The sequence below is a fragment of the Streptomyces sp. NPDC032126 genome (genome assembly GCF_055580085.1).
The window spans coordinates 421682-479024 of sequence record NZ_JBVIMA010000001.1 but is presented as its reverse complement, the minus strand read 5'-3'; the positions used below and the strand labels follow the sequence as shown (position 1 = coordinate 479024).

The following is a 57343-nucleotide window of genomic DNA, read 5'->3' as shown; positions in this document are numbered from 1 at the left end:
GAGCTCTCGTCCTCGCGCAGGTACTCCGCCAGCATCGCCGTCGGCCAGGGCACCGCGGCCACCACCATCAGCACCAGCAGGTTGAGGAACATCAGCGGGCGGTCCACCCGGGCGACGTAGCCGAAGAGCTGATGGTGGTTGATCCACATGATGCCGATGACCAGGAAGCTGACCACGTAGGCGGCGTACGACGGCCACTGGGCGCCGAGCGCGTGCCAGAGGTCTCCGTGCTCCCCGACGTCCGGAACCTTGATCTCCAGGATGAGCAGGGTGATGGCGATGGCGAACACGCCGTCACTGAAGGCCTCGACACGGCTCGACTCGTTCATGGCACACAGGGTGCCCTACGCGGGGCCCGTTCAGTGGGCCGGTGCGAGATCGTCTCCGGCTTCCATCGGATGTGTCACGTCCTGGGCGTCGCCGCCCCGGCCCAGGTGGTTGAAGACCAGGTTCAGCACCACCGCCGCCACGCAGCCCGTCGAGATGCCCGAGTCCAGGACGATCCGCGCGGTCTGAGGGAAGGCGTGGTAGAACTCCGGCGCGGTGATCGGGATCATGCCGACGGCCAGCGACACGGCCACGATCAGGACGTTGTTGTCCTTGTCGAGGCCGGCGCGGACCAGGGTCTGGATGCCGCTGGCGGCCACCGAGCCGAAGAGGACCACGCCCGCCCCGCCCAGCACCGGGCGCGGTACGACGGCGATCAGCGAGGCGGCCGTCGGGCACAGGCCCATCAGGACCAGGAAGGCTCCGCCGGTGGCGACGACGTACCGGCTGCGGATCCTCGTCATCGCGACGAGGCCGATGTTCTGGGCGAAGGCGCTGCACATGAAGCCGTTGAAGAGCGGGCTGAGGGCGGAGCCGAGGGTGTCGGCGCGCAGGCCGGCCGCGATGGTCCTCTCGTCTGCCGGGCGTTCCACGATCTCGCCCAACGCCAGCATGTCCGCGGTCGATTCGGTCATCGAGACCACCATCACCACGATCATCGACACGATCGCGGCGACCTGGAACCGCGGGGCGCCGAAGTGGAAGGGGGTCGGGAAGCCGATCACGTCCGCGTCGGCGACCGGCCCGAAGTCGGTGACGCCGAAGGGGATCGCGACGAGCGTGCCGACGACCAGGCCGAGCAGGACGGCGATCTGCTTGACGAAGCCGCGGGTGAACCGGCGCAGCAGCAGCACGATCACGAGCGTCGCGCCCGCGAGGCCCAGGTAGGTCGCCGAACCGTAGTCGTCCGCCGCGGGGTTCGGGCCCTGCGCCCAGCCGAAGGCGACCGGCAGCAGCGAGATGCCGATCAGGGTGATGACCGTGCCCGTCACGACCGGCGGGAAGAAACGGACCGCCTTGCTGAAGAAGGGGGCGGCCAGGAAGCCGAGGAGGCCGGCGACGATCACCGCGCCGAAGATGATCGGCAGGGCGTCGGACTTGTCATCGGTGGAGGCGACGATCGCGGTCATCGGGGCAACGCCCGCGAAGGTGACGCCGTTGACGAAGGGCAGCCGGGCGCCGATCTTCCACACACCGAGGGTCTGGAGGAAGGTGGCGAGGCCCGCGGTGAAGAGACAGGCTCCGGTCAGGAAGGTCAGTTCGGCGCCGGAGAGGCCGACGGCCGCTCCGACGATCAGCGGCGGGGCGACGACTCCCGCGTACATGGCGGCCACGTGCTGGAGGCCGGTGGTGGCCATGGTGAGCGCGGGGAGTTTCTCGTCGACGGGGTGGGCGGTCACGGCGGTTCCTCCGGGTCAGCTAACACGTCGGCTCCGACGTGGGTTTCTTGGAGGTGGTGCGTGCGCGGTCGTGCGGGACCGGCGGACGGATCCCTCGCGAGGGGGTGTGCGGGACCGTTCCGGGGCGCGCACGTCCGCGCACGCCCCGGGGACGGCCGCCGTGGACGCATGGGTCCACGGCCACCGGTCGAGGGCCGTCCCCCTCGACCGGAGATCTACGATCGGGTCAGGGCCTCTCTTTCGGATCTTGCCGGGGTCGCGGGGAGGAGCCGTCGCTCGGAGCCGGCCAGATCCGAAAGAAAGGCCCTAGCCCTGTGCGGCGATCCGCGCCAGCCGCTGGGCCTCCGCCCGGGTGGAGCGCGCGATGGCGTCCTCGTCGGCGGTCGACAGCCGTCCGTCCGCGACGATCTGACGGCCATTCACGAAGGACGCGGTGACCGGGGCGGCCGCGCCGAAGACCAGCGCGGTCACCGGGTCGGCGATGGAGGCGTGGGCGAGGGTGTCCAGCTTCCACAGCACCAGGTCGGCCAGCTTGCCGGGCTCCAGGGAGCCGATCTCGGCGGCGCGGCCGAGGACCTGGGCGCCGCCGAAGGTGCCCAGGCGCAGGGCCTGGCGGGCGTTCAGGGCGGCCTCGCGGTGGGCGCCGAGGCGGTTGATGAGGAGGGCGTTGCGCAGTTCGGTGTGGAGTTCGCCGGACTCGTTGGAGGCGGTGCCGTCGACGCCGAGGCCGACCGGGACGCCGGCGGCGAGCATGTCGGGGACGCGGGCGATACCGGCCGCGAGCCGGGCGTTCGACGAAGGACAGTGGGCCACACCGGTCTTCGTCCGGGCGAAGGCGGCGATGTCGGAGTCGTTCATGTGGACGCAGTGCGCCATCCACACGTCCTCGCCGAGCCAGCCGGTGGACTCGAAGTAGTCGGTCGGGCCCATGCCGAACAGTTCCTTGCAGAACTGCTCCTCCTCGACGGTCTCCGAGCCGTGCGTGTGCAGCCGCACCCCGAGGCGGCGGGCCAACTCGGCGCCTTCCCGCAGGAGTTCGGTGGAGACCGAGAAGGGCGAGCAGGGCGCCACGGCGACCTGGGTCATCGCGCCGAAGGAGGCGTCGTGGTGCAGGGTGACGGTCTCCTCGGTGGCGGCGAGGGCGCCGTCGAGGGTCTCGACGGCGAAGTCCGGGGGCAGGCCGCCGTCCTTCTCGCTGCGGTCCATGGAGCCCCGGGCGAGGGTGAAGCGGACGCCCATGTCGCGGGCGGCGCGGATGATCGCGCCGGACAGGTCGCCGGAGCCGTGCGGGAAGACGTAGTGGTGGTCCATCGCGGTGGTGACTCCGCCGCGGGCCATCATCGCCAGCGAGCCCTGGGCCGCGGCGTGGACCATCGGCTCGTCGATGCGCGCCCAGGTCGGGTAGAGCGCGACGAGCCAGTTGAAGAGGTTGTGGTCGGTGGCCAGGCCCCGGGTGATCCACTGGTAGAAGTGGTGGTGGGTGTTGACCAGACCGGGGGTCACGAGGTGCCCGGTGGCGTCGATCCGGCGTACGACGTTCTCCAGGCCCTCGGGGGCCTTCCCGGCGCCGAGCGCCTCGATGCGGTTGCCGGCGATGACGACATGACCGTTGGCGTACTCGGTGTCGTTGGCGTCGACGGTCGCGATCGAACAGTTCTCGATGACGATGCGCTCGACTGCTGCCATGATTCGTCCTTTGCGCTGGGTGGAGTGGGCACGGCAGGACCCTGGGGGATTTGAGTGCCGCGGCCGGCCGGGGGTCCGTCGGCCGCGGGTGCCGATGTCGGGGGTTCTACAGGTTCGTGAGGTCCACCGGGATCCTCGGCTCGCAGCCGTCCCGCAGGACGGTGGCCTCGATCAGGCCGTACGGGCGGTCGGCGGCGAAGTACACCTCGTTGTCGTTCTTCAGCCCGAAGGGCTCCAGGTCGACGAGGAAGTGGTGCTTGTTCGGCAGCGAGAAGCGGACCTCGTCGATCTCACCGCGGTTGTTGATGATTCGCGCGCCCATCTGGTACAGCGTCTGCTGGAGCGACAGGGAGTAGGTCTCGGCGAAGGCCTGGAGCAGGTGCTTCTTCGTCTGCTCGTAGGACTTCTCCCAGTGCGGCATCTTCTGCTCGTCGTCGGTCCAGTTGAACCGCCAGCGGGCGGAGACCTGGGTGGCCAGGATGCGGTCGTAGGCCTCCTGGAGCGTCGTGTACTTGTCCTTGACGTAGCCCCAGAACTCGGAGTTGGTCGAGTTCATCACGACGAGGTCCTTGAGCCCGGAGATGACCTCCCACTTCTCACCGTCGTAGGTGATCTGCGTGACGCGGGTCTCCTGGCCCTTGCGCACGAAGGAGTGCTTGACCTCGTCGGCGCCGATGAACTGGGAGTTCGCGTCGGAGGCGGCGATGCGCTCCCAGGCGTACTCCTCGATGCGGATGCGGGCCCGGTGGATCGGCTCCTGCGAGGTGACGAAGTGGCGGGCGAGGTGGATGCCGAACTGCTCGGCGGACTCGATGCCGTGCTCCTTGGCGAACGCGTACACCGTGTTCTTGGTGGTGTCGGTCGGCAGGACGTTGGCGTTGGAGCCGGAGTAGTGGACCTCGTCCATGTCGCCGCTCAGCGCCACGGATACGTTGAGGTCCTTGATGTGGTGGGTGGCGCCGTCCCGCGTGATCTTGACGACCCGGTTCTCGGCCTTGCCGTACTGGTTCTGTCCCAGCATCACAGGGCGGCCGGGGCGGGAATTGACAGTCATGTAGCTAGCTCCCTCGGTAAACGGAGTAGCCGAACGGGTTGAGCAGCAGCGGTACGTGGTAGTGCTCGCCCGGCACGACGGCGAACGTGATCGCCACCTCGGGGAAGAACACTCCCCCGGCACCGCTGTCCCGATTCGCGGGGGCGTCCTGCTGCGCATCGGCTTGCTTCTTCTCGAAATACGGCTCCACGGCGAAGTCGAGCCGTACGTGGGTGGTCCCCTCCGGCAGGGCCGGCAGGTCCTTGCACCGGCCGTCGGCGTCGGTCGCGGAGCCGCCGAGCGCCCGCCATTCGGCGTCACGGCCGCCACGGGCGGCGAGCCGGACGGCGACGCCCTCGGCGGGGCGGCCGACGGAGGTGTCCAGGATGTGCGTGGACACGGAGGCGGTGGTGCGGGTGCTCATGGTGTCAGGCGTCCTCTTCGACGAGTCGGGCGAGCCGGATACGGTTGATCTTGCCCAGCTCGGTGCGGACGATCTCCCGCTCCTGCTCCGGCGCGTTGCCGATCCGCTCCTTGACCGCGTCGCGCATCTGCTCGCCGGTCCGGCCGGTGGCGCAGATCAGGAAGACATGGCCGAACTTCTCCTGGTAGGCCAGGTTGAGGTCGAACATCGCCGCCCTGAGGTCCTCGGAGGCGCCGGCCATGCCGCGCTGTTCCCGGGCGGAGGTCGGGTCTCCCGGCTTGGGGCGGCCGATGGGCGGGTGGCCGGCCATGGCTTCTTCCAGGTCCGCGGTGGTCAGCTCGGCCGTCGCGGCGTCGCTGGCGGCGTAGAGGTCTTCCACGGTGGCGTAGGGGCGGGCGGCGGACAGCCGCCGGGCCCACGCGGTGGAGGCGCACGCCTCGTGGAGGGCGGCGAGGGCCGCGCGCTCCGGAAGGTCGTTGAAGCGGGCCAGGCCCGGGGGCGTGGAAGTCGACGTCACGGGAGCCTCCGTGGCCGGTTGCGGCCTTCGTGCTGAACGGGCTGCGGTCAGCTAACGCCTCGACACAACGCCACGTCAACACTTTGTTGAAAATTCCGCGTAACAAACCCCCCGGCCGGCCGCCCGGCGTTCAGGCCCCCTTCTCGCGGTTGAGGTAGTTGTAGACGGTGAAGCGGCTCACGCCGAGCGCGCTCGCGACGGTCTCCACTCCGTGCCGCACAGCGAAGGCGCCGCGCGCCTCCAGCGTCCGCACCACCTCCTGCTTGGCCTTGCGGTCCAGCTCGGCGAGCGGCTTGCCCCGCTTGCGCTCCATGGCGGCCAGGATGTGGTCGAGGGAGTCGGCGAGCTGCGGCAGGCGCACGGCGACGGCCTCGACCCCCTCCCAGAAGAGCACGACGTCGTCGGGTCCGGCCTCGTCGGGCGGGAGGAGCTCGCCGCCCATGGCGTCGACCAGGGGCTTCACGGCGGTGATGAAGGGCTCGTCGCCGGCCCCGGTCACCGCTCCTCCCCGACCACGTTGACCTGGAGCGAGACCCGGGTGGCCCCGGCGCCCAGGGCGCCGCGCAGCAGCGCGTCCACGGCGGCGAGGACCTGGTCGGCGCCACCCTCGGCGGTGTTGCCGAACGGGCCGACGTCCACCGCGTCCAGGTCGGCCGCCTCGATGACCTCGCGGGCCACCAGCGCGTGCGCGGGTGCCTCGTCGAGGTCGAAGGGCTCGGTCGTGAACTCCACTCTCAATCGCACGCGCACAACCTAACGCGCGGTGACGGTTTCCGCCGACCCCCCTTGACAAGCCCTGACACCCGACTGCAATCTTCCAATACGCAGAAACTAACTTCCGCAATACGGAATACGACACGGAAGGGAGCGCGGCCCGATGGGATTCGACGACCAGCGCTTCAACGTCAACCTGTCGATCCTCTTCACGGAACTCCCGCTCCTGGAGCGCCCCGCGGCCGCCGCCGCGGCCGGCTTCACCGCGGTCGAGCTGTGGTGGCCCTGGATCGACACCCCGACCCCCGAGCGGTCCGAGCTCGACGCCCTGAAGAAGGCGATCGAGGACGCGGGCGTCCGGCTCACCGGCCTGAACTTCTACGCCGGACAGCTCCCGGGCCCCGACCGGGGCGCCCTGTCGATCCCCGGCGAGGAGTCCGAGAGGTTCCGCGCCAACATCGACGTGGCGGCGGACTTCGCGCGGTCGCTCGGCTGCACGGCCCTCAACGCCCTGTACGGCAACCGCGTCGAGGGCGTCGACCCGGCCGAGCAGGACGCGCTCGCCCTGGAGAACCTGGTGCTCGCGGCCCGGGCCGCCGACCGGATCGGCGCGATCCTGCTGATCGAGGCGCTGAACGAGCCCGAGTCGCCGCTGTACCCGCTGGTGAGCGCGCCGGCCGCGATCGCCGTCGTCGACCGGGTCAACGAGGCCACGGGCCTCGGCAACGCCCGCTTCCTCATGGACCTCTACCACCTGTCCATGAACGGCGAGGACCTGCCGGGAGTGATCGAGCGGTACGCGGCGAAGACCGGCCACGTCCAGATCGCCGACAACCCGGGCCGCGGCGCGCCGGGCACCGGAACCCTCCCGCTGGCGGACCTCCTCGACCGGCTCACCAAGGCGGGCTACGACGGCTGGGTCGGCCTCGAGTACAAGCCGGGCGACCACCCGAGCGCCGAGGCCTTCGACTGGCTGCGCCGCTGACCCCCTGAACTTCTGAGAGGCACCCCCATGAGCACACTTCCCAAGATCGCCTGGATCGGCCTCGGCATCATGGGCTCCCCCATGTCCGAGAACCTGGTCAAGGCGGGCTACGACGTCACCGGCTTCACGCTGGAACAGGACAAGCTGGACCGCCTGGCCGCCGCCGGCGGCACCCCGGCCGGTTCGATCGCCGAGGCGGTGCGGGACGCCGACGTGATCGTCACGATGGTGCCCGCGTCCCCGCAGGTGGAGGCCGTCTGTTACGGCCCCCAGGGCATCCTGGAGAACGCGCGCTCCGGCGCGCTGCTGATCGACATGTCCTCGATCACCCCGCAGACCTCGATCGACCTGGCCGCCGCCGCCCGGGACAAGGGCGTCCGCGTGCTGGACGCCCCCGTGTCGGGCGGTGAGGCCGGGGCGATCGAGGCCGTACTGTCGATCATGGTCGGCGGCACGCAGGCCGACTTCGAGGAGGCCAGGCCGGTCTTCGAGGCCCTGGGCAGGACCATCGTGCTGTGCGGTCCGCACGGCTCGGGCCAGACCGTGAAGGCCGCCAACCAGCTGATCGTCGCCGTGAACATCCAGGCGTGCGCCGAGGCCGTGGTCTTCCTGGAGAAGTCCGGCGTGGACCTCCGGGCGGCCCTGGACGTCCTCAACGGCGGACTGGCCGGCTCGACCGTGCTGACCCGGAAGAAGGACAACTTCCTGAACCGGGACTTCCAGCCGGGCTTCCGTATCGATCTGCACCACAAGGACATGGGCATCGTCACCGACGCCGCCCGCACGGTCGGCGCGGCCCTGCCGGTCGGCGCGGTGGTGGCACAGCTCGTGGCGTCGCTGCGCGCCCAGGGCGACGGCGGGCTGGACCACTCGGCGCTGCTGCGGGCCGTGGAGCGGCTGTCCGGCGCGCGGGTCTGACGCTCCACCTCAAGACTTCCGGGCGGCGCCGCCGCCGACATCTGTCCTGTCGCGCCCAGGCGGGGGCGCCGCCCGGAATCATCCCCGCATCATCCCCGCAAGGACTTCAACAAACTGTTGACGCCCCCTTCGTCGCAAATCTAGGCTCCACGAAGCGGAAACAGATTTCCGCTGAACCCGCACGGAAGGTCCCCGATGTCGCAGCGCGTGCTCACCACCGAGTCCGGCGCCCCGGTCGCCGACAACCAGAACTCCGCCTCCGCCGGCGTCGGCGGCCCGCTCCTCCTCCAGGACCAGCACCTCCTGGAGAAGCTCGCCCGCTTCAACCGCGAGCGCATCCCGGAGCGCGTGGTGCACGCCCGTGGCTCGGGCGCGTACGGGCACTTCGAGGTGACCGACGACGTCACCGGCTTCACGCACGCCGACTTCCTGAACCGCGTCGGCGAGCGCACCGAGGTGTTCGTGCGCTTCTCGACCGTGGCCGACAGCCTCGGCGGCGCGGACGCGGTACGCGACCCGCGCGGCTTCGCGGTCAAGTTCTATACACGGGACGGCAACTACGACCTCGTCGGGAACAACACCCCGGTGTTCTTCATCAAGGACCCGATCAAGTTCCCGGACTTCATCCACTCGCAGAAGCGGGATCCCTTCACGGGCCGTCAGGAGCCGGACAACGTCTGGGACTTCTGGGCGCACACCCCCGAGGCCACGCACCAGGTGACCTGGCTGATGGGCGACCGCGGCATCCCCGCGTCGTACCGCCACATGAACGGCTACGGCTCGCACACCTACCAGTGGACGAACGCCTCGGGCGAGGCCTTCTTCGTCAAGTACCACTTCAAGACCAACCAGGGCATCCGCTGCCTGAGCGGCGAGCAGGCCGCCGCGATCGCGGGCAAGGACCCCAACTCCCACCAGACGGACCTGCTCCAGGCCATCGAGCGCGGGGTACACCCCTCCTGGACGCTCTACGTCCAGATCATGCCGGCGGCCGAGGCGGCGGACTACCGCTTCAACCCCTTCGACCTCACCAAGGTCTGGCCGCACCGGGACTACCCGCTCCAGCGCGTGGGCCGGCTGGTCCTGGACCGCAACCCGGACAACGTCTTCGCCGAGGTCGAGCAGGCGGCGTTCTCCCCGAACAACTTCGTGCCCGGCATCGGCCCCTCCCCCGACAAGATGCTCCAGGGCCGGCTGTTCGCCTACGCGGACGCCCACCGCTACCGCCTGGGCGTCAACCACACGCAGCTCGCGGTGAACGCCCCCAAGGCGACGACGACGCACAACTACGGCCGCGACGGCCTCATGGCAGCCAACGCGCAGGGCCGCCACGCCAAGAACTACGAGCCGAACTCCTACGACGGCCCCGTGGAGAGCGGCCGCCCCCTGTCGGCCCCGCTCGCGGTGAGCGGCTGGACCGGCACCCACGAGGCCCCGCTGCACACCAAGGACGACGACTTCTTCCAGGCCGGCGAGCTGTACCGGCTGATGTCGCGGGAGGAGAGGACCCGTCTGGTCGCGAACATCGCGGGCAGCCTGTCCCGGGTCTCCCTCGACGACGTCGTGGAGAAGAACCTGGCCCACTTCCACGCCGCCGACCCCGACTACGGGCGGCTCGTGGAGGAGACGGTCCGCGCCCTGCGCGAGGACTGACCTCCCGGCCCATGAACGGCGTCCGGGACCCGACGGGGAGGTCGGGACCCGGGCGCGCGCGACCCGCCGTGCCGAGCGATCCGGATGAGGGGTGATCGCCCGGTACGACGGGCCGGCGAGGACCGCGGCGGCGTGCGAGCCAGTGCGGTGGTCAAGGATCCGGCGCCCCCTTCTCGACCTGAGGGAAGGAGACGCCCGGCTCCGTCGCCACCGCCGCGGTCCCTGCCCCCTCCCCCACCGAGCCCCGTCCGGTGGCGCGAACGTACTGTCGCGCCCAGCCTCGCGCCACCGGACGGCCAGCACATCGAGCGCTCCCGAGCCGGCCCACCACCGGCGAGGGAGCGCTCCGCGTTGTCCGGCGGCTCCCCGGCCCCGGGGTGCGCGTGAGCGCCTCGCGCAGGACGCTGAACCCATGGGCAATCCGACGCACTACCCGCACATCGTGGTCCACGCCCCGGCGCTGGACGGCTCCCGCCGGGTCACCGAGGGGGATGTCGTCCTCGGGCTCGCCTCGCATCTCGACGACGTCGTCGAGATCCTGCGGATGGCCGATCTGGACCGGATCGAGGTGGAGGAGAGCGACCTCATCGAGTGGCAGGGCGGGGGCCCGGACGCATGGCCGGGACTGCCGGAGCACTACGGCGACGAGGAGCCCTCCGGCCCCTGACGTGTCTACGACAGCGGACGTAGGGCGGGTACGCCAACCTCAAATGAAGCTCTGAAGACCGCGACTCACGCTTCAACCCGGCCGTACGAGGGGCACATTGTTGTCACACGGGGCCCGCCGGCACGGGGGCGGCGGGCCCCGGTACGGCCACCGCCGCGATGCGGACCCCGGAGCGTCCACCGGGGAGCGGCGAAGGACCGGACACGGAAAACGCGGGGCGGCCCGACCGGAATCGGTCGGACCGCCCCTTCGCGCGAGCACCGCCCCCGCGTCAGACCTTCAGCGTCCGGATCGCCGTCGGCGCGTGCCCCGGCTCCGTCGCCGGCTCCTCGAACTCCACGACGTTGCCGATGTCGTTCGTCGCCGACATGGAGATATTGGTGACCCGCTCCAGGATCGCCTCGACCACGACCGGGACCTGGTGCTCCTGCGCCAGCTTCTTCGCCTGCTCGAAGGCCGCGCCCAGCTCGTTCGGGTCGGTCACCCGGATCGCCTTGCAGCCGAGGCCCTCGGCGACCTTGACGTGGTCGACGCCGTACACGCCCAGCTCGGGCGAGTTGATGTTCTCGAACTCCAGCTTGACCTGGAAGTCGATGTCGAAGGCGCGCTGGGCCTGCCGGATCAGGCCCAGGTAGGCGTTGTTGACCAGGACATGGACGTACGGGATCTTGTGCTGCGCGCCGACCGCCAGCTCCTCGATCATGAACTGGAAGTCGTAGTCGCCGGACAGGGCGACGACCTGCGCCTCCGGGTCCGCCTTCGCGACGCCCAGCGCGGCCGGGACGGTCCAGCCGAGGGGGCCCGCCTGGCCGCAGTTGATCCAGTGCCGCGGCCGGTAGACGTGCAGCATCTGCGCGCCGGCGATCTGGGAGAGGCCGATGGTGGTGACGTAGCGCGTCTCGGGCCCGAACGCCTTGTTCATCTCCTCGTAGACGCGCTGCGGCTTGATCGGGATGTCGTCGAAGTGCGTACGGCGCTGGAGCGTCGCCTTCCGCGCCTGCGCGGCGGCCGCCCAGGCGGAGCGGTCGGGCAGCCGGCCCGCCGCCTTCAACTCCCTGGCCACCTCGACGAAGAGCTCCAGAGCCGCCTTGGCGTCGGAGGCGATGCCGTAGTCCGGGGCGAAGATCCTGCCGATCTGGGTGGGCTCGATGTCGACGTGGACGAACGTGCGGCCGGCCGTGTAGACGTCGAGCCTGCCGGTGTGGCGGTTGGCCCAGCGGTTGCCGATACCGAGGACGAAGTCGGACTCCAGGAAGGTCGCGTTGCCGTAGCGGTGCGAGGTCTGCAGGCCCACCATGCCGGCGTTCAGCTCGTGGTCGTCGGGGAGGACGCCCCAGCCCATCAGCGTCGGAACGACCGGCGTGCCGGTCAACTCGGCGAATTCGACGAGGAGTTCCGTGGCGTCGGCGGTGATGACGCCGCCACCGGCCACGATCAGCGGGCGCTCGGCCGCGTTCAGCATGCCGATCGCCTTCTCGATCTGGGCGCGGGACGCGGCGGGCTTGTAGACGGGCAGCGGCTCGTACGTCTCCGGGTCGAACTCGATCTCGGTGAGCTGGACGTCGATCGGCAGGTCGATGAGGACCGGGCCGGGCCGCCCGGAGCGCATCAGATGGAACGCCTGCTGGAAGACGCCGGGGACCTGCGCGGCCTCCAGGACGGTGACCGCCATCTTCGTCACCGGCTTGGCGATCGAGGCGATGTCGACGGCCTGGAAGTCCTCCTTGTGGATCACCGCGGTCGGCGCCTGGCCGGTGATGCACAGGATCGGGACGGAGTCGCCGATCGCGGAGTACAGGCCGGTGATCATGTCGGTGCCGGCCGGGCCCGAGGTGCCGATGCAGACGCCGATGTTGCCGGGGTGCGTCCGGGTGTAGCCCTCGGCCATGTGCGAGGCGCCCTCCACATGGCGGGCGAGGGTGTGGGCGATGCCGCCGGACGCCTTGAGCGCCGCGTAGAAGGGGTTGATCGCCGCGCCCGGGACGCCGAACGCGGCGGTGACGCCCTCGCGCCTGAGGATCTCAACTGCCGCGCGGGCAGCGGTCATTCGAGCCATGGAGTACTCCTGCTTCGGCCGTCGGATGAGCTCCCGTCGCGCCCCACGGTCTGCACTTCCGTATAGCGGAAAGTAACTTCTACTATCTGGAAGCAATGTAAGTGGGTGGGTGAAGGCCGTCAAGAGTCGGACAAGCGGGGGCGGACAGGAGCACGATGGGACCGCTGACTTGCCCCATGCCGTGTCCTGGAGTGGGCCCATGCCCGAGAGCGTGCCGGTGCGCTGCCCGGCCTGTCGGCGCGAGCGTCTGTACGCCGCGCCGTCCTACCCCTGCCCGTGCGGCGCCCCCGTCGCCGCGCCGCTGGACCGCCGTACGGCCGCGCAGGCGGTCGTCCATCGCGCCTGGGAGGAGGAGTGGATCACCCTGCACTGCCGGACCTGCGGCCGCGCGGGCCAGTGGCCCCGGCCGGAACTGGGCTGCCCCTGCGGGACGGTACTGCGCATCCCGGTCGCCCAAACGAAAGAATCAGCGGAGACAACAGAAGCAGAAGAGGCAGCAGAGGCAGCAGAGGCAGCAGAACCCAGAGAATCCCCGGAGACGCCCGTCCCCCGGCCCCGTCGCCCCTTCCACCCCGTGGCCATCCGGACCGCTCGGGACGCGGTCACCGCCACCGCGCTGTATCTGCGCTGGCTCGGTTACGGGGACATCCGCCGGGCGGACCAGCGCCCCACCTCGGGGATCGGTCTCGCCGCCCGTGGCCTGCTCGCGCAGGTCGATCCCAGCGTGCGCCCGGCGTCGCTGCGGGACGTGGAGTGCCTGTGGCTGACGGCGATGGCCGACTCCGCGCGCTGTGTGTACTTCTCCCTCGCCGGATACGCCGACGACGCCCGCGTCCGGGCCGACGGCCTCGGCGTCCCCCTGTTCGTCCTCGACCTCACCGGCACCCCACGCCCGGTCAACTCCCCGGCCGACGACCTCGCCGACCGGGGTGCCTGACCAGCGCGCCCGCCTACGCTCCGTACCTCTCCCGCAGTTCCACCTTGCGGACCTTCCCGGACACGGTCATCGGGAAGGCGTCGAGTACCTGGAGCCGGCTGGGGATCTTGTAGTGGGCGAGCCGCCCGGCGCAGTAGGCGCGTACCTCCTCCAGGGTGGGCGGTTCGGCCGGGTCCCTCGGGACGACGCAGGCGAGCACCTCCTCGCCGTAGGTCTCGTGCGGGACGCCGACGACCTGGACGTCCCTGATCTTCGGGTGTCCGTAGAGGAACTCCTCGATCTCGCGCGGGTAGATGTTCTCCCCGCCCCGGATGATCATGTCCTTGATGCGGCCGACGATCTCGACGTATCCGTCCTCGCGCATCACCGCGAGATCGCCCGTGTGCATCCAGCGGCCGGCGTCGACGGCCTCGGCGGTCTTCTGCGGCTCGTCCCAGTAGCCGAGCATCACGCTGTAGCCGCGGGTGCACAACTCGCCCGCGGTGCCCCGGGGTTGGGTGATCCCGCTGACCGGGTCGACGACCTTGACCTCCAGATGCGGGAGGACCCGGCCGACCGTGCCCGTGCGGTGTTCGAGGTCGTCGTCCCTGCGGGTCTGCAGCGAGACGGGGGAGGTCTCGGTCATCCCGTAGCAGATGGAGACCTCCTCCATGTGCATCTCGGCGACGACCCGCTTCATCACCTCGACCGGGCAGGGCGAGCCCGCCATGATGCCGGTGCGCAGCGAGGTCAGGTCGTAGGCGGCGAAGTCGGGGAGGTTCAGCTCCGCGATGAACATGGTCGGCACGCCGTAGAGCGAGGTGCAGCGCTCCTGCTCCACCGCGCGCAGCGTGGCCGCCGGTTCGAAGGACGGGGCCGGGATCACGACGCAGGCGCCGTGCGAGGTGGCCGCGAGGTTCCCCATCACCATGCCGAAGCAGTGGTAGAAGGGCACGGGGACGCACACCCGGTCCTGCTCGTCGTAGCCGATCATCTCGCCCACGAAGTACCCGTTGTTGAGGATGTTGTGGTGGGAGAGGGTCGCGCCCTTGGGGAAGCCCGTCGTGCCCGATGTGTACTGGATGTTGATCGGGTCGTCGCAGGACAGTTCCGGGAAGGGCGCCGGGGTCGCGCGGGCGAGCAGCGCGTCCCAGGTGGGGTCGCCGATGTAGACGGTCTCCCGCAGCCGCGGGCAGCGGCCGCGCACCTCCTCGACCATCGCCCGGTAGTCGCTGCTCTTGTGGCTGAGCGAGGCGAACAGCAGGGAGACGCCCGCCTGGTTGAGGACGTACTCGACCTCGTGGGTGCGGTAGGCCGGGTTGATGTTGACCATGATCGCGCCGATGCGGGCGGTTGCGTACTGCACCAGGACCCACTCGGGGCAGTTGATCGCCCAGATGCCCACCCGATCGCCCTTGGTGACACCGCTCGCGAGCAGCGCGTACGCCAGTCGTTCGACGTCGCGGGCGAAGGCGGCGTAGGTCCAGCGCCGCCCGGACGGCACGTCGACCAGGGCCTCGCGGTCCGGCCAGGCGGCGACGGCCCGGTCGAGGTTGGCGCCGATGGTGTCGCCGAGCAGGGCCGTGTCGCCGGTGCCGTGCGTGTACGACGGTTCCGGGGTCGCCGATGGAGAGGTCACCGGAAGTCCTCCTCGCGGTACTCGGCCCCCGAGCCGGCCGCGGTGGCCTCGCGCAGCTCGATGCGGCGGATCTTGCCGGAGACGGTCTTGGGCAGCGGGCCGAACTCCAGCCGCCGGATGCGCTTGTAGGGCGCCAGGACGTCACGGGAGTGCTCGAACAGCACCTTCGCGGTGTCCGGGCCGGGCTCCCAGCCCTCGGCGAGGACGACGTACGCCTTGGGCACGGCGAGCCGCAGGTCGTCGGGGGCGGGGACGACGGCGGCCTCGGCGACCGCCTCGTGCTCCAGGAGCGCGCTCTCCAGCTCGAAGGGGCTGATCTTGTAGTCGGACGCCTTGAAGACGTCGTCGGCGCGGCCGACGTACGTGATGTACCCGTCGGCGTCGCGGGAGCCGATGTCGCCGGTGCGGTAGTAGCCGCCGGCCATCGCCTCCGCCGTACGGTCGGCGTCGCCGTGGTAGCCGGTCATCAGGCCGACCGGGCGGTGGGCGAGGTCGAGGGCGATCTCGCCCTCGGTGGCGCCGGGGGCGCCGGTGACCGGGTCGAGGAGTTCGATGCGGAAGCCGGGGCTGGGCCGGCCCATGGAGCCGGTCTTCAACGGCTGCCCCGGGGTGTTGGCGACCTGCACGGCCGTCTCGGTCTGCCCGAAGCCGTCCCGGATGGTGACACCCCACGCCCGCCGGACCTGCTCGATGACCTCGGGGTTGAGGGGCTCGCCGGCGGCCACGGCCTCGCGCGGCGGGGTGGCGAGCTGGGTGAGGTCGGCCTGGATGAGCATGCGCCACACGGTGGGCGGGGCGCAGAAGGTGGTGACGCCGGCCCGGTCCATCTCGGCCATCAGCCGGGCCGCGTCGAAGCGCGTGTAGTTGTGGATGAAGACGGTCGCCTCGGCGTTCCACGGGGCGAACAGGTTGGACCAGGCGTGCTTGGCCCAGCCGGGCGAGGAGATGTTGAGGTGCACGTCGCCGGGCTGGAGGCCGATCCAGTACATGGTGGCCAGATGGCCGATCGGGTACGAGGTGTGGGTGTGCTCGACCAGCTTGGGGCGGGCGGTGGTGCCCGACGTGAAGTAGAGCATCAGCGGGTCGTCGGCGAGGGTCGGCCCGTCGGGGGTGAAGGCGGCGGGCGCGCCGTCGGCCTCCTCGTAGGGCCGCCAGCCCCCGGGGGCGCCGCCGACGGCGATCCGGGTGTAGCCGCCGGGTACCTCGTCGAACTTCTCGGTGTCCTCGGAGCGCACGACGACGTGCCGCACCCGGCCGCGGTCGACGCGGTCGCGCAGGTCGGCGGGGCCGAGCAGCGGGGTGGCGGGGATGACGACGGCGCGCAGCTTCATCGCGGCCAGCGCGGTCTCCCACAGCTCGACCTGGTTGCCGAGCATGACGAGGACGCGGTCCTCGGCGCCGACGCCGAGGCCGCGCAGCCAGTTGGCCACGCGGTTCGAGCGTTCGGCCATCTCGCCGAAGGTCCGCCGGGTCTCGGTGCCGTCCTCCTCGACGATGTGCAGCGCGGTGCGGTCGTTGCCCTCCGCGATGACGTCGAACCAGTCGAGGGCCCAGTTGAACGCCTGGGGCCGGGGCCACTCGAAGCCCTCGTAGGCCCGGGCGTAGTCCTCGCGGTGGGCCAGCAGAAAGTCCCGCGCCCCGCGGAACGCTTCCGTCGCCGTCGTCATCTGTGCTCCTTCTGTCCGGACCATTGCCGGGTGGCTCTCTGCCATCGTGTAATCCGTGATGCAGGTCTCACTACCCCCGAACGGGGGTGTGCGCGGCACGAGGGTCCTTCTTTCGGAGCTGGAGGCCCGGGTCGCGGGAAAGGGCGTACGAGTGGCAGCGGACCCGTCCGGAGTGATGGAGATACGCGGCGCGCTGGCGCGGCTGCGGCGGGCGACGGGGCTGCCGGTGGCCTTCGGCGGCCTGGTGGAGCCGGGGCAGCAGCGGATGCGGATCAGCGAGATGTGCGGCGCGGACACGCCGGCGCTGCGCGGTCTGGCGGTGGTCACGGGCTACGGCCTGGGCGGCAAGACCCTGGCGCTGGCCCGTCCCTGCGCGGTCACGGACTACTCGCTGTCCCGGCAGATCAGCCACGAGTACGACGCGGCGGTCGCCGAGGAGGGCCTGCGCTCGGTGTTCGCGGTCCCGGTGGTGGTGCGCCGCCGGGTGCGCGGCATCCTCTACGGCGCCCTGCGCACGGCCCGGCCGCTGGGCGACCGCACGCTGAGCGCGGCCGTCGACGTGGCGCGGGACGTGGAGCAGGCCCTGGTGGTCCGGGACGAGGTGAGCGCGTTGCTGAACACGGCCCGCCCGCGGCCGCCGGAGCCCGCCGCGGGGGCGGCGGTGAGCCGGGAGCAGATCCGCGAGGCGCACGCGGCGCTGCGCGCCCTGGCGCCCCGGATCACCGACCCTCGGCTGCGGGAGGAGCTGCTGACGGCGTGCGGTCTGCTGACCGCGGCGCCGCCGGCGGCCGACGTGGTGCTGGCCCCCCGCGAGCTGGACGTCCTGTCCTGGGTGGCGGCCGGAGCGACGAACGCCACAGCGGCCGAGCGCCTGGGGCTGCGCCCGGAGACGGTCAAGGGCTATCTGCGCTCGGCCATGCGCAAGCTGGGCACCCACACCCGCGGCGAGACGGTCGCGGCCGCCCGCAGAGCGGGACTGCTGCCTTAGGAGGGAGACCTCGGCATGCTCGCGGCGACGAGGATCCATTCACTTGATGGGCGCTTGAATTTCCCTATGCCGGCACTTGTTATATCCCTCACCACCCCGTCACTCCGGATTTCCAAGCGTCGTTGCCTAGAATTTGGCCCGAACACGACACTCGGAGGGGAGCGGTGACCGTGCGACGGGACTTCCAGGAGCCTGCCCGATGCCGCCCCGACCTGGTCATCGGCAGGGGCGAGCTCGTCACGGCCGCGCGCGATCAGCTCGGGCGCGGCGGCAGTGTGCTCCTGCACGGCCCCGCCGGAATAGGAAAGTCGACGGTCCTGCGCGCTTTGGCCGCGGATTACGGCGACAGCGCCCGCACGGTGTTGCGCTGCTCGGCCACCGAGTCCGAATCCCACCTGCCCTTCCTGGCCCTGGCCGATCTGCTCGGCCTGGTCCTCGACGAGGTCTCCGGCAAGCTCCCCCCGGCCCAGCGCACCGCCCTGGAGTCGGCGCTCACCGGGCGCGGCGAGTCCACGCTCCAGCGCGACGGGCTCGCCCTGCGCCTCGCCGTGCTGTCGACGCTGCGCGCCCTCGCCGCCGAGGGACCCGTCCTCGTCGTCGCCGACGACCTCCAGTGGCTGGATTCCGCCAGTGCCGAACTCCTCGGCTTCGCCGCCCGCCGCCTCGGCGACACGCCGGTGCAGCTGCTGTGCGCGGTGCGCACCGAGGGCCAGGAGTACGACCGGCATCTGCGGGCCACCCCGCCCGACACCCTCGCCGTCCGCCTCAACCCGCTCTCCCGCTCCCAGGTCTCCGCCCTCCTCGACCACCGCGGGTACACCGACCTGCCCCGCTCCACGGTCCGCGAGATCCACCGCACCAGCGGGGGCAACCCGCTGTTCGCGCTGGAGCTGGGCCGCGCGCTCGGCGAGAACCCGACCCCGCCCAGACCCGGCGAGCCGCTGCCGGTGCCGACCTCGCTGCGCGCCCTGGTGCTCAGCCGCCTCGACATGCTCTCCGGCGAGGCCCGCCGCACCCTGCTCGTGGCCAGCGCCGGCGCCCGCCCCACGCTGGCCCTGCTGCACGCGGCCGGCCGGGAGAACGCCGAGGCGGAGACCGCGCAGGCCGCCGCACTGGGCCTGCTGGCGACCGAGCCCGAGGGCCCGGCCGTACGGTTCGCGCACCCGCTGATCTCCGCCGCGCTGTACGCGGAGGCGCCCGCGCAGGAGCGCCGGGCCGCCCACGCGGCGCTGTCCACCGCGGCCTCCGACCCGATCGAGCGGGCCCGCCATCTGGCACTGGCCACCACCGGCACCGACCCGGACGTCTCGGCCCGGCTCGCCGAGGCCGCCGCGCTGGCCCGCGACCGCGGCGCCCCCTCGGTCGCGGCCTCGCTCGGCCTGCTCGCCGCCCGGCACACCCCCGACGACGACACCCCGGGCCCGGACGAGCGGCGGCTGCAGGCCGCGGAGGACGCCATCACCGCCGGTGAGACCGACCTCGCCCGGGACATCGCCCGCGACGTGCTGACCCGGGCCACCGCGCCGGCCGAGCGGGTGCGGGCCTGGATGGTGGTCATCGAGTCGGCCGGGCAGGCCCTCGGCGACGTCGACTCCGTCTTCCCGCAGATGCTCGCCGACGCCGGCGACGACCCGGAACTGCTCGCCCTGGTCCACTACCAGCTGTCCTGGCGCGCCCTGATCATGGAGGGCGATTTCGCCGAGGCCCGGCAGGAGGCCGCGCACGCCGCGGACCTGGCCGCCCGTGGCGGCGACCGGCGCACCGAGCTGATGGCGCTGTCCTTCCAGGCGTCCACCGAGACCCTGATGGGCCACCCGAACGCGCCCGCGACCATCAAGAAGGCCCTGAAGGAACCCCAGGATCCCTATGTGGCCTGCCACCACAACGGCGCCGGCATGGCCCGCTTCCGCTGGCTGCTGATGAGCGACCAGCTGCCCGACGCCCGCACCACCATCACCGCGCTGCTGCGCGAGGTGCGCCGGCGCGGCATGGTCGAGAGCGAGGTCCACTTCCAGCGCTTCCTCGCCGACACCGAGCTGCGTTCCGGGCACTGCGGGCGGGCCCTGGACCTCGCCCGCGAGAGCCTGCGCCTCGCCCGCGACAGCGGCATCGGGCTGGGCGCCTCGGCGATGCTCACCTCCCTCGCGGAGGCGTCCGGCGGCGATGTCGACCGGGCGCTGGCGCTGGCCCGGGAGGCCGCGGAGCGCGCCGAGGAGGACGGCGACCAGATGTACCTCTCGCGGGCCCTGGCCGCCCTGGGCTACGCCCAGCTGGTGGCCGGGGACGCGCCGGGCGCGGTCGGCTCGCTGCGCCGGGTGCGCGAACTGGAGCACGGCCTCGGCATCACCGACCCGGCGCGCGGCCGCTGGCAGAGCGACCTCGCCGAGGCCCTGGTCCGGGTCGGCGAGACCGGCGAGGCCCAGGACGTCATCGACGTCACCCGTGAGCACGCCCTGCGGCTCGGCCGGGAGAGCGTGCTCGCCGTCCTGGACCGGGCGGAGGCGCTGGTGCGGGCGGCGCGCGGCGAACACGAGGCGGCGCTCGCCCAGCTGACGTCCGTTCAGGACCGGCTCGCCAAGCTCGGCTACGGGCTGGAGGAGGCCCGGGCCGCGTTCGCCCTGGCCCGGCTGCGCACCCGGCACCCGGGGCCGACGTCGTACGACGAGGCGGCGCGGCTGTTCCGGCGGTGCCGCGCGCTTCCGTGGCTGCGCCACGTCGAACAGGCCGCGCAGGCGGCGCAGTCGGCGCAGTCGGCGCAGACCGGCACGGCGGCGCCCGCGCGGCCCGTCACCACGTCGGCCCCGGCGTCCCTGCCGGAGCCCGCCGTGGACGCGCTGGCGGGGCTGGCGTCGATGGAGCGTCAGGTGGCCGCGCTGGTCATGGAGGGCGCCACCAACCGGGAGATCGCGGCCCGGCTGTTCATCAGCGTGAAGACCGTCGAGGCGACCCTGACGCGCGTCTACCGCAAACTGGGCATCCGCTCCCGGGTGGACATCGTGCGCCTGGCGGCGGGGCGCCACGCGAAGTGAACGTTCGGCGGGTTTACTGCCGTCACGGGTTCGCCGCCGGGTAACCGAGGGTTTTCCCTGCCCAACTCCCCTAGGGGGTTCCCTCATTGGGACGGGGCCCGCAGGGCCCTAGTTTTTGTCATGTGCCGCTCGCCCGGGCACACGGGGGCCGGTCCCGCGACCCCCGTGCAGCAACCCCCACAGCACCCGCGCGAACCCCCACCGGCATATCCCCCCACGAGGAGACGCATGTTCGGGCTCACCCGTGCCAAGCAGACCGCGGCAGCCGCCGTGGCGACCGCCGCCGCGGCCGCCACAGCGCTGCTGGGCGCCCCCACCGCCCAGGCCGCGCCCCAGCCGATCGTCGGCGGCACCACGACCACCACGACCGCGTACCCGTTCATGATGCAGATCACGGACGCCTCGCAGAACCAGTTCTGCGGCGGCACCCTGGTCTCGGCGACCAAGGTCGTGACGGCGGCCCACTGCATGGTCGGCGAGACCACCAGCAGTGTCAGGGTCGTCGGCGGCCGCACCTACCTGAGCGGCACCAACGGGACGGTCAGCCGGGTCAGCAAGATCTGGATCAACCCGGACTACACGGACGCCACCAACGGCGACGACGTGGCCGTGCTGACCCTGTCGACGTCGATGCCGTACACCACGGCGTCGTACGTCTCCTCGTCCCAGACGAGTGTGTACGCGGCCGGCACCACGGCCCGCATCCTCGGCTGGGGCACCACCTCGGAGAACGGCAGCTCCTCCAACCAGCTGCGGACCGCGACCGTGCCGATCGTGTCCGACTCCAGCTGCAAGAGCTCCTACGGTTCGGACTTCGTCCAGACCGACATGGTTTGCGCCGGATACACGTCCGGCGGCGTAGACACCTGCCAGGGCGACAGCGGCGGTCCCCTGCTCATCGGGGGCGTCCTGGCAGGGATCACTTCTTGGGGCGAGGGCTGCGCGGAGGCCGGTCACCCGGGTGTGTACACCCGGCTGACCACCTTCTCCAGCCTGGTGACCGCACAGGTCACCTCGTGACCCGACAGAACTCCTGAGCACCCCTCAGGTGATGAACCAGGGGGCGCTGCGAGCCTCCACGAGCGGCCCGCAGCGCCCCCTATCCATGCCCGTGTCACTCCTCTACGACGGTCCCGAACCGGATGTCGTACGGTGCGCCCGGGTGCAGGACCCCCAGCATCCGTGCCGCCTCCTCGGTCAGTTCCGAGCGCTGGGCCCTGGTCGGCGGGGCGAAGGGCTCGATGACGAGGGCGTCGTCGGTCAGCTTCCACACGCCGGCGAGGAAGCCGTCGAGGAGGAAGGTGCGGTAGGCCTGATTGCCCCGCCAGGCGCGGCCCCAGTACGCGGGCGGGATCACCCGGGTGCGGTCGGCGTGGGAGAGCAGCAGATTGTCGAACTCGGGCAGGAAGCGCGGCGGGGCCGGGGTGTCCGGGTCGGGCCGGGGGGCGTCGGGGAGGTCGAAGAGCTCCACGCCGTGCGGGTCGCGGAAGGTGACGAGCCGGTGGCGCAGCCGCTCGAACGCGTCCCGCAGCCGGGTCAGTCCGGCCCAGGTCTGCATGTCCTTCACGGAGGCCGGGCCGAAGGCGGCGAGGTAGCGCGGGACGAACTCCTCGGGCGCCGGGGCGGATTCCGCGGGGCGGCCCAGCCACCGCTCGACGGTGGTGAGCGCGACCTGGCCGCTGCTGCCCCACAGGCCGCGCGGGGTGACCTGGACGAGCGGCAGCGTGCAGCGGGCGGCGAGACCGAGGGCCTGCGGGTCGGCGTCCGGCCACTTGACGAGCAGGGCCTCGCGCAGCTCTTTCATGGTGCGCGGCTCGGCCTCGACGAGGTCCCGGGCGAGGGCGGCGAGCCGGCCCAGGTCGACACCGGCGAGCCCCTCGCGGAACTGGCCGAGCTCGCGCTCGCGGGCGGGCTGCACGAACGGCCGCAGGGTGAGGCAGTCGTCGGCGGTGTGGGTGTGGATGGTCGAGCGCAGGGTGACGATGCGGGCCACGTCCCGGCCGGCCATCAGCCGGGACAGGTCCTCGGGGGCGAAGCCGTCGAGGCGGGCGGCGAGCGCGTAGTACGGCGGCTTGACGTTCTGCGCCTGGAGACCGACGAGGTGCGCCACCGCGTCCCGCGCGGACATCGGGGAGCGACGCAGGAGCAGCTGCCGGTCGAGCGTGGCCCGGTTGAGAGCCCGCACACCGATCTCGGCCGCCGAGGCGGGACCCTTGCTCCCGGAGGTGGCCCTCGCGGCCGACGGACTCTTGCTCGCGGGCGCGCGCTTCCCGGCCGGCGTGTCCTTCCTCGCCGGCTTGGGGCTGGTCCCCGCCGACACAGCCTTCGCCGCCCCCGCCATGTTCTTCGGCTTCGTCATGTCGACGACGTTAGCGACGGTTGCGGACATCTTCTGTCCGCGATTCCCCACCGCACCCGGCCTTCCCCTCGCACCTGCTCCCCGTTTGCCCGTATATCCTGCCCTGTGACCCCCCTCCCGTGATCATGGGACCGCCGCAGGCGAAGACGACCACGCCGTACGACCGGAAGGCAGCCGGGATGTCCGAGCGCCGCACCGACCCCGCCGCGAAGAACTCCAGAAGGCCCGTCTGGCGCCGCGCCCTCACCCCGCCGCAGCCGGCGCGGCAGGCGCCCGCCCCCGTCCCGGCCGCCCCACCGCCCGCCGGTCCACCGGCCGAGGTGCCCAGCGTCGTCCAGGCCGCGCTCTACCGGGACGGGGTGCGCGTCTCCTCCCCCACCACGCTCGCCGAGACGTTCCGTGAGCTGCGCGAGCAGCGGTCCGGCATGGCGTGGATCGGCCTGGCCCGCCCGACGGAGGCCGAACTGCACTCGCTGGCGGCGGAGTTCGACCTGCATCCACTGGCGGTCGAGGACGCGAAGGAGGCCCATCAGCGGCCGAAGCTGGAGCGCTACGGCGACACGCTGTTCGTCGTCCTGCGGGCCGCCCGCTATCTGGACGCGCCGGAGGAGATCGACTTCGGTGAGCTGCATGTGTTCGTGGGCCCCGACTTCGTGATCACGGTCCGGCACGAGGCGGCCCCCGACCTGTCGGCGGTGCGACGCCGCATGGAGGAGTCGCCGGAGCTGCTGAAACTGGGCCCGGAGGCGGTGCTGTACGCGATACTGGACGCGGTGGTCGACGGCTATGTGCCGGTCGTGGCCGGCGTCCAGAACGACATCGACGAGATCGAGACGGAGGTGTTCCGCGGCGACCCCGAGGTCTCGCGGCGCATCTACGAACTCTCCCGCGAGATGGTCGAGTTCCAGCGGGCGACCCGACCCCTGGTGGGCATGCTGCACGGCCTGATGGCCGGTTTCTCGAAGTACGGCACGGACGAGGAGCTCCAGCGCTACCTGCGCGACGTCGCCGACCACGTCACCCACACCAGCGAACGCGTGGACGGCTTCCGTCAGGCCCTCACCGAGATCCTCACGGTGAACGCGACACTGGTCACCCAGCAGCAGAACGCGGAGATGCGGGCGCTGGCGGAGGCGGGCTTCGAACAGAACGAGGAGATCAAGAAGATCTCGTCCTGGGCGGCGATCCTCTTCGCCCCGACGCTGGTCGGGACGATCTACGGCATGAACTTCTCCCACATGCCGGAACTGCACTGGCTGTTCGGCTACCCCTTCGCGATCGCCCTGATGGGGGTCGTCTGCACCAGCCTGTACGTCATCTTCAAGCGGCGGGACTGGCTCTGAGTCCCCTCTGAGGAGGACAATGACTCCTCGGCTGAAGCCACAGCGCCCGGCCCTGTGCGGCCGCCATAATGGAGGCATGGCCTCCAACCCGCAGCACACCGGACCCGGGCCGAGGAACCTCTCGGGCGCAGACGCGGAGGACCTCGCGCTGTACCGGGAAAAGTTCCGGCGCCGTCTGCCGGATTCACTGGACGAGCTGCGCGGACCGGCCCACGGCGTCGTGGAGCTGCCGCTGCACCTGGCATGGTCCGGGATGACCTCGTACGACCTGGACAAACCTCGCCAGCGCATGGGCCTGTACCGCACCGTCCTGCACGAGGGCCTGCACGACGACCTGCCCCGCTATCTCAACCGGGATCTGCTCCTCGAGCTGTGGCCCGTGCTGCGCACCCTCGTCGGTCGCACCGTACGCACGGTGTGGGAGGACATCTTCCCCGATCTCGCCTCCCGCACCCGGGCAGCCGCGTGACGGACATGCCGGAGCTGCACATGCGGCTCCTGGCGGATGTGATCGCCCTCGGCTCGCCGTATCCGCTGGTCCTCACCGGCGGGTACGCGGTGCGGGCGCACCGCCTGGTGAACCGCCCCAGCCAGGACCTTGATGTCGCCACCGAGAACCCGGCACCCATGGTCGACATCGCAGCCGCGCTCCGCAGTGGCCTGACAGCCCGGGGCTGGAAGGTGCAGGCGCTGGAGACCGCCCCGCTGTCCGCTCGCTTCACCGTGACGGACCCCGCCACCGGGCAGGAGTGCGAGGTCGACATCCTCAAAGAGATCTTCTGGCGGCCCGTCGCCCAGAGCCCGTACGGGCCCGTCCTCGCCGAGGAGGACGTGATCGGGACCAAAGTTCGTGCCCTCGCCGACCGCGGAGCGCCGCGCGACCTGATCGACGTGTTCGCCGCGTCCCGTCGCTGGACGAATGCCGAGTTGGAGGAGTTCGGCCGACGTCATGCCCGCGGTCGCTTCGAGCGCGAGGACCTCCAGGCGAACCTGACCGGCGCCGAGTGGACCGACGACGAAGCCTTCATCGCCTACGGCCTCGACGAGGCCACCATCACCGCTCTGCGCGCCTGGGCCGTGGAGTGGGCGGACGACCTCGCGAGCCGCCTCCTCGAAGAGTCCGGTGACCCCGACATCGACTGATCGCACCCAAGCGAGAGCCGAGTTTCCTGGCAACAACAGGAAGCTTGTTGCATATTGATTGCAACAACTTACTCATGGCATAAGGGTGGACGATGGAAGCGATGCCGGACACGATCCGTGTCTTCCGTGGGGACGACCTGCTCACGTACAGCCCGGCTCTGCGCGGGGTCTATGTCGACGCGTTCTGCGCTCCGCCCTGGGACGAGGACGAGGAGCAGGCGGTCGCGTTCGTGGGACGGCTGGCGGGGCACGTCCGGCGGCCCGGCTTCACCGCCGCGCTCGCCTTCTCCGGCGAGGACCTCGTAGGCTTCGCCACCGCCTGGACGACCGAGGCCCCCTTCCCCACCGACCGCAACTACCCCCGGGTCGCCGCCGGCCTCGGCCCCGAACGCACCCGCGACTGGCTGGTCGGCGCCCGCCAGATAGACGAACTCGCGGTCCGCCCGGCCGCCCACGGCACCGGACTGGCCGGCCGGCTCCTGGAGGCGGTCACGGCGGACGCCCCCGACGGGCGCTGCTGGCTGCTGACCTCCATGCGGTCCGCCCGGGCGGTGTCCTTCTACCGCCGCGAGGGCTGGACCCAGGTCACCCAGCCCTCCCCCGACACCAACGGCATCGTCGTCTTCCTCGGCCCCCGTCACCCCGCCCGTACCCCGGCGGAGTGCCATGTCTCGTGGCCCATGTGATTCATGTGGCTCATGTGACTCATGCGCACGGCGCGCTCATGCCACCGCCCGCCCCGGGAAACGGCCCCCACGCGAGGCCACGGATCAAGGCCCCTTCCCCGCGCCGGACCTGACAGGCAGTCCGTTTCGGCCCCTGTCGGACGGGCCGTGGCGAGAACGCGACGGGGGCTGTGAGCGATCAATGGCTCCAGCCCCAAAGCTTGAACACAAATTACTCACATCCCCTCTTCATAACTGGTCCCGATGGTCTAGATTGACCGTGCTTCAGCTGTTCGGACACGAGGCGACCGCTAATGATCTATTGGTCCGGCGCTCAACTAAGCCAGCGGTCGCGTCCCCGGCGCCGGACGTGGGGGTGATCAATTCTTAGAGCCCGAATAGGGGCCTTGGGTGCGGGGAGCACCCGGGGTTTCAACGGTTTCGCGCGCACTTCGAGCGCCCGGTACGGCATGCGGATCCGCTGCCGCCAGGACGGGCTGTTCACATAGCTCCGCTTCGGCCGAGACGCGTGCGCGAGGGAGGCGGGGGCCTCCCTAGGGGAGGAACAGCGGGAGGCGGGGGCCTCCCGGGGGGGAGTAACAGTGTTGGGCGAACACGTCGAACCACTGGGGAACCTGGGGGGTTCTGTGCCGCAAGGGGGAGTAGTCAGCCCGTTTCCGTCGACGCGCGGGCGTATGGCGGACGGGCCGATCGGACCGCCGGCCATCGAATGGGAGCAGCGGTACCGCCGTACCGTGATCACCAGTGACACCGCGGCCACCGCCGTCGTGGTGGCGGGGATCGGCGAATTCTTCGGGGCACGGGACGCCGCCAACTGGCACGAGAAGTGGGGAATCCTCGCCTTCGGCACCGAACTGCTGGTGCTGGGGGCGCTCGCGGTGAGCCGGGCCTGGGCGCCGGCCGTACTCGGCCAGGGCGCCGAGGAATTCCGCCGGCTCGGACGCTCGCTGTTCACGGCGACCGTCGTCCTGGCCCTCGGCGGAATAGCGCTCACCTCACGGAACATCAAACTCTGGATCTTCGTCGCGATCCCCGCGATCGCGCTGGTCACCATGACCACGCGCTATCTGCTGCGCCTCTGGCTGCACAAACAGCGCAAGGAAGGACGGTGTCTGAGACCGGTGCTCGCCGCCGGAAGCCTGGCCACCGTCCGCGATCTGATCACCCGCACCCGTAAGTTCCCGCACCTCGGCTGGCGGGTGGACGCCGTGTGCACGACGGACGGTCTCGGGCTCGGCGGCGGGCACCTGGACGGAGTGCCGGTCGTCGGCCGGCTGACGGATGTCGCCTACCACGTCCGGCGCCACGGCTACCGCGTCGTCGCGGTCACCCCGGATCCGCACTGGTCCCCGGCCCGGCTCCAGCGGCTCGCCTGGAACCTCGAAGGCAGCGACGCCGAGATGGTCGTGGCCCCCGTCCTGATGGAGGTCGCCGGCCCCCGGCTGCACGTCGACGCCGTGCTCGGGATCCCGCTGCTGCGGGTCAGCATGCCGACCTTCACCGGCGGCCGACGGGCCGTCAAAGAGGTCGTCGACCGGACGGGCGCGGCGCTCCTGCTGATGCTCTTCGCGCCGCTGATGCTGTTCGTCGCGGTGCTCGTGCTCGTCGACAGCCGGGGCGGGGCGTTCTACCGCCAGCGCAGGGTCGGCAAGGACGGCCGCGAGTTCACCATTCTCAAGTTCCGCACCATGGTCGCCGACGCCGACCGGGCGCGCGCCGAGCTGGCCGACCGCAACGAGGGCGCCGGCCCGCTGTTCAAACTCCGCCGGGACCCACGGGTGACCCGGGTGGGAGCGGTGCTGCGCCGCTACTCGATCGACGAACTCCCGCAGCTGTTCAACGTGCTCACCGGATCGATGTCGCTCGTCGGTCCCCGGCCCCCGCTGCCCGAGGAGTCCGCCGCGTATGGCCCGGACATCCGCCGGCGGCTGCTGGTCAAGCCCGGGCTCACCGGCCTGTGGCAGATCAGCGGACGCAGCGACCTGTCCTGGGAGGAGGCGGTGCGGCTGGACCTTCGGTACGTGGAGGACTGGTCGCTCGCCCTGGACACAGTGATCTTGTGGAAGACGCTGCGCGCGGTGCTCTACGGGCAGGGGGCCTACTGATGCGCCGCAACCGACGCCCGGCGGGCGAGCGGACCACGGGCCCGAGAGGGTCCGTCAGGGGGAGGAACGGGTCATGAGGGTCAGCGTTTTCGGGCTCGGCTACGTGGGCTGCGTATCAGCCGCGTGCCTGGCCAGCATGGGGCACGAGGTCATCGGCGTGGACGTCAACCAGGTGAAGGTCGACCTGGTCAACGACGGCAAGGCCCCGGTGGTCGAGGAGCGGATCGGCGAACTCACCGCCGACGTCGTGCGCAGCGGGGCGCTGCGCGCCACCGTCGACGTCCGTGAGGCGATCATGGGCAGCGAGATCTCGCTGGTCTGCGTGGGCACGCCCTCGGAGCCCAACGGCAGCCTGTGCACCACGTACCTGGAGCGGGTCACCGAGCAGATTGGTGCCGCGCTGGCCGAGCGCGGCGGCCGGCACACCGTCGTGTTCCGCAGCACCATGCTCCCCGGCACCTGTCTGAACCTGCTGGTGCCGATCCTGGAGAAGAACCTCGGCGGCACGGTCGGGGTGGACGTCGGGGTCGCGGTCAACCCCGAGTTCCTGCGCGAGGGCACGAGCGTGCGGGACTTCTTCGACCCGCCCAAGACGGTCATCGGCGAACTCGACCCGGCGAGCGGCGACGCGGTGCTGGCGCTGTACGACGGCCTGCCCGGCGAGGTGTTCCGGGTGCCGGTCCCCACGGCCGAGGCCATCAAGTACGCGGACAACGCGTTCCACGGACTCAAGATCGGGTTCGCGAACGAGCTGGGCGCGGTGTGCCAGGCACTCGGGGTGGACTCGCACCAGGTGATGGACGTGTTCCTGGCCGACCGCAAGCTGAACATCAGCCCCGCCTATCTGCGGCCCGGCTTCGCCTTCGGCGGCTCCTGCCTGCCCAAGGACCTGCGCAGCCTGGTCCACGCGGCTCAGCGCGCCGATGTCTCGGTGCCCATCCTCTCCCATGTGCTGCCCTCCAACGCCGACCATCTCCAGCGCGCGGTGGAGCTGGTCGAACGCACCGGAAAACGCAAGGTGGGCCTGTTCGGGCTGTCCTTCAAGCCCGGCACCGACGACCTGCGCGAGAGCCCGCTCGTCGAACTGGCCGAGCGGCTCCACGGCAAGGGGTACGAGCTGCGGATCCACGACGCCAATGTGAGCCTCTCCCGGCTGATCGGCGCCAACCGCGAGTACATCGAGACCCGGCTGCCGCACCTCGCGCAGCTGCTCGCGGACTCCGTCGACGAAGTACTGGAGCACGCCGAGGTCTGCCTGGTCGGAACCAGGGATCCGGCCGTCCTCGCGGCACTGCCGCACGGCGACGGCCCGGTCATCGTCGACCTCATCCGCCTTCCCGACGCCGAGACGCGCCGGACCGAACCGGGGTACGTGGGCCTTGCTTGGTAATGCGATGAGCGGTGACGGGGCGGGCCGGCGGGCGCTGATCCTGGTGGAGAACCTGTCGGTGCCGTTCGACCGGCGGGTGTGGCAGGAGTGCACGACCCTGCGCGACGCCGGCTGGGAGGTCCACGTCATCTGCCCGCGCGGGGAGAAGCGGGACACGGAACCGGAGGCGGTGATCGACGGGGTGCGGATCCACCGCTACCCGCTGCGCGCCGCCACCGGAGGCCCCGCCGGCTACCTGCGGGAGTACGGAACGGCCCTGTGGCACACGGCCCGGCTGGCCCGCCGGGTCGGCCCGGTCGACGTGGTCCACGCCTGCAACCCGCCCGACCTGCTGTTCCTGCCGGCGCTGTGGCTGAAGCGGCGCGGCGCCCGGTTCGTCTTCGACCAGCACGACCTCGTACCCGAGCTGTACCTCTCCCGGTTCGACCGCGGCGAGGACCTGCTCTACCGCGCCGTGTGCGCGCTGGAACGGCGGACCTACCGGGCCGCGGACATCGTGCTCGCCACGAACGAGAGCTACCGGGACGTCGCGGTACGCCGTGGCGGCAAGCGGCCGGAGGACGTCTTCGTGGTGCGCAGCGCGCCCCAGACCGACCGGTTCCAGCCCGTGCCGCCCGAGCCGGAACTGAAGCGCGGCAAGCCCCATCTGCTGTGCTACCTCGGCGTCATGGGCCCGCAGGACGGCGTCGACTACGCCCTGCGCGCCCTCGCCAAGCTGCGCGACGACCTCGGGCGGACCGACTGGCACGCCGTGTTCGTCGGCTCCGGCGACGCCTTCGACGCGATGGTGGAACTGTCCCGGCGGCTCGGACTCACCGACCAGGTGCAGTTCACCGGCCGCGTCCCGGACGCCGACCTGGTGCGCTACCTGTCCACCGCCGACGTCTGCCTCTCCCCCGACCCGCGCAATCCGCTCAACGACGTGTCGACCATGAACAAGGTCCTGGAGTACATGGCCATGGGCCGGCCGATCGTCTCGTTCGACCTGAAGGAGGCGCGCGTCTCCGCCGGCGACGCCGCCGTCTACGCGCCCGCCGACGACGAGAGCGCGTTCGCCGGGCTCGTCGCGCAGCTCCTCGACGATCCGGACCAGCGGGCCCGGATGGGCAAGATCGGCCAGGAGCGGATCGGCGGTCCGCTCTCCTGGCGCAACTCGCAAGCGTCGCTGCTCGCCGCCTACACCGCCGCCTGCCGTGACCACGCTCCGGTGTCCGCGGGCGACCCGGGCCGGGCAGCAAGGAGGCCGCGCCGTTGAGCGATGACACGATACGCCTGGTCACGATCGGGCGGATTCTCCGCCGGCGCTGGCGGCTCCTCGCCGTCCTCACCGTGGTGGGCGCGCTCGTCGGCTACGGCACCTCCCTGCTGTTCCCGCCGCGCTACACGACGTCGGCATCCGTGCTGCTGCCCGGGGCGTGGGAGGAACGCGAGCTGCTGACCCAGACGCAGATCGCGACCAGTTCGGTGGTCGTCGACCGCGCGGCCGCCGCGCTCGACTGGCCCGGCGTCAGCGACCGGGAGCTGCGCGACCGGGTGAGCGCCACGGCCGCCGACGGCAACATCATCAAGATCTCGGGCACCGCCGAGACCCCGGAACGCGCCCAGGAGCTCGCCGACCAGATGGCCCAGCAGTTCGTCGCGTTCGCCGCGCGGATCGTGGGCGACGACACCGACCCGGAAGCGGCGGAGGAGCTGGAGGCGCTGCGGGACATGGTGGTGCAGACCAGCCGCCGCATCACCGAGCTGGCCGACGCCGCCGACCCGGGGCAGACCGTGGAGAGCGTGCAGACCCGCACCGAGCTGGAGAAGCTGCGCACCTCCCTCCAGGGGGCCATCAACAAGCTGGACCAGGCCGATCCGGCCGCCGCCAAGGCCAACATGGTCGTCATGGGGCCGGCGACCCGGCCGGCCGGCGAGGCGCCTCCCACGAGGACGCAGTTCATCGCCGGCGGGGCACTGCTGTTCCTCCTCCTCGCGGTCGTCGGCCATCTCGCCGCCGCGCGGATGAGCCGCCGGCTGCGCACCGAGCCGGAGATCGCCGCGGCCCTGGGCTCGGCGCTCCTCGGCACCGTCGACGTCTCCGGTGAACGGTCCTCGGACCGGCCCGAGGACCGTGGCGCGCGGGCCCGGCTGCGCCGGCTGCTGGGCACCGACGTCCGCTGGGACGTGCCCGCCCCGCACACCTCGGGCGACGAGTCCGCCCGGCGGATCCGCTACCGGCGGGTGTGCGCCCGTCTGAGGGACGAACTGCCCGCCCCGCGGCGGCTGCTGGTCGTCGTCCCGGACGGCGACGAGATCGCCCGCCGGGCCGCCGGACAGCTCGTCGCCGAGGCCGGGCGCGACCCATTCCTGCGCACGGTGGGGGTGTCGGTGTCCGAGCCGTTGGTGCCGGACCGCGACAACGAGTCCGGTGCCGTGGTCGTGCTCAGCGCGGGCAGCTGGACCGCGGCGGAACTCGCCGGGATCGCCGAGGCGTGCGCGGACGCCCGGCACGAGGTCGTCGGGGTCGTCCTCGCCGGCCCGGTCCGGGCGGCCCGCCCGAAGCGGCCGGCCGGCCGCCCCCGGGACGCCGCCGTGCCGGCGCTCGCGATGAGCGACGAGGCGACAGGAGTCTCAGGGTGACCACACGTACGACCGCGGACCCGGCCGCCGCTCCGCTGCTCGACCTCCAGGCGCTGGTGGTGGCGGTGCGCCGACGGCGCCGCCTGTGGTGCTCCGCGGCGCTGCTGGGGCTGATCCTCGGCGTGGCGGTGGCCGTCCTGCTGCCGCCGAAGCCGACCGCGGTGACCAAGGTGCTGGTGGCCCATCAGGAGGACCAGCCGAACGACCCCGGCACGCTGATCCGCACCGACGCCGCGCTGCTGCAGACCACGCGGATCGCGCAGGCGGCCCTGCACTCCCTCGGGTCCCCGGTGGCACCGGAGGACTTCATGCGGGACTACTCGGGTGCCGGGCTGACCAACAACCTGCTGCAGATCACGGTGACCGGGGACAGCGAGGCGGAGGCGGTGGCCCGCGCCAAGGCGCTGGCCGACGCGTTCGTCGCCGACCATGTGCGGCGGATCCAGGAAGCCGCGAACGCGCAGGCCAAGGCCCTGCTCGACCAGCAGGGCCGGATGCGGGCCGAACTCGCCCAGGTCAACCGGTCGATCGGGGACGGCTCACCGGGCAACGGGCCGAAGGCCTCGGCGAACCTGGAGTCGCTCTTCGCGCGCCGGGCCGAACTCACCTCCCGGATCACCGATTTCGGCCAGCGTGCCGCGGAGGCGCGGGTCGGCACGCCCCAGCTCATCGCCGGCACGCAGGTCGTGGACGCGCCGCGCGCGGTGCCGCACTCGCTGCCCAGGACCGCCGCCACCAACGCCGCGATCGGACTCGTCCTCGGACTGGTCCTCGGGCTGGTGGTGGCCGCGGTCGGCACGGTGGTCGCGGACCGGCCCGTGCTGCGCCGGGAGATCGCGGCGAACCTCGGCGCCTCGGTCATCGCGGAGCTGCCCGGCCGGTCGGTCAGGCCCTGGCGGCGCCGGCGGATCCGGGCGGCGCGGACCCGGCTCACCACCTCCCTGGCGCGTACCGCGCGCGGATCCGCGGAAACGCTGTCGCTGCTGGAACTGGGCTGTGCCCGCGGCGCCGCCGGGATCGCCCTAGACCTCGCCAGGTCGCTGGGGGCGCAGGAGCCGGTGGCGGTCGTCGACGGGCTGCCCGGGCCGCAGCTCGCGAGGCGGCGCCCGCAGCCGGGAGACCCGGCCGTGGTCGGCGGCGATCGGGCCGCGGACATGGCTCAGGAACGCCTGATCGGCGTCGGCTCGGTCGCGCCCGGCACCGCGTGGACCGACCTGCGGTATCTCGGCACCCGGACCGTGCTCGTCGTACGGGCCGGGCACGGCAGCGCCGCGTGGCTGCACACCGTGGCGCGGCAGCTCGCCGAGCAGCGGATCGCGGTGATCGGTGTGGTGCTGCTCGACCCCGACCCGCGTGACCGGACCGACGGCACGTTGTGGGACGGGCCGCCCGCCGCCGCGCGCGGCCGCGGCGAGAAGCCGGGCGGACAGAACGGGACCGGCCGGCACCGGGAACGGCTGCCGATGTGGACGGCACGGGTGCCGGACAGCGACCAGGAGGCTCGGTAGGACATGTGTGGCATCGCAGGCACGTACCACTGGCCGGACGGGAAGCTCGTCACCGACCGGCTCACCGAGACCCTCGCCCACCGCGGTCCGGACGGCGCGGGACGGTACAGCCACCCCGCCGGTGACGGCGAGGTGCACCTCGGGCACCGTCGGCTGTCCATCATCGACCTGTCCGAGACCGGCGCCCAGCCGATGGCCTCCGACGGCCTCGTCCTGACGTACAACGGCGAGCTGTACAACGCGCCCGAGCTGCGGGCCGAGCTGGCGGCCGCCGGGGTGCGCTTCCGCGGCACCTCCGACACCGAGGTGCTCCTGGAGGCGTGGCGGCGCTGGGGCACGGACTGCCTGCCCCGGCTGCGCGGCATGTTCGCGTTCGGCGTCTTCGACGAGCGGACCGGCGAACTGGTCCTGGCCCGCGACCAGTTGGGCATCAAGCCGCTGTTCCTGCTGCGGCGCGGCGAGGGTCTGGTGTTCGCCTCCGAGCTCAAGGCGCTGGCCGCGGTGACCGGCGGTTCGCTGGAGGTGGACCCGGGGGCGCTGGTGGCGTCGCTGCTGTACTACTGGGTGCCGGACTCGCGGTGCGCGTTCCGCGGGGCGGAGAAGCTGCCGCCGGGGAGCTGGCTGCGGTGCCGGCCCGACGGCCGGGTGGAGCGCGGCCGGTTCTGGGATCTGAGGGACGTCGCCGCCGAGGGGCGCGAGCGGGCCCGCAGCGGCGAGCTGCCGGACCTCGCCGCCGTCGTCGAGGAGTCGACGCGCCGTCATCTGCTGTCCGACGTGCCCGTGGCGACCTTCCTCTCCGGCGGGCTCGACTCCAGCTATCTGACCGCGCTGGCGGCCCGCCACCAGCCGGGGATCTCCGCCTACACGATCGGGTTCCGCGCCGAGGACGCCAAGTTCGAGGCGATGCCGGACGATCTGCGCTACGCCCGGCAGGTGGCCGAGCGGTTCGGCGTGGACCTGCACGAGATCGAGATCGCCCCGGACGTGCTCGACCTGCTGCCGCGGATGACGTACCACCTGGACGAGCCGATCGGCGACCCCGCCGCGATCAACACGTTCCTGATCTGCTCGGCCGCCCGGGAGGCCGGGGTGAAGGTGATGCTGTCGGGGATGGGCGCGGACGAGCTGTTCGCCGGGTACCGCAAGCACCTGGCCAACCTGCTCGCGCTGCGCTACCAGCGCGTTCCGCGGCCCCTGCGGCACGGGCTGTCGGCGGCCGTGGACCGGCTGCCGGTCGCCTCGTCCCGGCGCGGATACCGGTCGGTGCGCTTCGCCAAGCGGTTCCTGTCCTTCGCCGATCTGCCGCAGGAGACCGCGTTCCGGCGCAGCTACACCATGTACGACCGGCAGGAGCTGCTCGCGCTCGTCGATCCGGACCTGGCCGGGACGGTCGACGACGTGCTGACCGAGCACGCGGACGTCTACCGGGACAACGACCTCGACGACTTCGTCAATCGCATGTGCCTGACCGACGCCCGCATGTTCCTGCCGGGCCTGAACCTCACGTACACGGACCGCTCCAGCATGGCCGCGTCGACCGAGGTCCGGACGCCGTACGTGGACGTCGAGGTGGTCAAGGCGGCGTTCGCGTTCCCCGGCGACCGCAAGATCGTCGGACGGCAGGGCAAGGCCGTGCTCAAGGAGGCGGCCACCTCGATCCTGCCCCGGGAGATCGTGTACCGGCCCAAGGGCCTGTTCAGCGCCCCGCTGCGGGCCTGGATGAGCCGGGATCTGGCACCGCTGGTGCGCGAGGTGGTCGACGACGGCGAGCTGGTCCGCGCCGGGATCCTGCGCCGCGACGCGCTGGCGCGGATGGTCGCCGAGGACGCCGCCGGGCAGCAGGACTTCTCCAAGCATCTGTGGCATGTGCTGACCCTCGAGTACTGGTATCGCGACGCGACCTCTGGGTCCGGCCAGAGCACTCGGCAAACGGCTTAGGAATCAGGGGAGTTCGCGTGAAGCAGGTTGTACAGAACTACAAGAGCGGCGAGCTGGCGCTGCTCGACGTGCCGGAGCCGGGGTGCAAGCCGGGCGGTGTGCTGGTCCGCAGCGCCTACTCGCTGATCTCCACCGGCACCGAGCTCATGAAGGTGTCCGAGGCCGGCATGTCGATGGTGGGCAAGGCCCGTTCCCGGCCGGACCAGGTGGCCAAGGTCCTGCAGAGCGTGGCCACCAACGGGGTGGGCGCCACGTATCGCAAGGTGATGGGCAAGCTGGACTCGTACACGCCGCTGGGCTACTCGCTGTGCGGGGTGGTCGAGCAGGTCGGCGCCGGGATCGACGATGTGAAGGTCGGCGACCTGGTGGCCTGCGCCGGCAACGAGCACGCGCTGCACGCCGAGCTGAACTGGGTGCCGAAGAACCTCTACGCCCCGGTGCCGGACGGCCTCGCGCCGCGGCACGCGGCCTTCGGCACCGTCGGGTCGATCGCGTTGCAGGGCGTCCGCCAGGGCGAGTCCCGGCTCGGCGACGTGGCGCTGGTCGTCGGCCTCGGGCTGATCGGACAGCTGGTGGTGCAGCTGCTGGCCGCCTCGGGCGTCCGCGTGGTGGGGGCCGACCCCGACCCGGCGCGCTGCGAGCTGGCCGAACGCCTGGGCGCGGCGGCCTGCGGGGACCCCGCCTCCGCGACGGTGGCGAACTCCGTCGCCGAACTGACCGGCGGACACGGCGTGGACCAGGTGTATCTGGCCGCCGGCGGCGGCAGCAACCAGCCCGTCGAGCTGGCCGCCCGGCTGAGCCGGGACCGCGGCCGGGTCGTCGACATCGGCAAGTGCCGTCTGGACCTGCCGTGGAACGCGTACTACGAGAAGGAGCTCGACGTCCGCTTCTCCCGCAGCTACGGGCCCGGGCGCTACGACCCGGAGTACGAGCTGGAGGGGCGGGACTACCCGATCGGCTATGTCCGCTGGACCGAGCGCCGCAACCTGGCGTGCTTCCTCGACCTCGTCGCCCGCGGCAGCGTCGACGTGGAGCCCCTGGTCTCGCACGTCGCCGACTTCGACGACGCGGTGGAGACGTACGGGCGCCTGAAGGACGGCGAGCTGAAGGCCGTGGCCGTGCTGTTCCGTTACCCCGAGGCGGAGGGCGAGGCGGAGGCTCCGGCGATGGCCGTGCCCGCCGTCACCGCGCGGCGCGGTCCGGCCCGGGCCGTCACGTCCCCGGTGCGCCTGGCGTTCGTCGGCGCGGGCAACTACGCGACGTCGATGCTGCTGCCGCACCTGGCGCGGCGCGAGGGCGTGGAACTGTCCACCGTCGTCACCACCACCTCGCTGTCCGCGGCCAACGCCCGGCGCAAGTTCGGCTTCGCCAAGGCGACCACCGACCTCGACGCCGTGCTCGGCGACGCGTCCGTCGACGCCGTGTTCGTGGTCACCCGGCACAGCTCGCACGCCGAACTGACCCGCAGGGCGCTGCTCGCCGGCAAGACGGTGTTCGTCGAGAAGCCCCTGGCGCTCACCGAGGACGAGCTGGCCGGCGTACTCGCGGCGGTGGAGGAGTCCGGCAACGACCGGCTCCAGGTGGGCTTCAACCGCCGGTTCGCGCCGCTGCTGCGGGAGGCCCGGAAGCGGTTCGGCCCCCGGACCGGTCCGGCGCATCTGCGCTACCTGGTCAACGCGGGCCGCCTCGACCACGGCAGCTGGTACCTCCAGCAGGACACCGAGGGCTCACGGTTCGCCGGCGAGGGCGGGCACTTCATCGACACGGCGAGCTGGCTGCTGGGCGCCGACCCGGTCTCGGTGTACGCGGTCGCCCCGCCCGGCAACGAGGACCTCCAGATCGTCCTGGGCTACCCGGACGGGTCCACGGCCACCCTGAGCTACCTCACCGGCGGCCCGGCCGGCTTCCCCAAGGAGACGCTGGACCTGATCGCGGACGGCCGCGCGCTGCGGCTCGACGACTTCGTCCGGGCCGGCGTGTACGACGGCCGCAAGCGGTGGGTCAGCTCCCGGCTGCCCAAGGCCCGGGACAAGGGCCAGCGCGCCGAGCTGGACGCGTTCCTCGACGCCGTGCGGACCGGCGGGCCGATGCCGGTGCCGCTGGAGTCGCTGGTCGCCACCACGGCGGCCACCCTCGCCGTGCGGGCCGCGCTGGCCGGCGGCGCGCCGGTGACGTTGGCGAGGACGCGATGACGGTGAGCGCGGGGAGTGCGGGCTGGTATCTGCGGCGGCTGTCGCGGATGGGACCGCGGGAGGTCGCGGGCCGGGTGGGCGACACGGTGCGCAGACGGCGGTGGCGGTCGGCGCGGCCGGACTGCCCGGAGGTGACGGGTGCCCGGTTCACCGCCGTCCTGCCCCCCGGGACGATCGCGCAGGTGCCGCCGGACGCCGCGAAACGGCTCATCGCCGAGGCGGACCGGCTGATGGACGGGCACGGCGGGTACTTCGGGGTGGACCGTGACGATCTGGCCGACCCGGACTGGTGGTGGGACCCGAAGACCGGGCGCCGGGCCCCGTGGGGCTACGCCTTCGACGTGCCGTATCGCGACGAGGACGCGGTCGGGGACATCAAGCAGATCTGGGAGCCGTCCCGGCACCAGTACCTCACCCAGCTCGCCGCCGCCTACGCGATCACCGGGGACGAGCGGTACGCCGAGCGGGTGGCCGCGCATCTGCGGTCGTGGTGGCGGGGCAACGCGCCGCTGCGCGGGGTGCACTGGACCAGCGGCATCGAGCTGGGCATCCGGCTGCTGTCCTGGGTGTGGATCCGCCGGCTGCTCGACGGCTGGCCGGGCGCGGCCGCCCTGTTCGAGGACAACCCGGTGGCGCGCGACCAGATCTGGCACCACCAGCGCTGGCTGGCCGCCTTCCCCAGCCGGGGGTCGTCGGCGAACAACCATGTCGTCGCGGAGGCCGCCGGGCAGTTCGCCGCGGCCTGCGCGTTCGGCTGGTTCCCCGCCTCGGCGCGCTGGCGTGCCGACGCGCTGCGGTCGCTGGACCGGCAGCTGCGCGCCAACACCTTCGGCTCCGGACTCAACCGCGAGCTGGCCACCGAGTACCACGGGCTGGTGCTGGAGCTCGGCCTGGCCGCCCTGGCCGAGGCGGACGCGGCGGGCGTCGCGGTGCCCGCGTCGCTCCGGCTGGTGCTGCTGCGGATGACCGACGGGCTCGCGGCCGTGGTCGACAACCGGCTGCGGCCGCCGCGCCAGGGGGACGCGGACGACGGGCACGGCCTGGTCGTGGACGGCGCGGGCACCGACCGCTGGGGCTCGCTGCTGGCCACCGGGGACGCCGTGTTCGGCCGGCTCGACTGGTGGCCGGTGGTCACCGGCACCGATGTGCGCACCCCGCTCCTCGCCGCGCTCATCGGGCCCACGGACCTGTCCGGGAGCCGCCCGGCGAGCCGGCCGGCCCACTTCGCCGACGCGGGCATGACGATCCTGCGCGGTCCGGAGGAGATCTGGTGCCGCTGTGACGGCGGTCCGCACGGCTTTCTGTCCATCGCCGCGCACGCCCACGCGGACGCGCTGTCGGTGGAGGTGCGGCACGACGGGGTCGACGTGCTCGCCGACCCGGGGACGTACTGCTACCACGGTCAGCCCGAGTGGCGGCGGTACTTCCGGTCCACCCTCGGCCACAACACCCTGGAGCTGGACGGCGAGGACCAGTCCGTCTCCGGCGGCCCGTTCCTGTGGACCCGGCATGCCGAGAGCCGCGTCCTGGCTGCGGACACCTCCGAGGCGGGCGTGGCCCGCTGGTGCGCCGAGCACGACGGCTACCAGAGCTCCGTGCACCGCCGCCGGGTGGAGCTGACCGCCGCGAGCCAGGAGCTGCGGATCCTCGACGAGGTGCGCGGCCCGCGCCGCGCGGTCCGGCTGGCGTTCCACCTGGGCCCGGCGATCACCGCCGACCTGGCGGGCGACCGGGCCCGGCTCACCTGGACCCGGGACGGCGAGGACCGCTCCGCGACGCTCGACCTGCCCGGGCAGCTGACCTGGCGGGCGCACCGCGGGGAGAGCGACCCGCCGCTGGGCTGGTACTCCCCCGGCTTCGGACGCAAGGAACCCACCACCACGCTGATCGGCACCGGCTCCACCGACGGCACGGAGGGCTTCACCACCGTGCTCAGGTTCCACGGCTAGGGAGGACGTGTGGGGATCACGTGGCGGCACCGGGCGTTGCCGGTGGCACCGCTGGTGCTGGCGCTGCTGGCGGCGACCGGCTGCGACGGCACGTCGGACGCCGGGGCGAAGCCGTCCGCCGCGCCGTCGTCCACGCCCGTGGCACGGGTGTGCGCCGAGCCCGCGGCCGGTCCGGCGAAGGCACCGGCGGGCGCGGTGACGGTCGACCCCGCGGTCGCCGGCGACCTGGCCGCGAAGACCAGGAACAGCCCCCCGCACACCACGTTCTGGCTGCGGCCGGGCAGGCACCGGCTCGAACCGGACCGCTACGCCCAGGTCGTGCCCAAGGAGGGCGACAGCTACGTCGGCGCGCCGGGCGCGGTGCTGGACGGCGCGAAGACCAACCAGTACGCGTTCGGCGGCACCGCCCGCGACGTCACGATCCGCCATCTGATCGTGCAGGGGTTCGTCGCGCCGCACGACGAGGGCGTGGTCAACCACGACTCGGCCGACGGGTGGGTGATCGAGCACGCGACGATCCAGAACAACTCCGGCGCCGGGCTGATGGCCGGCGCCCGCCAGCAGGTCCGCGCCAGCTGCCTGCGCGGCAACGGCCAGTACGGCATGAACGCGTACAAGGACGGCGGCCGGATCACCGGTCTGGTGGTCGAGGGCAACGAGATCGTGGGCAACAACACGGACGACTGGGAGCGCAAGCGGCCGGGCTGCGGCTGCACGGCGGGCGTCAAGTTCTGGGCGGTGGACGGCGCCGACGTCCGCGGCAACTGGGTGCACGACAACCGCGGAACCGGGCTGTGGGCGGACACCAACAACAACGACTTCCTCATCGAGGACAACGTCCTGGAGGCCAACGACGGTGCCGCGCTGATCTACGAGACCAGCTACAACGCGGTCATCCGCGAGAACACGATCCGCCGCAACAACTGGATCGAGGGCCGTCGGTACGCCGACCGCGGCGACACCTTCCCGTTCGCGACCGTCTACGTGTCCGAGTCCGGCGGCGAGCCACGGATCCGGGCCCGCACCGACAAGATCGAGATCTACCGGAACGTGCTGGAGAACAACTGGTCCGGCATCACCCTCTGGGAGAACGCCGACCGGTTCTGCAACAGCCCCGCCAACACCTCGTCCGGCGACTGCACCCTGCTGGTGAAGAACACCCGCAGCTGCGCGCAGCCGGCTATCGCCACCGCACCCCTGTACGCCGACTGCCGGTGGAAGACCCAGCGGGTGGACATCCACGCCAACCGCTTCGTCCTGGACAAGTCCGTCGTCGACTGCACGGTGCGATGCGACCGCATGGCGGTGCTGGCCAACTACGGCACCTACCCGGACTGGTCGCCGTACCAGGGCGAGCGGGTGGCCGAGGCGATCACCCGCAAGCAGGACAACCGCTGGCACGACAACGTCTACATCGGACCGTGGAGGTTCGTCGCCCACGACCCGAGCCGGATCCTCGACTCCGGGCAGTGGCAGGCCATGCCGTACCGGCAGGACGCGGGCAGCACCTTCCGCGCGCGGGAGGGTGGTTGAGATGAGCGTGGAGATGAGCGCGAACCACCCGTCGAGGATCACCGGGACGGTCTGGGGGCTGCTGGTCCTCAACACCCTCGGCTCCGCCGGGGCGAAGACCATCGTCCCGCTGCCCCGTTCCCTCATCCAGATGGTCACCATGGGCTCGCTGGTCGCCGCGTTCGCGCTGGCGCTGGCGCTCAATCTGCGGCTGCGCATCCGGGCCAGCGCCTATCTACTGCTGCTCACCCTGCTGCTGGTGCCGAGCGTGATCTCCAGCGCGGATCTGGAGTCCGGGTTCGGCGCGCTGTTCCGGTGCGCCCGGCTGGCGCTCTTCGTCGGCACGCTGTGGCTGCTCAGCCGCTGGTGGGACGGCGGCACGACGTTCGTGCGGTACCACATCCGGATGTACTTCGCGGTGCTCGGGTCGGTGGCCGCGGGCCTGGTCATCTCCCCGGGCGCGGCCCTGCCCGACCTCTACGGCGGGCGGCTGGTCGGCGCGTTGTGGCCGCTCACCCCGCCGCAGATCGGACAGTACGCGGCGGTGATCAGCGGGCTCACGGCGCTGCTCCTGCTGGGCCGGCGGACCGACCGGACCAGCGCGACGGTGGTCATCGTGCCGTCCCTCGTCCTGCTGGCGCTGACCCACACCCGGACGGCCACACTCGGCCTGCTCATCGGGCTGGCGCTGGCGATCGGCTCGCTCGTCCTGACCAGCGCCGCCGCCCGCCGCTTCTTCACCTGGACGGTGGTGTGCGCCACGGTGGCCGTGGTGGGGTTCGGTTCCGCGCTGCAGGCGTGGTTCCTGCGAGGGCAGAGCCAGGAGAACTTCAGCAGTCTCACCGGCCGGGCCAAGGTCTGGAACGCCCTGCTGGCGGCGCCCCGTTCGACCACGGAGTATCTGTTCGGCGCGGGCCTGGGCGACAAGTCGTTCGGCGGGCTGCCGATCGACAACAGCTGGCTGGCCGTCTACTACGAGCAGGGGATGACCGGCGTCACGCTGGTGGCGGCGATCGTCGTGGTGCTGGGCGGTGTCGCGCTGCTGCGCCCGCCGTCGCTGGAGCGGGCCTGCGCGATCTTCCTGATCAGCTACTGCGCGATCGCGTCGTACACCGAGGCCGGGCTGGGCGACGCCTCGCCGTATCTGCTGCATCTCGCGGTGGCGGCCTCGCTGCTGGCCGCGCCCGCCGGGACCGTGCCCCTGACCGCACCGGCCGGGGCCGCCGTCCGGCCGGCCCCCGACGTTCCTCGACGACGCGTCCCGCGCTGGGCCCGCAGATCGGAGGTGAGCTGACCATGCACGTTCTCGTGGTGCACAACCGCTACAACTCGGCGCAGCCGAGCGGTGAGAACAAGGTCGTCGACCAGGAGGTGGCGCTGCTGCGTGAGGGCGGCCACCGGGTCGAGCTGTTCGAGCGGCGCAGCGACGACATCGCCGCCAAGTCCCTGCCGGGCAAGGTCGCGCTACCGCTGCTGGTGCCGTGGAACCCGGCGGTCCGCAGGGAGCTGGCCGACCGGCTGCGCGCCGAGCGGCCGGACGTGGTCCACGTCCACAACGTCTTCCCGCTCCTGTCGCCCGCGGTCCTCGCCGCCTGCGCCGACGCCGGTGTGCCCGCCGTCGCCACACTGCACAACTACACCCAGGTCTGCCCGCCCGGCACCCTGCAGCGGGACGGCCGACCGTGCGCCGAGTGCGTCGGGTCGACGCCGCTGCCCGCCGTCCGGCACGGCTGCTACCGCGGCTCCCGCCTGGCGACGGTGCCGCTCGCGGTGAGCCTGTCGGTCAACCGGCGGCGCTGGTGGACCGGCGTGGAGCGGTTCCTGTGCATCTCCGCCGCCCAGCGCGAGGTCCTGGTGCGGGCCGGCATGCCCGCCGAACGGCTGGTGGTGAAGCACAACTTCGTGCCCGACCCCGACGACCGCCGCGACGGCCCCGGCGAGCACCTGCTCTATCTCGGCCGGCTCGCGGAGGCCAAGGGCGTACGGCTGCTCATGGCCGCGTGGGACGAGATCGCGGCGGGCGGCGGCGTGGGCGTGCCGCTCGTGATCGCCGGTACGGGGCCGCTGGAGGCGGAGGTGACCGCCTGGGCGGCGGGCCGGGACGACGTGCGCTGCGTCGGCCTGCTGGACGCGGCGGAGAGCCGGAAGGCCGTCGCGCGGTCGGTCGCCGTGGTGGCCCCCTCGACGTGGCTGGAGGCGTTCGGCCTCGTCGTCGTCGAGGCGATGGCCGCCGGGGTCCCGGTCGTCGCGGCCGGCCACGGCGCCTTCGTCGAACTCGTCGAGGACGGTGTGACCGGGCTGCTGCACCGGCCCGGCGACGCCGCCTCGCTCGCGTCCCGCATACGCCGAGTCGCGGCCGGGCCGGCCCGCAACGCGGAGATGGGACAGGCGGCCCGGCGCCGCTACGAACAAGGTTTCAGCCCGGCGGTCGGTCTCGACCGCCTGGTGGAGGAGTACCGCTCCGCGATCGCGGGCCGGTCAGCACAGACTCGCGGCGGGGACACCCGCGCGAGCTGGGGGGATGGGGACAGTAGATGACACGATGCCGACTGTGCGGCTCGGAGGCGATGGCGAGCGTCGTCGACCTCGGGGCGACGCCGCCCTGTGAGAGCTTTCTCGCCGCGGACCAACTGGATCGACCGGAGCCCGCGTATCCGCTGCACCTGCGGGTGTGCGCCGACTGCTGGCTGGCGCAGATCCCGCCGCTGATCACGCCGGAGGAGACGTTCAAGGAGTACGCGTACTTCTCCTCCTTCTCGACGTCGTGGGTGGAGCACGCGCGCACGTTCGTCACGGGCGCCGAGAAACGCCTCGGCCTCGGCCCCGACGCCTTCGTGGTCGAGGTCGCGAGCAACGACGGGTATCTGCTGAAGCACGTGGTGGACCGGGGGATCCGCTGCCTCGGCATCGAGCCGTCGGTGAACGTCGGCGCGGCGGCACGGGACAAGGGCGTGCCCACGCTCACGGAGTTCCTGAGCCCGGACACCGGCGCGGCCGTACGCGCCGAACACGGCCCGGCCGACCTCGTGGTGGCCAACAACGTGTACGCGCACATCCCCGACGTGGTCGGGTTCACCCAGGGACTGCGCGCCCTGGTCGCCGACGACGGCTGGGTCTCCATCGAGGTGCAGCACCTGCTGACCCTGATCGAGGAGAACCAGTACGACACGATCTACCACGAGCACTTCCAGTACTACACGGTCGCCTCCGCGATCCGCGCCCTCGCGAGCGGCGGACTCGCCCTCGTGGACGTCGAGTTGCTGCCCACGCACGGCGGCTCCATCCGGCTGTGGGCCCGGCCGGCCGAGGTGGCGGGCGAGCCGACACAGCGGGTGGCCGACGTACTGGCCCGGGAGAAGGCCGCCGGGCTCCAGGAGCTGTCCGGGTACACGGAGTTCTCCGATCGCGTGGCCAAGGTGCGCCGGGACCTCCTCAAGTTCCTCATCGAGGCGGCCGAGCGCGGCGAGACGGTCGTCGGCTACGGCGCCCCCGGCAAGGGCAACACCCTGCTCAACCACTGCGGCATCCGGCCCGACCTGCTCGCGTACACGGTGGACCGCAATCCGTACAAGCACGGCAGGTTCACCCCGGGCACCCGCATCCCGATCCTGCCGCCCGAGCAGATCGCCGTCGACAAGCCGGACTACGTGCTCGTCCTCCCGTGGAACCTGCGGGCCGAACTGACCGAGCAGCTGTCCTTCGTGCACGAGTGGGGCGGCCGGCTGGTCTTCCCCATCCCGGAACTGAGCGTCGTCGAGGGCGCGTCCCGAAAGGTCACGGCATGAAGGTCGTTCTGTTCTGCGGCGGTTACGGGATGCGGATGCGCAACGGAACCTCCGACGATGTGCCCAAGCCGATGGCGATGGTCGGTCCGCGGCCGCTGATCTGGCACGTCATGCGCTACTACGCGCACTTCGGGCACAAGGAGTTCATCCTGTGCCTGGGCTACGGCGCCCACCACATCAAGGACTTCTTCCTCAACTACGAGGAGACGACGTCCAACGACTTCGTGCTGCGCGGCGGGCGGACCGAGCTGCTGTCCACCGACATCGCCGACTGGACGATCACGTTCGCGCAGACCGGCATCGAGTCCCCGATCGGGGAGCGCCTGCGCCGGGTGCGCCACCACCTGGACGGCGACGAGATGTTCCTCGCCAACTACGCCGACGTGCTCACCGACGCCCCGCTGCCGGAGATGATCGAGAAGTTCGCCCAGCGCGACGCCGGCGCCTCGATGATGGTGGTGCCGCCCCAGTCCTCCTTCCACTGCGTGGAGCTGGGCGAGGACAACCTGGTCGGCGGCATCACCGCGGTGAGCGAACTGCCGCTGTGGGAGAACGGCGGCTACTTCGTACTCCGCCAAGAGGTGTTCGACCACATCCCGGAGGGCGGGGACCTGGTCGCCGACGGATGCGCCCAACTGGCCAAGCGGGGACGGCTGGTGGCGCACCAGCACCGCGGCTTCTGGAAGCCGACCGACACGGTGAAGGAGCGGGCCGCGCTCGACGAGGCCTACGCCCGGGGCGACCGCCCGTGGGCCGTGTGGGAGCAGGGGGTGCGCGCGTGATCCGACTCGGGGCCGGGTCCCTGGACCGGATCGTCGCCGTGGCCGCGCACTGCGACGACATCGCCATCGGCGCCGGCGGCACCCTGCTGACGCTGTGCCGTGCACGGCCCGGCATCCGGGTCGACGCGCTGGTGCTCTCCGGCGGCGGCAGCGAGCGGGAGGGGGAGGAGGCGGCGGCGCTCGCCGCCTTCTGCCCGGGCGCCGACCTGCGGCTGACCGTGCACAAGCTGCCCGACGGCCGGCTTCCCGCGTACTGGGAGGAGGCCAAGTCCGCGGTCGAGGAACTGCGCGCGCAGACCGACCCGGACCTGATCCTGGCCCCGCGCGCCGATGACGCGCACCAGGACCACCGGGGCCTGGCGCAGCTGATCCCCACCGCCTTCCGCGACCACCTCGTGCTCGGCTACGAGATCGTCAAGTGGGACGGCGACCTCGGCCGCATGGCGGCGTACCAGCCGCTGTCCTCGGAGATCGCCGAGGAGAAGGTGCGGCTGCTGCAGGAGCACTACGCCTCGCAGCGGCACCGGCCCTGGTACGACCGGGAGGCCTTCCTGGGTCTCGCGCGGATCCGCGGCATCGAATGCCACGAGCGCTACGCCGAGGCGTTCGCCGTCACCAAACTCACGCTCAACCTGGGGGGTTGAACCATGCGCGTACTGCTGACCGGACACCAGGGATATCTGGGAACCGTCATGGCCCCGGTCCTCGCCGCCGCCGGACACGAGGTCGTCGGCCTGGACGCCGGCCTGTTCGCCGACTGCGTCCTCGGCCCGCGGCCCGCCGACCCGTCGGGGCACCGGGTGGACCTGCGCGACGTCACGGCCGACCACGTGGCCGGCTTCGACGCCGTGATCCACCTGGCCGCGCTCTCCAACGACCCGCTGGGATCGCTGGCGCCGGAACTCACCTACGACATCAACCACCACGCGTCCGTACGGCTGGCCCGGCTGGCCCGCGACGCCGGGGTGCGGCGCTTCCTGTACGCGTCGACCTGTTCGGTGTACGGCGCCGCCGGCGGCGACGACCTGGTCGGCGAGGACGCCCCGCTGCGCCCGGTGACGCCGTACGCGGAGTCCAAGGTGCGGGTGGAGGACGACCTGCACGAACTGGCCGACGACGACTTCACCCCGGTGTTCATGCGCAACGCCACCGCCTTCGGCTACTCGCCCCGGCTGCGCGCCGACATCGTGCTGAACAACCTGGTGGGCCACGCCCTGCTGTCCGGCGAGGTCCTGGTGCTCTCCGACGGCACGCCCTGGCGCCCGCTGGTGCACGCCGCCGACATCGCGCGGGCCTTCACGGCCGCGCTGAGCGCGCCACGGGAAGCGGTGCACGACCGGGCGTTCAACATCGGCAGCGAGACCAACAACGTCACGGTCGCCGAGATCGCGGAGCAGGTCGCCGAGGCGGTGTCCGGCGCGAAGGTGCGGATCACCGGCGAGAACGGCGCCGACCCGCGCTCGTACCGGGTGGACTTCTCCCGGTTCCGCGCGGCGCTGCCGGGCTTCGACTGCGAGTGGTCGGTGAAGCGGGGAGCGCTGGAACTCGCCGACGCCTACCGGGACCACGGCCTGACCCGCGAGGCCTTCGACCAGCGCTTCACCCGCCTCGCCGTGCTGCGCGCGGCGTCCGAGGCGGGCACCGTCGACGACACCCTGCGGTGGCGCCGGTGACCACGCAGGGGGAAAGAGGTACCGGCGAGGAGATGTACGCCCTGGTGGAGCGGCTGTACCCGCTCTGCCGGAGCATCACCGGCGACGGTGTGCGCGCCACCCTGGACATCGTCGGCGAGTACATCCCGCTGCGGGTGCACGAGGTGCCGACCGGGACGCAGGTCCTCGACTGGACGGTGCCGCAGGAGTGGAACATCCGGGACGCGTACATCGCGGACGCCTCCGGACGCCGGGTCGTGGACTTCGCCGCGTCCAGCCTGCACGTGCTCGGCTACAGCGTGCCGGTGTCGCGGACCATGCCCCTGTCCGAGCTGCGCGCGCATCTGCACACCCTGCCGGACCAGCCGTCCTGGGTGCCGTACCGCACCAGCTACTACCAGCCGGAGTGGGGCTTCTGCCTGGCGCAGGACACCCTGGACGCGATGCCGGACGGCGACTACGAGGTGGTCGTCGACTCCACCCTCGCCGACGGCCACCTCACCTACGCCGAGCATGTGGTCCCCGGGCAGGTCACGGACGAGGTGATCGTCTCCTGCCACGTCTGCCACCCGTCGCTGGCCAACGACAACATGGCCGGCGTGGCGGTGGCGACATTCCTGGCCCGGGCGCTGGCCGAGGAGAAGCCGTACCACACCTACCGGTTCATCTTCGCGCCCGGCACCATCGGGGCGATCACCTGGCTGGCCCGCAACGCGGAGCGGATCGAGCGGGTCAAGCACGGGCTGGTGCTGGCCTGCGCCGGCGACCGGGGCTCCTTGACGTACAAGCGGAGCAGGCGCGGCGACGCGGAGATCGACCGGGTGATGCGGCATGTGCTGGCCGCCTCCGAACGGCCGCACCGCGTCACCGAGTTCACTCCGTACGGCTACGACGAGCGGCAGTACTGCTCGCCCGGTTTCGACCTCGGCGTGGGCTCGCTCACCCGGACCCCGTACGCGGGCTACCCCGAGTACCACACCTCGGCCGACAACCTGGATCTCGTCTCCCCGGAGGCGATGGCGGACACCCTCGCGGTCTGCCGCGAGGCGTTCGCCGTCCTGGACCGCAACCGCCGGTACGTCAACCTCAGCCCCTACGGCGAACCGCAGCTGGGCCGGCGCGGGTTGTACGACGCGCTCGGCGGCCGCAGCGACACCAAGCAGGCGCAGATGGCCATGCTGTGGGTGCTCAGTCTGTCCGACGGCGAACACGGTCTGCTGGACGTCGCCGAGCGGTCCGGGCTGCCGTTCGACACCGTCGCCACCGCCGCCGACGCCCTGCGCGGCGCCGGCCTGATCAAGGCATGACGCCCATGACCACCGAGGAGGAGCGGACAGCCGCACCGACAGGGTCCGCCAAGCGGGCCCTCGTCGGCCGGCTGTCGTGGGGACTGGCCGACCAGGCGGCCTCCAGCATCAGCAACTTCGCGGTGGGCATCTATGTGGCCCGCTCGCTGGGGGTGACCGCGTTCGGCGTGTTCAGCCTGGCCTGGGTGACCTACGGCGTGGTGCTCAATGTCTCCCGCGGCCTGGCCACCGACCCGCTCGTGGTGCGCTTCAGCGGTGTGCCGGAGGCGGACTGGCGCGGGGCGGTGGCCCGCTCGACGGGTACGGCGCTCGGCGTCGGTACCGCCATCGGCGCCCTGTCCCTGGTGGCCGGAGTGGCGCTCGGCGGCCGGCTGGGGCCCGCGTTCGTCTGTCTCGGCGTCATGCTGCCGGGGCTGCTGCTGCAGGACGCCTGGCGGTTCTCGTTCTTCGCGGCGGGCGACGGCCGCAAGGCCTTCCTCAACGACGTCGTGTGGTGCGTGGCCCTCGTCCCGGCCATGGTGGCGGCGGCCCGGGTGAACACCGTGGCCGCCTTCGTGCTGGCCTGGGGCGCGTCCGCCGCGGTGGCCGCCGCGTACGGCTGCCTCCAGTCCGGCATCCGGCCCCGGACGGCCCAGGCGCGCGGATGGCTTCGCGAGCAGCGCGATCTCGGCTACCGCTACCTGGTCGAGAACGTCAGCCTCAGCGGCGCGAGCCAGCTGCGGGCCTATGGGCTCGGCGCGATCGTCGGGGTCGGCGCGGTGGGCGCGGTGCGGGGTGCCGAGCTGCTGATGGGCCCCTTCCTCGCCGTCCTGATGGGGCTGTCGCTGGTCACCGTCCCGGAGGCGGCACGGGTGCTGCGGCAGTCCCCGCACCGCCTCGGCGCGTTCTGTCTCCTGCTGGGCGGCGGGCAGGCCGCCGCCGCGCTGCTGTGGGGCGGGTCGCTGTTGCTGCTGCCCGACCGGCTCGGCGAGCTGGTCCTCGGCGACGTCTGGCACTCCGCCTCACAGCTCATCGTGCCGATCACCCTCGGCGTCGCGGGCGCCGGCCTCGGCACCGGCGCGGCCGCCGGGCTGCGCGCGCTCGGCGCCGCCCGGCACAGCCTGCGCTCCCAGCTGTTCGCCTCCGCCTGCTATGTCGGCGGCGGCCTCGGCGGGGCGGCCCTCGCCGGCACGGTCGGCTCGGCCTGGGGCGTCGCCGCCGCGACCGTCAGCGGCTCGGCCGTGTGGTGGCTGCACCTGCGGTCCGCCCTGCGCGAGCGCCACCACGACTCCGTTCCCGAAGTGAGGACCTCATGACCGACCGACCCAGGCTGAGCATCGGCCTGCCCGTGTACAACGGCGAGGAGTATCTGGCGGAATCGCTCGACGCGCTGCTCGGCCAGACCTACGAGGACTTCGAACTCGTCGTCTCCGACAACGCCTCCACCGACGGGACCGAGGACATCTGCCGCAAGTACGCCGCGCAGGACGCCCGCATCCGGTACATCCGGCTGCCGCGCAACGTCGGTGCCACACCCAACCACAACTATGTGTTCACCCAGTGCCGCGGCGAGCTGTTCAAGTGGGCCTCGCACGACGACCTCTACGCCCGGGATCTGCTGCGGACCTGCGTCGAGGCGCTGGACGAACGGCCGGACGTGATCCTCGCCCACGCCGACCAGGCCGTCATCGACGGCGACGGCCAGGTGAAGGTCCCCTACGACTACACGCTCGACACCGGCTCGCCGCACGCCCCGGAGCGCTTCCGCAGCCTGCTGTTCGAGCCCGGCGGCGACGACTTCTACGGGGTGATCCGGGCCGACGCGCTGCGCCGGGTACGGCCGATGGACAGCTACCACCACGCGGACCGCACGTTCGTCGCCGAGATCGCCCTGCACGGGCGCTTCCACCAGGTGCCGGAGCTGCTGTACTTCCGCCGCGACCACCCCACCCGCGCCGAGCGGGCGAACCCGTCCAAGCGCGCCCGGTGCGTCAACCTGGACCCGCGCCGGGCGGGCCTGCTGCATCCGACGCCCCGGCTGCTCGCCGAGTACGTCTGGGGCTTCGTCTCGGCGATCCGGCGGGCCCCGCTGTCCCCGGCCGACCGGCGCGCGTGCTACCGCCATCTGGTGGCGTGGGCGACCAGCCGGGTCCGGCCGGGCGCGGGTGAGCGGGTCGAGGACCGTGCCCCGGTCGACCCGGCCGAGCTGACCGTCTCCGTCGACGCCCTGGTCGCCGGACGAGAAGGGAGGCGGGCGTGAACCGGCGTACGCGGGTGGGGGTGTTCGGACTGCTCGGGTCCGGCAACCTCGGCAACGACGGGTCGCTGGAGGCCGTCCTGCGCTATCTGCGCGCCGAGCATCCGGACGCCGTGGTGGACGCGCTGTGCGGCGGACCCGAGGCGGTCACGGCCCGGTTCGGGATCCCCGCGACACGGCTGCACTGGAACCGCGCGGAGTACCGGACCGCGTCCCGCGCGGGCGCGATCGTCTCCAAAGGGCTCGGCAAACTCGTCGACGTCTTCCGCACCGCCGCCTGGGTGCGCCGGCACGACGTGGTGATCGTGCCCGGCATGGGCGTCCTGGAGGCCACTCTGCCGCTGCGGCCGTGGGGCTTCCCGTACTCGCTGTTCCTGCTCTGCGCGAGCGGACGGCTGCTGGGCACCCGGGTCGCGCTGGTCGGTGTCGGCGCCGCCGGGATCCGGAGCCGCCCGACCCGGGCCCTGGTGCGCTGGTCGGCGCGGCTCGCCGCCTACCGGTCGTACCGCGACGAGCAGTCCCGCGACGCGATGCGCGCGATGGGCGTGGACACCGCGCGCGACGAGGTCTACCCCGACCTCGCGTTCTCCCTGCCCACGCCACGGGCGGGCGCGCCCACGGGCACGCCGGGGCCGGTCTGCCTGGGCGTCATGGACTTCCACGGCGGCAACGACGACCGCGCCCGGGCCGAGGAGATCCACCGCCGCTACCTCGACGGGACGATCACCTTCGTGCGCACCCTGGTCGACGAGGGCAGGCCGGTCCGGCTGCTCACCGGCGACACCTGCGACGAGGCGGTGGTCGCCGCGATCCTCGACGCGGTCGACTCACCGCTGGTCACCGCGGCCGAACCGGCCTCGCTGGCGGACCTGATGGACGAGATGGCGGCCGCCGACAGCGTGGTGGCCGTCCGCTACCACAACCTGATCTGCGCGCTGAAGACCGCGACGCCCGTGCTCGCCCTCTGCTACGCGGCGAAGAGCGACGCGCTCATGGACCGGATGGGCCTGGGCGCGTACTGCCACCCGGCCCGCGAGGTCGACGCCGACCGGCTGCTCGAACAGTTCCGGGACCTGGAGAAGCACGCGGCGGAGCTGCGCCAGACCCTCGTCGAGCGCAACCGGGTCGCCGCGGAGCAACTCGCCGAGCAGTTCGCCGTTCTGACCACGACCCTGTTCCCGGGCACCGCCCCCGCACTACGGAAGGCTCCATGAAAGCGACCGAAGTCCCGGAGATCGCCGGCGCGTACCTGTTCGAGCCGACGCCGTACGCCGACGAACGCGGCTTCTTCTGCCGCACCTTCGACGTCGACGTGATCCGCTCGGTGGGCCTCGACCCGCACGCCTTCGTCCAGGACAGCGTGTCCCGCTCGGTCCGGGGCGTCCTGCGCGGCCTGCATCTGCGCTCCGGCGCCGGGGAGGCCAAGCTGGTGCGCTGCTCGTACGGGCGGATCTACGACGTCGTCGTCGACCTGCGCCCCGACTCGCCGACGTACCGCCGCTGGACGTTCTTCGAACTGTCCGGCGAGACCCAGGCGACCCTGTACATCCCGGCGGGCTGCGCGCACGGCTTCCAGGCGCTCACCGAGACCGCCGACACGTCGTACCGCATCGACCGACCGCACGACCCGTCCGAGGACGTGACGATCGCCTTCGACGACCCGGAGCTCGCCATCCCCTGGCCGCTGCCGGTCACGTCGATGTCACCCCGGGACCGGGAGGCACCCAGCCTCGCCGAGGTCCTGAAGCACAGAGAGAGTTGAGGCCCGCGTGGACACCGAAGACACCGGCGCGTTCCGTCTGCCCCGGTCGCGGCAGGCGAACGAGCGGCTGCACGCCCTGATCCCCGGGGGCGCGCACACCTACGCCAAGGGCGACGACCAGTACCCCGAGGACCTGGCCCCGGTCATCAGCCACGGCCACGGTGCCCATGTGTGGGACGTCGACGGCAACCGGTACGTCGAGTACGGCTCGGGGCTGCGGTCGGTCAGCCTGGGCCACGCCCACCCGCGCGTGACCGAGGCGGTGCGCCGGGAGATCGACCGCGGTGGCAACTTCGTCCGGCCGTCCGTCGTGGAGGCCGAGGCCGCGGAACGCTTCCTGGCCACGGTGCCGACCGCCGAGATGGTGAAGTTCGCGAAGAACGGCTCGGACGCCACGACCGCCGCGGTGCGCCTGGCCCGCGCGGCCACCGGGCGCCCTCGGGTGGCCCTCTGCGCCGACCATCCGTTCTTCTCCGTCGACGACTGGTTCATCGGCACCACCCCGATGTCCGCGGGCATTCCGGCGGCGACCACCGAGCTCACGGTGACGTTCCCGTACGGGGACCTGGCCGCGACGGAGGAGCTGCTCACCCGGTACGAGGGCGAGGTGGCGTGCCTGATCCTCGAACCCGCCACGATGGTCGAGCCGCCGCCGGGATATCTCGCCGGGCTGCGCGAGCTGGCCGACCGGCACGGCTGCGTGCTGGTCTTCGACGAGATGATCACCGGTTTCCGCTGGTCCGAGGCGGGCGCCCAGGGCCTGTACGGCGTCGTCCCCGACCTCTCCACCTTCGGCAAGGCGCTGGGCAACGGGTTCGCCGTCTCCGCGCTGGCCGGGCGCCGCGAGCTGATGGAGCTGGGCGGGCTGCGCCACTCCGGCGACCGCGTGTTCCTGCTGTCCACCACGCACGGGGCGGAGACGCACTCGCTGGCCGCGGCGATGGCCGTGCAGACCGTCTACGCCGAGGAGGGCGTCACCGCGCGGCTGCACGCCCTGGGCGAGCGCCTGGCCGCCGGGGTCCGCGAGGCCGCGGCCGGCATGGGCGTCGGCGACCATGTCGTCGTGCGGGGCCGGGCCAGCAACCTGGTCTTCGCCACGCTGGACGAGAACGGGCGGCCCTCGCAGGAGTACCGCACCCTGTTCCTGCGCCGGCTCCTCGCGGGCGGGGTGCTGGCCCCGTCGTTCGTGGTGAGCAGCGCCCTGGACGACGCCGACATCGATCACACCGTCGAGGTGGCGGCCCAGGCGTGCGCGGTGTACCGGAAGGCACTGGACGCCTCCGACCCCGGCCCGTGGATGGGCGGACGGCCGGTGAAGCCCGTGTTCCGCCCCCGGGTGTGAGGTGACGGCACGTCAGCGGCGCTCCCGCCGGCGTGCCTCGGCAGCCCGGTCGACCAGCCACGCCGTCGCCGGGACCACCGCCAGCGCGGTGCACCAGCCGCCGAGGACGTCGGTCGGGTAGTGCGCGCCCAGGGCGACCTGGGCCCAACCCATGGCGGCGCCGGCGACCAGCGCGGCGGCGAGCACGAGGAGCGTGCCGGCCCGCCTGCCGAGGCCGGGCCGCCCGCCCGCGGGCAGCGCGACCGCGAGGGCGAGCGCGGTCAGGAAGGCGGTGTGCCCGCTCGGGTAGGAGAGGTTGCCGGGGCCGTGGATGGTGCGCCCCACCCCATGCTTGAGCAGGGTCGCCGTCCCCACCGCCGCGACGGCGCCGGCGACGAGGAGCACCGCCGTGCGGGGGCGGCGCAGCAGCAGACAGCAGGCCACGGCGGCCGCGACCAGCAGCGTCGAGCCGACGGGCTCCCCCAGGAAGTCCAGGACCAGGGCGACACGCCGCCAGGGTCCGTGCACCGGATCGGCCGTCGGCTGGACGAACCATCGGTCCACCCTGCCGGGCTCGCTGTGGCCGGCGTAGAGGACCCCGAGCAGCACGACCACCACGGTGGCGAGGGCCGCGACCGGCCCGAGCGACGCGCGCAGCGACGGGGGCAGCACGGCGGTCGCCGACCGACCCGGGTCGGAGACAGCGGTTTCACGGACGGTACGGCTGATGCGACGCACCTCCCCCTCCCGTCGGTGCCGGCCTCCACCCTAACCAACAACACCGGGCCCGGGGCCCTATCTTGGCGCTCATGCAGTCATACACGATCGGCCAGGCCGCACGGCTGCTCGGCGTGAGCCCGGACACCGCGCGGCGGTGGGCGGACGCGGGCCGGGTGGCGACCCACCGCGACGAGAGCGGCAAGCGGCTCATCGACGGGAAGGCCCTGGCCGCCTTCTCCGTGGAGCTCGCCAAGAGCGGCGGCGGCGAGGAGGACACCCCCTCCCGCACCTCGGTCCGCAACGCCTTCCCCGGCATCGTCACCGCCATCAAGCTCGGCGACGTCGCCGCCCAGGTCGAGATCCAGGCCGGACCGCACCGCCTGGTGTCCCTGCTCACCCGGGAGGCCGTGGAGGAACTGGGCCTGGAGGTCGGCATGGAGGCCACGGCCCGGGTGAAGTCGACGAACGTGCACATCGACCGCGTCTGACCGTGACAGCGCCCGCCCACCCCTTCCGTACGAACGCACATGCCATGCCGACGCGCCGCAGACGCCGATCATGCGATGCGACAGAAGACTTTCGGCTTGCATGTGCGGCACTATCGGGGAAACATCGTGGCTGCGTTCGCGCAGGACCTGAGGGAGTGGACCCGTGATGACCCGTTCCGTGCGCCGAATCCGTCGGACGTGGCAGGTGACCGGCGTCGGCGCCGCCGCCCTGCTGGCCCTGAGCGCCTGCTCGTCCTCCGACGCGGACTCCGGCTCCACCGCGTCCGGCTCCTCGGCGTCCGCCTCCCACCAGCTGTCCGGCGAGGTGACCGTCTTCGCCGCCGCCTCCCTGAAGGAGAGCTTCACGACGCTGGGCAAGGAGTTCGAGAAGGCTCACCCGGGCACCAAGGTGACCTTCAACTTCGCCGGGAGCGACTCCCTCGCCGCGAGCATCAACGGGGGTGCCCCCGCCGATGTGTTCGCCTCGGCCAGCCCCAAGACGATGAAGATCGTCACCGACGCCGGGGGCGCCTCCGGCACGCCGGCCACCTTCGTCCGCAACCAGCTGGAGATCGCCACCCTGCCGGGCAACCCCGACAAGATCGCCTCCCTGAAGGACCTCACCGCCTCGGATCTGAAGGTCGTGCTGTGCGACACGTCGGTGCCGTGCGGCGCCGCCGCCCGAAAAGCCCTCGACGCGAGCAAGCTGAAGCTCACCCCCGTCTCCTACGAACAGGACGTCAAGGCCGCTCTGAACAAGGTGGTGCTGAAGGAGGCCGACGCCGCGGTCGTCTACAAGACCGATGTGAAGGCCGCGGGTGACAAGGTGGAGGGCGTGGACTTCCCCGAATCGGCCGGCGCCGTCAACGACTACCCGATCACCCTGCTCAAGGACGCCAGGAACCGCGAGGCCGCCCAGGCGTTCATCGCGCTCGTGCGCTCCGCCGAGGGCCGGAAGGTCCTGACCGGGGCGGGCTTCCTCCTGCCGTGACCTCACGACGCGGTGGCGCCCCCCTGCCGCTCCTGCTGCCCGCCCTGATCGGCGTGGCGTTCCTCGTGCTGCCGCTGGTCGCGCTGCTGATCCGCGCGCCCTGGAGCAGCATGCCCGACCTGCTGACCAGCCCCGAGGTGTGGCAGGCGCTGCGGCTCTCCCTGGTCTGCGCGACGGCGGCGACCGCGGTGAGCCTGGTGCTGGGGGTGCCGCTGGCGTGGCTGCTGGCCAGGGTCGACTTCCCGGGGCGGGGCCTGGTGCGGGCCCTGGTGACCCTGCCGCTGGTGCTGCCGCCGGTGGTGGGCGGTGTGGCCCTGCTGATGGCGCTGGGCCGCAACGGGGTCGTCGGGAGGTGGCTGGACGCCTGGTTCGGGATCACCCTCCCCTTCACCACCACCGGCGTGGTGGTCGCGGAGGCCTTCGTCGCGATGCCGTTCCTCGTGATCAGCGTGGAGGGCACCCTGCGGGCCGCCGACCCGCGCTACGAGGAGGCCGCCAGTACGCTCGGCGCGTCCCGCTTCACCGCGTTCCGCCGGGTCACGCTGCCGCTGATCGCCCCCGGCGTCGCGGCCGGCGCCGTGCTGGCCTGGGCGCGGGCGCTCGGCGAGTTCGGGGCGACCATCACGTTCGCCGGCAACTTCCCCGGCCGCACCCAGACCATGCCGCTCGCCGTCTACCTCGCCCTCCAGAACGACCCGGAGGCGGCGATCGCCCTCAGCCTGGTCCTGCTCGCCGTGTCGATCGCGGTGCTGGCGGGGCTGCGTGACCGCTGGATGACCGCCTCATGACCGGGATCCACGACGGGCGTCGCGACACCGCCCGGGACGGCCTCGACGCCCATCTGGTGGTCGAGCGCGGCTCCTTCCGCCTCGACGTGCGCCTCGGCGCGGCGCCCGGTGAGGTGGTCGCGCTCCTCGGGCCCAACGGCGCCGG

50 protein-coding genes (2 of these 50 cut by a window edge) are annotated in these 57343 nt (G+C 72.2%); 37 read left to right on the top strand and 13 right to left on the bottom strand.

Features of this window, described 5'->3' with window-relative positions; genetic code table 11:
• The 8 genes from ACZ5NW_RS01995 to ACZ5NW_RS01960 all read right to left on the bottom strand — a co-directional run.
• Positions 1–329 carry the 5' portion of a TMEM175 family protein gene (locus ACZ5NW_RS01995; protein ID WP_468741749.1) on the bottom strand. Its footprint begins 289 nt before the window's first position, so the window shows 329 of its 618 coding nt (coding positions 1–329); the start codon lies at positions 327–329; the stop codon falls past the left edge of the window.
• A gap of 30 nt (positions 330–359) precedes the next feature.
• Complete coding sequence (locus ACZ5NW_RS01990; protein ID WP_468741748.1) at positions 360–1727, bottom strand: nucleobase:cation symporter-2 family protein; 1368 nt, start codon at positions 1725–1727, stop codon at positions 360–362.
• 306 nt (positions 1728–2033) lie between these two features.
• Positions 2034–3413 carry an 8-oxoguanine deaminase gene (locus ACZ5NW_RS01985; protein ID WP_468741747.1) on the bottom strand — a complete coding sequence of 460 codons (1380 nt, stop codon included), beginning with the start codon at positions 3411–3413 and terminating at the stop codon, positions 2034–2036.
• Between the two features lie 106 nt (positions 3414–3519).
• Positions 3520–4467 (bottom strand): factor-independent urate hydroxylase, encoded by a 948-nt coding sequence (pucL, locus tag ACZ5NW_RS01980; RefSeq protein WP_468741746.1) that lies wholly within the window; start codon positions 4465–4467, stop codon positions 3520–3522.
• A 4-nt stretch (positions 4468–4471) separates the two neighbouring features.
• Positions 4472–4870 (bottom strand): hydroxyisourate hydrolase, encoded by a 399-nt coding sequence (gene uraH / locus ACZ5NW_RS01975; RefSeq protein ID WP_468741745.1) that lies wholly within the window; start codon positions 4868–4870, stop codon positions 4472–4474.
• Positions 4871–4874: 4 nt separating this feature from the next.
• Positions 4875–5387 carry a 2-oxo-4-hydroxy-4-carboxy-5-ureidoimidazoline decarboxylase gene (gene uraD / locus ACZ5NW_RS01970; protein ID WP_468741744.1) on the bottom strand — a complete coding sequence of 171 codons (513 nt, stop codon included), beginning with the start codon at positions 5385–5387 and terminating at the stop codon, positions 4875–4877.
• A 130-nt stretch (positions 5388–5517) separates the two neighbouring features.
• Positions 5518–5886, bottom strand: coding sequence for a helix-turn-helix domain-containing protein (locus ACZ5NW_RS01965; RefSeq protein WP_468741743.1), 369 nt, complete (start codon positions 5884–5886; stop codon positions 5518–5520).
• Entirely contained in the window at positions 5883–6131 is a 249-nt protein-coding gene (locus ACZ5NW_RS01960; protein ID WP_468741742.1) for a YkoF family thiamine-binding protein, read from the bottom strand. Before ACZ5NW_RS01960 ends, ACZ5NW_RS01965 begins: the two co-directional genes overlap by 4 nt.
• A gap of 133 nt (positions 6132–6264) precedes the next feature.
• Here ACZ5NW_RS01960 and ACZ5NW_RS01955 point away from each other — a divergent pair, with 133 nt between their 5' ends.
• From ACZ5NW_RS01955 to ACZ5NW_RS01940, 4 genes are all read left to right on the top strand, one after another.
• On the top strand, positions 6265–7086 hold the full coding sequence (locus ACZ5NW_RS01955) for a TIM barrel protein (protein ID WP_468741741.1): 822 nt from the start codon (positions 6265–6267) through the stop codon (positions 7084–7086).
• Between the two features lie 27 nt (positions 7087–7113).
• Entirely contained in the window at positions 7114–8004 is an 891-nt protein-coding gene (locus ACZ5NW_RS01950; protein ID WP_468741740.1) for a 2-hydroxy-3-oxopropionate reductase, read from the top strand.
• Positions 8005–8199: 195 nt separating this feature from the next.
• Positions 8200–9657 carry a catalase gene (locus tag ACZ5NW_RS01945; protein WP_468741739.1) on the top strand — a complete coding sequence of 486 codons (1458 nt, stop codon included), beginning with the start codon at positions 8200–8202 and terminating at the stop codon, positions 9655–9657.
• A gap of 412 nt (positions 9658–10069) precedes the next feature.
• Positions 10070–10324, top strand: a complete 255-nt coding sequence (locus ACZ5NW_RS01940) for a hypothetical protein (protein ID WP_468741738.1) — start codon at positions 10070–10072, stop codon at positions 10322–10324.
• Between the two features lie 271 nt (positions 10325–10595).
• On the opposite strand, the gene gcl is transcribed toward ACZ5NW_RS01940, so the two are convergent.
• Positions 10596–12380 (bottom strand): glyoxylate carboligase, encoded by a 1785-nt coding sequence (gene gcl, locus ACZ5NW_RS01935; RefSeq protein ID WP_468741737.1) that lies wholly within the window; start codon positions 12378–12380, stop codon positions 10596–10598.
• 199 nt (positions 12381–12579) lie between these two features.
• On the opposite strand from gcl, the gene ACZ5NW_RS01930 reads away from it, so the two are divergent.
• On the top strand, positions 12580–13317 hold the full coding sequence (locus ACZ5NW_RS01930; protein ID WP_468741736.1) for a hypothetical protein: 738 nt from the start codon (positions 12580–12582) through the stop codon (positions 13315–13317).
• Between the two features lie 13 nt (positions 13318–13330).
• Here the strand turns inward: ACZ5NW_RS01930 and ACZ5NW_RS01925 are convergent, their stop codons facing one another.
• Together ACZ5NW_RS01925 and ACZ5NW_RS01920 are read right to left on the bottom strand one after the other, a co-directional pair.
• Positions 13331–14935 (bottom strand): AMP-binding protein, encoded by a 1605-nt coding sequence (locus ACZ5NW_RS01925; RefSeq protein ID WP_468741735.1) that lies wholly within the window; start codon positions 14933–14935, stop codon positions 13331–13333.
• Entirely contained in the window at positions 14932–16602 is a 1671-nt protein-coding gene (locus ACZ5NW_RS01920; RefSeq protein ID WP_468741734.1) for an AMP-binding protein, read from the bottom strand. Before ACZ5NW_RS01920 ends, ACZ5NW_RS01925 begins: the two co-directional genes overlap by 4 nt.
• Positions 16603–16753: 151 nt before the next feature.
• Here ACZ5NW_RS01920 and ACZ5NW_RS01915 point away from each other — a divergent pair, with 151 nt between their 5' ends.
• The 3 genes from ACZ5NW_RS01915 to ACZ5NW_RS01905 all read left to right on the top strand — a co-directional run bounded on the left by ACZ5NW_RS01915 (position 16754) and on the right by ACZ5NW_RS01905 (position 21639).
• Positions 16754–17590 carry a helix-turn-helix transcriptional regulator gene (locus tag ACZ5NW_RS01915; protein WP_468741733.1) on the top strand — a complete coding sequence of 279 codons (837 nt, stop codon included), beginning with the start codon at positions 16754–16756 and terminating at the stop codon, positions 17588–17590.
• 164 nt (positions 17591–17754) lie between these two features.
• Positions 17755–20619 (top strand): helix-turn-helix transcriptional regulator, encoded by a 2865-nt coding sequence (locus tag ACZ5NW_RS01910; RefSeq protein ID WP_468741732.1) that lies wholly within the window; start codon positions 17755–17757, stop codon positions 20617–20619.
• Positions 20620–20847: 228 nt separating this feature from the next.
• Positions 20848–21639, top strand: coding sequence for a S1 family peptidase (locus ACZ5NW_RS01905; RefSeq protein ID WP_468741731.1), 792 nt, complete (start codon positions 20848–20850; stop codon positions 21637–21639).
• Positions 21640–21733: 94 nt separating this feature from the next.
• On the opposite strand, the gene ACZ5NW_RS01900 is transcribed toward ACZ5NW_RS01905, so the two are convergent.
• A complete protein-coding gene (locus ACZ5NW_RS01900; RefSeq protein ID WP_468741730.1) occupies positions 21734–22978 on the bottom strand; it encodes a winged helix DNA-binding domain-containing protein in 1245 nt (414 codons plus the stop codon).
• Positions 22979–23157: 179 nt separating this feature from the next.
• On the opposite strand from ACZ5NW_RS01900, the gene ACZ5NW_RS01895 reads away from it, so the two are divergent.
• The 25 genes from ACZ5NW_RS01895 to ACZ5NW_RS01775 all read left to right on the top strand — a co-directional run bounded on the left by ACZ5NW_RS01895 (position 23158) and on the right by ACZ5NW_RS01775 (position 54232).
• Entirely contained in the window at positions 23158–24321 is a 1164-nt protein-coding gene (locus tag ACZ5NW_RS01895; RefSeq protein WP_468742957.1) for a magnesium and cobalt transport protein CorA, read from the top strand.
• 76 nt (positions 24322–24397) lie between these two features.
• Entirely contained in the window at positions 24398–24790 is a 393-nt protein-coding gene (locus ACZ5NW_RS01890; protein ID WP_468741729.1) for a hypothetical protein, read from the top strand.
• Between the two features lie 5 nt (positions 24791–24795).
• On the top strand, positions 24796–25464 hold the full coding sequence (locus ACZ5NW_RS01885) for a nucleotidyl transferase AbiEii/AbiGii toxin family protein (RefSeq protein WP_468741728.1): 669 nt from the start codon (positions 24796–24798) through the stop codon (positions 25462–25464).
• Between the two features lie 101 nt (positions 25465–25565).
• On the top strand, positions 25566–26150 hold the full coding sequence (locus ACZ5NW_RS01880) for a GNAT family N-acetyltransferase (protein WP_468741727.1): 585 nt from the start codon (positions 25566–25568) through the stop codon (positions 26148–26150).
• A gap of 626 nt (positions 26151–26776) precedes the next feature.
• Entirely contained in the window at positions 26777–28255 is a 1479-nt protein-coding gene (locus tag ACZ5NW_RS01875) for a sugar transferase (protein ID WP_468741726.1), read from the top strand.
• A 73-nt stretch (positions 28256–28328) separates the two neighbouring features.
• Complete coding sequence (locus ACZ5NW_RS01870) at positions 28329–29645, top strand: nucleotide sugar dehydrogenase (protein ID WP_468741725.1); 1317 nt, start codon at positions 28329–28331, stop codon at positions 29643–29645.
• Between the two features lie 4 nt (positions 29646–29649).
• On the top strand, positions 29650–30900 hold the full coding sequence (locus ACZ5NW_RS01865; protein WP_468741724.1) for a glycosyltransferase family 4 protein: 1251 nt from the start codon (positions 29650–29652) through the stop codon (positions 30898–30900).
• On the top strand, positions 30897–32267 hold the full coding sequence (locus tag ACZ5NW_RS01860) for a Wzz/FepE/Etk N-terminal domain-containing protein (RefSeq protein ID WP_468741723.1): 1371 nt from the start codon (positions 30897–30899) through the stop codon (positions 32265–32267). The genes ACZ5NW_RS01865 and ACZ5NW_RS01860 overlap by 4 nt, the downstream gene beginning before the upstream one ends.
• Positions 32264–33775, top strand: a complete 1512-nt coding sequence (locus ACZ5NW_RS01855; RefSeq protein WP_468741722.1) for a Wzz/FepE/Etk N-terminal domain-containing protein — start codon at positions 32264–32266, stop codon at positions 33773–33775. Before ACZ5NW_RS01860 ends, ACZ5NW_RS01855 begins: the two co-directional genes overlap by 4 nt.
• A gap of 3 nt (positions 33776–33778) precedes the next feature.
• The gene (asnB, locus tag ACZ5NW_RS01850) at positions 33779–35713 is read left to right on the top strand and encodes an asparagine synthase (glutamine-hydrolyzing) (RefSeq protein ID WP_468741721.1); all 1935 of its coding nucleotides are present in this window, start codon (positions 33779–33781) and stop codon (positions 35711–35713) included.
• 17 nt (positions 35714–35730) lie between these two features.
• Positions 35731–37905, top strand: a complete 2175-nt coding sequence (locus ACZ5NW_RS01845; protein ID WP_468741720.1) for a bi-domain-containing oxidoreductase — start codon at positions 35731–35733, stop codon at positions 37903–37905.
• Positions 37902–39854, top strand: coding sequence for an alginate lyase family protein (locus tag ACZ5NW_RS01840; protein ID WP_468741719.1), 1953 nt, complete (start codon positions 37902–37904; stop codon positions 39852–39854). The genes ACZ5NW_RS01845 and ACZ5NW_RS01840 overlap by 4 nt, the downstream gene beginning before the upstream one ends.
• Positions 39855–39863: 9 nt before the next feature.
• On the top strand, positions 39864–41387 hold the full coding sequence (locus ACZ5NW_RS01835) for a right-handed parallel beta-helix repeat-containing protein (RefSeq protein ID WP_468741718.1): 1524 nt from the start codon (positions 39864–39866) through the stop codon (positions 41385–41387).
• A gap of 1 nt (position 41388) precedes the next feature.
• Positions 41389–42660, top strand: a complete 1272-nt coding sequence (locus ACZ5NW_RS01830) for an O-antigen ligase domain-containing protein (protein ID WP_468741717.1) — start codon at positions 41389–41391, stop codon at positions 42658–42660.
• A 2-nt stretch (positions 42661–42662) separates the two neighbouring features.
• On the top strand, positions 42663–43904 hold the full coding sequence (locus tag ACZ5NW_RS01825) for a glycosyltransferase (protein ID WP_468741716.1): 1242 nt from the start codon (positions 42663–42665) through the stop codon (positions 43902–43904).
• Positions 43901–45151 (top strand): methyltransferase domain-containing protein, encoded by a 1251-nt coding sequence (locus ACZ5NW_RS01820; protein WP_468741715.1) that lies wholly within the window; start codon positions 43901–43903, stop codon positions 45149–45151. The genes ACZ5NW_RS01825 and ACZ5NW_RS01820 overlap by 4 nt, the downstream gene beginning before the upstream one ends.
• Positions 45148–45933 carry a sugar phosphate nucleotidyltransferase gene (locus tag ACZ5NW_RS01815; protein ID WP_468741714.1) on the top strand — a complete coding sequence of 262 codons (786 nt, stop codon included), beginning with the start codon at positions 45148–45150 and terminating at the stop codon, positions 45931–45933. Before ACZ5NW_RS01820 ends, ACZ5NW_RS01815 begins: the two co-directional genes overlap by 4 nt.
• The gene (locus ACZ5NW_RS01810) at positions 45930–46577 is read left to right on the top strand and encodes a PIG-L deacetylase family protein (protein WP_468741713.1); all 648 of its coding nucleotides are present in this window, start codon (positions 45930–45932) and stop codon (positions 46575–46577) included. Before ACZ5NW_RS01815 ends, ACZ5NW_RS01810 begins: the two co-directional genes overlap by 4 nt.
• A gap of 3 nt (positions 46578–46580) precedes the next feature.
• Positions 46581–47606 carry an NAD-dependent epimerase/dehydratase family protein gene (locus tag ACZ5NW_RS01805; protein ID WP_468741712.1) on the top strand — a complete coding sequence of 342 codons (1026 nt, stop codon included), beginning with the start codon at positions 46581–46583 and terminating at the stop codon, positions 47604–47606.
• 32 nt (positions 47607–47638) lie between these two features.
• Positions 47639–48892, top strand: coding sequence for a DUF4910 domain-containing protein (locus tag ACZ5NW_RS01800; RefSeq protein ID WP_468742956.1), 1254 nt, complete (start codon positions 47639–47641; stop codon positions 48890–48892).
• Positions 48889–50187, top strand: coding sequence for a hypothetical protein (locus ACZ5NW_RS01795; RefSeq protein ID WP_468741711.1), 1299 nt, complete (start codon positions 48889–48891; stop codon positions 50185–50187). Before ACZ5NW_RS01800 ends, ACZ5NW_RS01795 begins: the two co-directional genes overlap by 4 nt.
• On the top strand, positions 50184–51131 hold the full coding sequence (locus ACZ5NW_RS01790; RefSeq protein WP_468741710.1) for a glycosyltransferase family 2 protein: 948 nt from the start codon (positions 50184–50186) through the stop codon (positions 51129–51131). Before ACZ5NW_RS01795 ends, ACZ5NW_RS01790 begins: the two co-directional genes overlap by 4 nt.
• A complete protein-coding gene (locus ACZ5NW_RS01785) occupies positions 51128–52342 on the top strand; it encodes a polysaccharide pyruvyl transferase family protein (protein WP_468741709.1) in 1215 nt (404 codons plus the stop codon). Before ACZ5NW_RS01790 ends, ACZ5NW_RS01785 begins: the two co-directional genes overlap by 4 nt.
• Positions 52339–52890 (top strand): dTDP-4-dehydrorhamnose 3,5-epimerase, encoded by a 552-nt coding sequence (gene rfbC / locus ACZ5NW_RS01780; protein WP_468741708.1) that lies wholly within the window; start codon positions 52339–52341, stop codon positions 52888–52890. The genes ACZ5NW_RS01785 and rfbC overlap by 4 nt, the downstream gene beginning before the upstream one ends.
• Positions 52891–52897: 7 nt before the next feature.
• On the top strand, positions 52898–54232 hold the full coding sequence (locus ACZ5NW_RS01775; RefSeq protein WP_468741707.1) for a glutamate-1-semialdehyde 2,1-aminomutase: 1335 nt from the start codon (positions 52898–52900) through the stop codon (positions 54230–54232).
• A gap of 12 nt (positions 54233–54244) precedes the next feature.
• On the opposite strand, the gene ACZ5NW_RS01770 is transcribed toward ACZ5NW_RS01775, so the two are convergent.
• The gene (locus tag ACZ5NW_RS01770; RefSeq protein WP_468742955.1) at positions 54245–54940 is read right to left on the bottom strand and encodes a phosphatase PAP2 family protein; all 696 of its coding nucleotides are present in this window, start codon (positions 54938–54940) and stop codon (positions 54245–54247) included.
• An 80-nt stretch (positions 54941–55020) separates the two neighbouring features.
• On the opposite strand from ACZ5NW_RS01770, the gene ACZ5NW_RS01765 reads away from it, so the two are divergent.
• From ACZ5NW_RS01765 to ACZ5NW_RS01750, 4 genes are all read left to right on the top strand, one after another.
• Complete coding sequence (locus ACZ5NW_RS01765; protein WP_468741706.1) at positions 55021–55419, top strand: TOBE domain-containing protein; 399 nt, start codon at positions 55021–55023, stop codon at positions 55417–55419.
• A gap of 166 nt (positions 55420–55585) precedes the next feature.
• Positions 55586–56410, top strand: a complete 825-nt coding sequence (gene modA, locus ACZ5NW_RS01760; protein WP_468741705.1) for a molybdate ABC transporter substrate-binding protein — start codon at positions 55586–55588, stop codon at positions 56408–56410.
• The gene (locus ACZ5NW_RS01755; RefSeq protein ID WP_468741704.1) at positions 56407–57198 is read left to right on the top strand and encodes an ABC transporter permease; all 792 of its coding nucleotides are present in this window, start codon (positions 56407–56409) and stop codon (positions 57196–57198) included. Before modA ends, ACZ5NW_RS01755 begins: the two co-directional genes overlap by 4 nt.
• Positions 57195–57343, top strand: partial view of an ABC transporter ATP-binding protein gene (locus ACZ5NW_RS01750; RefSeq protein WP_468741703.1) — the beginning only. Its footprint extends 928 nt past the window's final position; only the first 149 of its 1077 coding nucleotides appear in the window; its start codon is at positions 57195–57197; its stop codon lies off the right edge, out of view. The genes ACZ5NW_RS01755 and ACZ5NW_RS01750 overlap by 4 nt, the downstream gene beginning before the upstream one ends.

What these genes read in the sequence shown, in the direction of transcription:
- ACZ5NW_RS01885 (WP_468741728.1), top strand. Translation starts at nt 24,796, where the DNA reads ATGCCGGAGCTGCACATGCGGCTCCTGGCGGATGTGATCGCCCTCGGC.
- ACZ5NW_RS01940 (WP_468741738.1), top strand. Translation starts at nt 10,070, where the DNA reads ATGGGCAATCCGACGCACTACCCGCACATCGTGGTCCACGCCCCGGCG.
- ACZ5NW_RS01945 (WP_468741739.1), top strand. Translation starts at nt 8,200, where the DNA reads ATGTCGCAGCGCGTGCTCACCACCGAGTCCGGCGCCCCGGTCGCCGAC.
- ACZ5NW_RS01930 (WP_468741736.1), top strand. Translation starts at nt 12,580, where the DNA reads ATGCCCGAGAGCGTGCCGGTGCGCTGCCCGGCCTGTCGGCGCGAGCGT.
- pucL (WP_468741746.1), bottom strand. Translation starts at nt 4,467, where the DNA reads ATGACTGTCAATTCCCGCCCCGGCCGCCCTGTGATGCTGGGACAGAAC.
- ACZ5NW_RS01795 (WP_468741711.1), top strand. Translation starts at nt 48,889, where the DNA reads ATGACGCCCATGACCACCGAGGAGGAGCGGACAGCCGCACCGACAGGG.
- ACZ5NW_RS01950 (WP_468741740.1), top strand. Translation starts at nt 7,114, where the DNA reads ATGAGCACACTTCCCAAGATCGCCTGGATCGGCCTCGGCATCATGGGC.
- ACZ5NW_RS01900 (WP_468741730.1), bottom strand. Translation starts at nt 22,978, where the DNA reads ATGACGAAGCCGAAGAACATGGCGGGGGCGGCGAAGGCTGTGTCGGCG.
- ACZ5NW_RS01825 (WP_468741716.1), top strand. Translation starts at nt 42,663, where the DNA reads ATGCACGTTCTCGTGGTGCACAACCGCTACAACTCGGCGCAGCCGAGC.
- ACZ5NW_RS01985 (WP_468741747.1), bottom strand. Translation starts at nt 3,413, where the DNA reads ATGGCAGCAGTCGAGCGCATCGTCATCGAGAACTGTTCGATCGCGACC.
- ACZ5NW_RS01870 (WP_468741725.1), top strand. Translation starts at nt 28,329, where the DNA reads ATGAGGGTCAGCGTTTTCGGGCTCGGCTACGTGGGCTGCGTATCAGCC.
- ACZ5NW_RS01955 (WP_468741741.1), top strand. Translation starts at nt 6,265, where the DNA reads ATGGGATTCGACGACCAGCGCTTCAACGTCAACCTGTCGATCCTCTTC.
- ACZ5NW_RS01905 (WP_468741731.1), top strand. Translation starts at nt 20,848, where the DNA reads ATGTTCGGGCTCACCCGTGCCAAGCAGACCGCGGCAGCCGCCGTGGCG.
- ACZ5NW_RS01800 (WP_468742956.1), top strand. Translation starts at nt 47,639, where the DNA reads ATGTACGCCCTGGTGGAGCGGCTGTACCCGCTCTGCCGGAGCATCACC.
- ACZ5NW_RS01880 (WP_468741727.1), top strand. Translation starts at nt 25,566, where the DNA reads ATGCCGGACACGATCCGTGTCTTCCGTGGGGACGACCTGCTCACGTAC.
- ACZ5NW_RS01865 (WP_468741724.1), top strand. Translation starts at nt 29,650, where the DNA reads ATGAGCGGTGACGGGGCGGGCCGGCGGGCGCTGATCCTGGTGGAGAAC.
- ACZ5NW_RS01830 (WP_468741717.1), top strand. Translation starts at nt 41,389, where the DNA reads ATGAGCGTGGAGATGAGCGCGAACCACCCGTCGAGGATCACCGGGACG.
- uraH (WP_468741745.1), bottom strand. Translation starts at nt 4,870, where the DNA reads ATGAGCACCCGCACCACCGCCTCCGTGTCCACGCACATCCTGGACACC.
- rfbC (WP_468741708.1), top strand. Translation starts at nt 52,339, where the DNA reads ATGAAAGCGACCGAAGTCCCGGAGATCGCCGGCGCGTACCTGTTCGAG.
- asnB (WP_468741721.1), top strand. Translation starts at nt 33,779, where the DNA reads ATGTGTGGCATCGCAGGCACGTACCACTGGCCGGACGGGAAGCTCGTC.
- ACZ5NW_RS01815 (WP_468741714.1), top strand. Translation starts at nt 45,148, where the DNA reads ATGAAGGTCGTTCTGTTCTGCGGCGGTTACGGGATGCGGATGCGCAAC.
- ACZ5NW_RS01895 (WP_468742957.1), top strand. Translation starts at nt 23,158, where the DNA reads ATGTCCGAGCGCCGCACCGACCCCGCCGCGAAGAACTCCAGAAGGCCC.
- gcl (WP_468741737.1), bottom strand. Translation starts at nt 12,380, where the DNA reads ATGGCTCGAATGACCGCTGCCCGCGCGGCAGTTGAGATCCTCAGGCGC.
- modA (WP_468741705.1), top strand. Translation starts at nt 55,586, where the DNA reads ATGACCCGTTCCGTGCGCCGAATCCGTCGGACGTGGCAGGTGACCGGC.
- ACZ5NW_RS01840 (WP_468741719.1), top strand. Translation starts at nt 37,902, where the DNA reads ATGACGGTGAGCGCGGGGAGTGCGGGCTGGTATCTGCGGCGGCTGTCG.
- ACZ5NW_RS01820 (WP_468741715.1), top strand. Translation starts at nt 43,901, where the DNA reads ATGACACGATGCCGACTGTGCGGCTCGGAGGCGATGGCGAGCGTCGTC.
- ACZ5NW_RS01890 (WP_468741729.1), top strand. Translation starts at nt 24,398, where the DNA reads ATGGCCTCCAACCCGCAGCACACCGGACCCGGGCCGAGGAACCTCTCG.
- ACZ5NW_RS01765 (WP_468741706.1), top strand. Translation starts at nt 55,021, where the DNA reads ATGCAGTCATACACGATCGGCCAGGCCGCACGGCTGCTCGGCGTGAGC.
- ACZ5NW_RS01790 (WP_468741710.1), top strand. Translation starts at nt 50,184, where the DNA reads ATGACCGACCGACCCAGGCTGAGCATCGGCCTGCCCGTGTACAACGGC.
- ACZ5NW_RS01805 (WP_468741712.1), top strand. Translation starts at nt 46,581, where the DNA reads ATGCGCGTACTGCTGACCGGACACCAGGGATATCTGGGAACCGTCATG.
- ACZ5NW_RS01920 (WP_468741734.1), bottom strand. Translation starts at nt 16,602, where the DNA reads ATGACGACGGCGACGGAAGCGTTCCGCGGGGCGCGGGACTTTCTGCTG.